At 66.4% G+C, this 57,013-nt stretch carries 56 protein-coding genes (2 of these 56 cut by a window edge); 39 read left to right on the forward strand and 17 right to left on the reverse strand.

Features of this window, described 5'->3' with window-relative positions:
* The 5 genes from LGT36_RS13695 to LGT36_RS13715 all read right to left on the reverse strand — a co-directional run.
* On the reverse strand, window positions 1–1,260 hold the 5' portion of the coding sequence (locus LGT36_RS13695; protein ID WP_226094740.1) for a hypothetical protein. 573 nt of this gene lie to the left of the window's left edge; the window shows 1,260 of its 1,833 coding nt (coding positions 1–1,260); it begins with the start codon at window positions 1,258–1,260; the stop codon falls past the left edge of the window.
* A gap of 109 nt (window positions 1,261–1,369) precedes the next feature.
* Entirely contained in the window at window positions 1,370–2,698 is a 1,329-nt protein-coding gene (locus LGT36_RS13700; RefSeq protein WP_226094730.1) for a hypothetical protein, read from the reverse strand.
* A gap of 3 nt (window positions 2,699–2,701) precedes the next feature.
* On the reverse strand, window positions 2,702–3,733 hold the full coding sequence (locus LGT36_RS13705; RefSeq protein WP_226094729.1) for an NAD(P)-dependent oxidoreductase: 1,032 nt from the start codon (window positions 3,731–3,733) through the stop codon (window positions 2,702–2,704).
* Window positions 3,726–4,481 carry a glycosyltransferase family 2 protein gene (locus LGT36_RS13710; protein WP_248642118.1) on the reverse strand — a complete coding sequence of 252 codons (756 nt, stop codon included), beginning with the start codon at window positions 4,479–4,481 and terminating at the stop codon, window positions 3,726–3,728. The genes LGT36_RS13705 and LGT36_RS13710 overlap by 8 nt, the downstream gene beginning before the upstream one ends.
* Window positions 4,478–5,683 (reverse strand): nucleotide sugar dehydrogenase, encoded by a 1,206-nt coding sequence (locus LGT36_RS13715; RefSeq protein ID WP_226096056.1) that lies wholly within the window; start codon window positions 5,681–5,683, stop codon window positions 4,478–4,480. Before LGT36_RS13715 ends, LGT36_RS13710 begins: the two co-directional genes overlap by 4 nt.
* Before the next feature lie 155 nt (window positions 5,684–5,838).
* Between LGT36_RS13715 and LGT36_RS13720 the strand changes: the two genes are divergently transcribed.
* On the forward strand, window positions 5,839–6,360 hold the full coding sequence (locus LGT36_RS13720) for a GtrA family protein (RefSeq protein WP_226096057.1): 522 nt from the start codon (window positions 5,839–5,841) through the stop codon (window positions 6,358–6,360).
* On the opposite strand, the gene dcd is transcribed toward LGT36_RS13720, so the two are convergent.
* On the reverse strand, window positions 6,357–6,932 hold the full coding sequence (gene dcd, locus LGT36_RS13725; RefSeq protein WP_226096058.1) for a dCTP deaminase: 576 nt from the start codon (window positions 6,930–6,932) through the stop codon (window positions 6,357–6,359). The genes LGT36_RS13720 and dcd overlap by 4 nt on opposite strands.
* 67 nt (window positions 6,933–6,999) lie before the next feature.
* On the reverse strand, window positions 7,000–7,302 hold the full coding sequence (locus tag LGT36_RS13730) for a PLD nuclease N-terminal domain-containing protein (RefSeq protein WP_226096059.1): 303 nt from the start codon (window positions 7,300–7,302) through the stop codon (window positions 7,000–7,002).
* Window positions 7,303–7,507: 205 nt separating this feature from the next.
* Between LGT36_RS13730 and LGT36_RS13735 the strand changes: the two genes are divergently transcribed.
* Complete coding sequence (locus tag LGT36_RS13735) at window positions 7,508–9,931, forward strand: GH36-type glycosyl hydrolase domain-containing protein (RefSeq protein WP_226096060.1); 2,424 nt, start codon at window positions 7,508–7,510, stop codon at window positions 9,929–9,931.
* Between the two features lie 83 nt (window positions 9,932–10,014).
* Here LGT36_RS13735 and LGT36_RS13740 read toward each other — a convergent pair whose 3' ends face one another.
* A complete protein-coding gene (locus LGT36_RS13740; protein ID WP_226096061.1) occupies window positions 10,015–11,046 on the reverse strand; it encodes a DUF4349 domain-containing protein in 1,032 nt (343 codons plus the stop codon).
* A gap of 199 nt (window positions 11,047–11,245) precedes the next feature.
* Here LGT36_RS13740 and LGT36_RS13745 point away from each other — a divergent pair, with 199 nt between their 5' ends.
* The 3 genes from LGT36_RS13745 (at window position 11,246) to gdhA (ending at window position 14,125) form a co-directional block, all read left to right on the forward strand.
* A complete protein-coding gene (locus LGT36_RS13745) occupies window positions 11,246–12,178 on the forward strand; it encodes a DUF4397 domain-containing protein (RefSeq protein ID WP_226096062.1) in 933 nt (310 codons plus the stop codon).
* Window positions 12,179–12,287: 109 nt separating this feature from the next.
* Window positions 12,288–12,698 carry a GreA/GreB family elongation factor gene (locus LGT36_RS13750; RefSeq protein ID WP_226096063.1) on the forward strand — a complete coding sequence of 137 codons (411 nt, stop codon included), beginning with the start codon at window positions 12,288–12,290 and terminating at the stop codon, window positions 12,696–12,698.
* Window positions 12,699–12,775: 77 nt separating this feature from the next.
* Entirely contained in the window at window positions 12,776–14,125 is a 1,350-nt protein-coding gene (gene gdhA, locus LGT36_RS13755) for an NADP-specific glutamate dehydrogenase (RefSeq protein ID WP_226096064.1), read from the forward strand.
* 24 nt (window positions 14,126–14,149) lie between these two features.
* On the opposite strand, the gene LGT36_RS13760 is transcribed toward gdhA, so the two are convergent.
* Window positions 14,150–14,812, reverse strand: coding sequence for a TrkA family potassium uptake protein (locus tag LGT36_RS13760; protein WP_226096066.1), 663 nt, complete (start codon window positions 14,810–14,812; stop codon window positions 14,150–14,152).
* On the reverse strand, window positions 14,805–16,178 hold the full coding sequence (locus tag LGT36_RS13765; protein WP_226096068.1) for a TrkH family potassium uptake protein: 1,374 nt from the start codon (window positions 16,176–16,178) through the stop codon (window positions 14,805–14,807). Before LGT36_RS13765 ends, LGT36_RS13760 begins: the two co-directional genes overlap by 8 nt.
* 194 nt (window positions 16,179–16,372) lie before the next feature.
* Between LGT36_RS13765 and LGT36_RS13770 the strand changes: the two genes are divergently transcribed.
* Window positions 16,373–16,603, forward strand: coding sequence for a helix-turn-helix domain-containing protein (locus LGT36_RS13770; protein WP_226096070.1), 231 nt, complete (start codon window positions 16,373–16,375; stop codon window positions 16,601–16,603).
* A gap of 65 nt (window positions 16,604–16,668) precedes the next feature.
* Window positions 16,669–16,767 (forward strand): 30S ribosomal protein bS22, encoded by a 99-nt coding sequence (locus tag LGT36_RS13775; RefSeq protein WP_005504750.1) that lies wholly within the window; start codon window positions 16,669–16,671, stop codon window positions 16,765–16,767.
* A 64-nt stretch (window positions 16,768–16,831) separates the two neighbouring features.
* On the opposite strand, the gene LGT36_RS13780 is transcribed toward LGT36_RS13775, so the two are convergent.
* A complete protein-coding gene (locus LGT36_RS13780; RefSeq protein ID WP_226096077.1) occupies window positions 16,832–17,677 on the reverse strand; it encodes an HAD family phosphatase in 846 nt (281 codons plus the stop codon).
* 137 nt (window positions 17,678–17,814) lie between these two features.
* Here LGT36_RS13780 and LGT36_RS13785 point away from each other — a divergent pair, with 137 nt between their 5' ends.
* The 8 genes from LGT36_RS13785 to LGT36_RS13820 all read left to right on the forward strand — a co-directional run bounded on the left by LGT36_RS13785 (window position 17,815) and on the right by LGT36_RS13820 (window position 24,352).
* Window positions 17,815–18,078: a glutaredoxin family protein gene (locus tag LGT36_RS13785; protein WP_226096078.1), complete on the forward strand. Its 264-nt coding sequence runs from the start codon at window positions 17,815–17,817 to the stop codon at window positions 18,076–18,078.
* A 4-nt stretch (window positions 18,079–18,082) separates the two neighbouring features.
* Window positions 18,083–18,703 (forward strand): histidine phosphatase family protein, encoded by a 621-nt coding sequence (locus LGT36_RS13790; RefSeq protein WP_226096079.1) that lies wholly within the window; start codon window positions 18,083–18,085, stop codon window positions 18,701–18,703.
* Window positions 18,700–19,302, forward strand: coding sequence for a TlpA family protein disulfide reductase (locus tag LGT36_RS13795; RefSeq protein ID WP_226096080.1), 603 nt, complete (start codon window positions 18,700–18,702; stop codon window positions 19,300–19,302). Before LGT36_RS13790 ends, LGT36_RS13795 begins: the two co-directional genes overlap by 4 nt.
* Window positions 19,299–20,066: a cytochrome c biogenesis CcdA family protein gene (locus LGT36_RS13800; RefSeq protein ID WP_370634253.1), complete on the forward strand. Its 768-nt coding sequence runs from the start codon at window positions 19,299–19,301 to the stop codon at window positions 20,064–20,066. The genes LGT36_RS13795 and LGT36_RS13800 overlap by 4 nt, the downstream gene beginning before the upstream one ends.
* Window positions 20,063–21,730, forward strand: a complete 1,668-nt coding sequence (locus tag LGT36_RS13805; RefSeq protein ID WP_226094722.1) for a cytochrome c biogenesis protein ResB — start codon at window positions 20,063–20,065, stop codon at window positions 21,728–21,730. Before LGT36_RS13800 ends, LGT36_RS13805 begins: the two co-directional genes overlap by 4 nt.
* A gap of 2 nt (window positions 21,731–21,732) precedes the next feature.
* A complete protein-coding gene (gene ccsB, locus LGT36_RS13810) occupies window positions 21,733–22,764 on the forward strand; it encodes a c-type cytochrome biogenesis protein CcsB (protein ID WP_370634261.1) in 1,032 nt (343 codons plus the stop codon).
* Window positions 22,765–22,868: 104 nt separating this feature from the next.
* Entirely contained in the window at window positions 22,869–24,005 is a 1,137-nt protein-coding gene (locus LGT36_RS13815) for a glycosyltransferase family 4 protein (RefSeq protein WP_226094698.1), read from the forward strand.
* 95 nt (window positions 24,006–24,100) lie between these two features.
* Complete coding sequence (locus LGT36_RS13820) at window positions 24,101–24,352, forward strand: DUF4229 domain-containing protein (protein ID WP_226094697.1); 252 nt, start codon at window positions 24,101–24,103, stop codon at window positions 24,350–24,352.
* Window positions 24,353–24,559: 207 nt separating this feature from the next.
* On the opposite strand, the gene LGT36_RS13825 is transcribed toward LGT36_RS13820, so the two are convergent.
* Window positions 24,560–25,432, reverse strand: coding sequence for a 1,4-dihydroxy-2-naphthoate polyprenyltransferase (locus tag LGT36_RS13825; protein WP_226264423.1), 873 nt, complete (start codon window positions 25,430–25,432; stop codon window positions 24,560–24,562).
* The gene (locus LGT36_RS13830; protein WP_226095317.1) at window positions 25,429–26,472 is read right to left on the reverse strand and encodes an AMP-binding protein; all 1,044 of its coding nucleotides are present in this window, start codon (window positions 26,470–26,472) and stop codon (window positions 25,429–25,431) included. Before LGT36_RS13830 ends, LGT36_RS13825 begins: the two co-directional genes overlap by 4 nt.
* A gap of 33 nt (window positions 26,473–26,505) precedes the next feature.
* On the opposite strand from LGT36_RS13830, the gene LGT36_RS13835 reads away from it, so the two are divergent.
* Window positions 26,506–27,567, forward strand: coding sequence for a DUF3048 domain-containing protein (locus tag LGT36_RS13835; RefSeq protein WP_226095316.1), 1,062 nt, complete (start codon window positions 26,506–26,508; stop codon window positions 27,565–27,567).
* Between the two features lie 24 nt (window positions 27,568–27,591).
* Here LGT36_RS13835 and LGT36_RS13840 read toward each other — a convergent pair whose 3' ends face one another.
* Window positions 27,592–28,524, reverse strand: a complete 933-nt coding sequence (locus LGT36_RS13840) for a 1,4-dihydroxy-2-naphthoyl-CoA synthase (RefSeq protein WP_226095315.1) — start codon at window positions 28,522–28,524, stop codon at window positions 27,592–27,594.
* Window positions 28,525–28,777: 253 nt separating this feature from the next.
* Here LGT36_RS13840 and LGT36_RS13845 point away from each other — a divergent pair, with 253 nt between their 5' ends.
* The 3 genes from LGT36_RS13845 to LGT36_RS13855 all read left to right on the forward strand — a co-directional run bounded on the left by LGT36_RS13845 (window position 28,778) and on the right by LGT36_RS13855 (window position 32,280).
* Window positions 28,778–29,689 (forward strand): o-succinylbenzoate synthase, encoded by a 912-nt coding sequence (locus LGT36_RS13845; protein WP_226095314.1) that lies wholly within the window; start codon window positions 28,778–28,780, stop codon window positions 29,687–29,689.
* Window positions 29,686–31,338: a 2-succinyl-5-enolpyruvyl-6-hydroxy-3-cyclohexene-1-carboxylic-acid synthase gene (gene menD / locus LGT36_RS13850; RefSeq protein ID WP_226095313.1), complete on the forward strand. Its 1,653-nt coding sequence runs from the start codon at window positions 29,686–29,688 to the stop codon at window positions 31,336–31,338. The genes LGT36_RS13845 and menD overlap by 4 nt, the downstream gene beginning before the upstream one ends.
* 99 nt (window positions 31,339–31,437) lie before the next feature.
* Window positions 31,438–32,280, forward strand: coding sequence for a PDZ domain-containing protein (locus tag LGT36_RS13855; RefSeq protein WP_226095312.1), 843 nt, complete (start codon window positions 31,438–31,440; stop codon window positions 32,278–32,280).
* 26 nt (window positions 32,281–32,306) lie between these two features.
* On the opposite strand, the gene LGT36_RS13860 is transcribed toward LGT36_RS13855, so the two are convergent.
* Complete coding sequence (locus LGT36_RS13860) at window positions 32,307–33,563, reverse strand: isochorismate synthase MenF (protein WP_226095311.1); 1,257 nt, start codon at window positions 33,561–33,563, stop codon at window positions 32,307–32,309.
* Between the two features lie 54 nt (window positions 33,564–33,617).
* Here LGT36_RS13860 and LGT36_RS13865 point away from each other — a divergent pair, with 54 nt between their 5' ends.
* The 17 genes from LGT36_RS13865 to LGT36_RS13945 are packed head-to-tail and all read left to right on the forward strand — an operon-like array spanning window position 33,618 to window position 52,273.
* A complete protein-coding gene (locus tag LGT36_RS13865; protein WP_248642121.1) occupies window positions 33,618–34,913 on the forward strand; it encodes a geranylgeranyl reductase family protein in 1,296 nt (431 codons plus the stop codon).
* Window positions 34,914–34,932: 19 nt separating this feature from the next.
* Complete coding sequence (locus LGT36_RS13870) at window positions 34,933–35,292, forward strand: NADH-quinone oxidoreductase subunit A (RefSeq protein ID WP_226095567.1); 360 nt, start codon at window positions 34,933–34,935, stop codon at window positions 35,290–35,292.
* A 7-nt stretch (window positions 35,293–35,299) separates the two neighbouring features.
* Window positions 35,300–35,851 (forward strand): NADH-quinone oxidoreductase subunit B, encoded by a 552-nt coding sequence (locus tag LGT36_RS13875; protein WP_226095566.1) that lies wholly within the window; start codon window positions 35,300–35,302, stop codon window positions 35,849–35,851.
* Window positions 35,848–36,621 carry an NADH-quinone oxidoreductase subunit C gene (locus tag LGT36_RS13880; RefSeq protein ID WP_226095565.1) on the forward strand — a complete coding sequence of 258 codons (774 nt, stop codon included), beginning with the start codon at window positions 35,848–35,850 and terminating at the stop codon, window positions 36,619–36,621. The genes LGT36_RS13875 and LGT36_RS13880 overlap by 4 nt, the downstream gene beginning before the upstream one ends.
* A gap of 9 nt (window positions 36,622–36,630) precedes the next feature.
* Window positions 36,631–37,983, forward strand: a complete 1,353-nt coding sequence (locus LGT36_RS13885; RefSeq protein ID WP_226095564.1) for an NADH-quinone oxidoreductase subunit D — start codon at window positions 36,631–36,633, stop codon at window positions 37,981–37,983.
* The gene (gene nuoE / locus LGT36_RS13890; RefSeq protein WP_226095563.1) at window positions 37,980–38,636 is read left to right on the forward strand and encodes an NADH-quinone oxidoreductase subunit NuoE; all 657 of its coding nucleotides are present in this window, start codon (window positions 37,980–37,982) and stop codon (window positions 38,634–38,636) included. The genes LGT36_RS13885 and nuoE overlap by 4 nt, the downstream gene beginning before the upstream one ends.
* Window positions 38,633–39,952, forward strand: a complete 1,320-nt coding sequence (gene nuoF / locus LGT36_RS13895; RefSeq protein WP_226095562.1) for an NADH-quinone oxidoreductase subunit NuoF — start codon at window positions 38,633–38,635, stop codon at window positions 39,950–39,952. Before nuoE ends, nuoF begins: the two co-directional genes overlap by 4 nt.
* A complete protein-coding gene (locus tag LGT36_RS13900; protein WP_226095561.1) occupies window positions 39,949–42,468 on the forward strand; it encodes an NADH-quinone oxidoreductase subunit G in 2,520 nt (839 codons plus the stop codon). The genes nuoF and LGT36_RS13900 overlap by 4 nt, the downstream gene beginning before the upstream one ends.
* The gene (gene nuoH / locus LGT36_RS13905) at window positions 42,468–43,799 is read left to right on the forward strand and encodes an NADH-quinone oxidoreductase subunit NuoH (RefSeq protein WP_370634269.1); all 1,332 of its coding nucleotides are present in this window, start codon (window positions 42,468–42,470) and stop codon (window positions 43,797–43,799) included. Before LGT36_RS13900 ends, nuoH begins: the two co-directional genes overlap by 1 nt.
* Complete coding sequence (gene nuoI, locus LGT36_RS13910; RefSeq protein WP_305881762.1) at window positions 43,792–44,544, forward strand: NADH-quinone oxidoreductase subunit NuoI; 753 nt, start codon at window positions 43,792–43,794, stop codon at window positions 44,542–44,544. The genes nuoH and nuoI overlap by 8 nt, the downstream gene beginning before the upstream one ends.
* Window positions 44,544–45,293 carry an NADH-quinone oxidoreductase subunit J gene (locus LGT36_RS13915; RefSeq protein WP_226264461.1) on the forward strand — a complete coding sequence of 250 codons (750 nt, stop codon included), beginning with the start codon at window positions 44,544–44,546 and terminating at the stop codon, window positions 45,291–45,293. The genes nuoI and LGT36_RS13915 overlap by 1 nt, the downstream gene beginning before the upstream one ends.
* On the forward strand, window positions 45,290–45,589 hold the full coding sequence (nuoK, locus tag LGT36_RS13920) for an NADH-quinone oxidoreductase subunit NuoK (RefSeq protein WP_226095358.1): 300 nt from the start codon (window positions 45,290–45,292) through the stop codon (window positions 45,587–45,589). The genes LGT36_RS13915 and nuoK overlap by 4 nt, the downstream gene beginning before the upstream one ends.
* Window positions 45,590–45,591: 2 nt before the next feature.
* Window positions 45,592–47,469, forward strand: coding sequence for an NADH-quinone oxidoreductase subunit L (nuoL, locus tag LGT36_RS13925; protein WP_226095357.1), 1,878 nt, complete (start codon window positions 45,592–45,594; stop codon window positions 47,467–47,469).
* Between the two features lie 3 nt (window positions 47,470–47,472).
* Window positions 47,473–48,957: an NADH-quinone oxidoreductase subunit M gene (locus LGT36_RS13930; protein ID WP_226095356.1), complete on the forward strand. Its 1,485-nt coding sequence runs from the start codon at window positions 47,473–47,475 to the stop codon at window positions 48,955–48,957.
* Window positions 48,954–50,537 carry an NADH-quinone oxidoreductase subunit NuoN gene (nuoN, locus tag LGT36_RS13935; RefSeq protein ID WP_226095355.1) on the forward strand — a complete coding sequence of 528 codons (1,584 nt, stop codon included), beginning with the start codon at window positions 48,954–48,956 and terminating at the stop codon, window positions 50,535–50,537. Before LGT36_RS13930 ends, nuoN begins: the two co-directional genes overlap by 4 nt.
* 12 nt (window positions 50,538–50,549) lie before the next feature.
* The gene (locus tag LGT36_RS13940) at window positions 50,550–51,545 is read left to right on the forward strand and encodes a polyprenyl synthetase family protein (RefSeq protein WP_226095354.1); all 996 of its coding nucleotides are present in this window, start codon (window positions 50,550–50,552) and stop codon (window positions 51,543–51,545) included.
* Window positions 51,546–51,595: 50 nt separating this feature from the next.
* Window positions 51,596–52,273 (forward strand): O-methyltransferase, encoded by a 678-nt coding sequence (locus LGT36_RS13945; RefSeq protein WP_226095353.1) that lies wholly within the window; start codon window positions 51,596–51,598, stop codon window positions 52,271–52,273.
* Here the strand turns inward: LGT36_RS13945 and LGT36_RS13950 are convergent.
* Entirely contained in the window at window positions 52,270–53,262 is a 993-nt protein-coding gene (locus LGT36_RS13950; protein WP_226095352.1) for an IS481 family transposase, read from the reverse strand. The genes LGT36_RS13945 and LGT36_RS13950 overlap by 4 nt on opposite strands.
* 194 nt (window positions 53,263–53,456) lie before the next feature.
* Window positions 53,457–54,712, reverse strand: a protein-coding gene (locus tag LGT36_RS13955; RefSeq protein WP_248642123.1) for an IS3 family transposase whose coding sequence is annotated in 2 segments (ribosomal slippage) — window positions 53,457–54,442 and window positions 54,442–54,712 — 1,257 coding nt in all. Because the reading frame shifts where the segments join, the coding sequence is not laid out codon by codon here.
* Between the two features lie 496 nt (window positions 54,713–55,208).
* Between LGT36_RS13955 and LGT36_RS13960 the strand changes: the two genes are divergently transcribed.
* The 3 genes from LGT36_RS13960 to LGT36_RS13970 all read left to right on the forward strand — a co-directional run.
* Window positions 55,209–55,565 carry a hypothetical protein gene (locus LGT36_RS13960; RefSeq protein WP_226094603.1) on the forward strand — a complete coding sequence of 119 codons (357 nt, stop codon included), beginning with the start codon at window positions 55,209–55,211 and terminating at the stop codon, window positions 55,563–55,565.
* 152 nt (window positions 55,566–55,717) lie between these two features.
* On the forward strand, window positions 55,718–56,299 hold the full coding sequence (locus LGT36_RS13965; RefSeq protein WP_226264410.1) for a hypothetical protein: 582 nt from the start codon (window positions 55,718–55,720) through the stop codon (window positions 56,297–56,299).
* Window positions 56,300–56,439: 140 nt separating this feature from the next.
* On the forward strand, window positions 56,440–57,013 hold the 5' portion of the coding sequence (locus LGT36_RS13970; protein WP_226264409.1) for a hypothetical protein. 17 nt of this gene lie beyond the right edge of the window; 574 of the gene's 591 nt are visible here — the first part of the coding sequence; the start codon lies at window positions 56,440–56,442; its stop codon lies off the right edge, out of view.

Consider the following 57,013-nt stretch of genomic DNA (forward strand, 5'->3'; position numbering starts at 1 on the left):
GATCCATGCGTACTTGTGGGGGTAGTAGGTCCAGGGTCGCGTGAGGGTGTCGCTCAACACCAGCACCACCAGGAGTCCGGCGACTCCGGCGCCCGCCAGGGCAATCATGGCGGTGACCACTCTGTCCACCCGGGCCGAGGCGGCGAGCGTGAGGACGGCCAGAACGATCGCCGTCACGGGCAGCATGAGCTTGGGGAACTCCGCGAGCCCGCCGGGGATGCTGAGGGAGCCGCTCGCCTCGAGGAGCACGGGCAGGCCACGCCATAGTGCCATGACAATCAGTGCCGCGCCCCCTGCCATCGTGGCGAGGCGCTTGCTCAGTGACCACCGCGGGAAGGCCCGCAATTCGCCAGCGGCCTGAATCAGCAGCAGCGCAGTGGGAAGGATCGCGAGCGGGGTCCAGGTGAGGAGCGTCAACAAGATCGCCGTCACTTGCATCGCCATGCCGAGCCAGGGACGGCTTCGCGTATTCAGATACGCGAGAATCGACGCCACCAGGATGATGAACACCAGGTGCGCGTTGATGAAGCCGAACTTCACGGGATATCCAGTCCAGAACCATCCCAGGGGGAGCATCGATGCGGCGCCGACGGTGGCTTTCGCTGGCAAGCCGACGAGGGCCTGGGAGTTCCTCACCATCGCGTAAGCAATGGCGCCGGCGAGCAGACAGGAGACCACGATGAGCGCCGCCCAGGTGGAGGCATACGCGCCGATGTCGTGTGACACGATCGCGCTCGCGCCCGTCGCTGGGCGCCCAGGCGCAGCGACGGCCGCCACCATTGCGGGCGAGAGAGGGACAGGGTTGGCAAGGGGAGGCGGCGCCACACCACCCTCGGCCATGATGTGCCGCGCGTACATGAGTTGCGATGCCGAGTCGCCTAGCATCGCCCATGAGACGCGGGATGCAGAAGGCGACAGCGGCACACACACGAATGCGCCCAGCGCGATGACGGCGCCGAGCCCTGCGGGGGCGGCATCTCGCCAGGTGGCCACATCGGGCACGGCCGCAAAGCCGCGCCGCCTCCACGTGCTCCACGAGCGAAGCACCAACAGCCAGCCGAAGCCGCCCAGCACGGCCACCACGGTGACGATCGACGTCACGAGCGGAGACCCGGTCATGTACGCGACCATCATGAGAGCGACAAGTGTCGCCGGAGCGCCGAGCGTGACCAGCGCGAGCGATGTGGGCGCACCAAAGCGGGCCCTAAAGACGATGAGCCACGGGATCGCGGCAAGAGCGAGGCCCGTCCACATCACCATGACCGAGCTAACTCCTTGAAGGTGGTGACAACGCTGTCACCTCGACGACGAAAGCCTCGTGGGGTCGAGAGGGCCTGACTACGGCGGGGGGGACACCAGCCTCAAGCGATTATGGCGTATCGGGCGTGGCGCTCGCCACCACTTCCCGCACCCGCTCGACGTCGTGTGACGAATAGTCCCCTATGGGTAGGTCGCCGCGCTCGTATAGCACCACGAGATCGCCCAACGTCACGTCGGGCGCCCACTCGCTGTCGGGTCTCGCGGTCACGTCGACTCCGTCTGGGTCTTCGACGTACAGAGCAAGCGCGGCCGAGATGAGCCGCTGCGAGCCCTGTTCCCTCGCCGACTGTTGGGCAGCAGCGTCGCCCAAGATGCTGGCCTGGTAGCCAGCGAGTGCCAGCAGCAACGCTCCCATCCCGGCCACCCAGCGAAGACGCTCGCGCGCGAGACGAGTGAGTGCGACGGTGCACAGTGGCAGCAGGAGCACCACCAGCATGTATAGGTAGCGGGAAGACCTCCCCGACCCGACCGACCACTCCGCGCGGCTGTACGCGGTCATAAGGGCGAACAGCGCGGCTGCGCCCGTCAACATGAGCGCGGGCGAGAACCCCGGCAACCTGGTGCCATTGCGTTGCATCCTGATGAGCCACAGCAGGAGCGCAATCAACATGAGGGCCCCAATCCCGAAGAGCGGGAAGATGCTCTGCCACCCCAGCAGCAGCATCACGCCAATGAACTGGGGGATCTTGATGAAGAGCTTCTCCAGGCTGAGCCCGCCGGTGTCGGGGTTGTGCGGGTTGCCCACCGCGAAGGCGACGTACCACGCCAGATAGACCACCGCGCAGGAGGTTGCGTAGATGACAGCGCGCTTGGCGCCGTGTCGGTGAAGGATCAACGCGGAGGTCGCAACAATGATCGGGATCGCCGTCCCAGACCACGTGAGCGCAAAGAGCGAGACACCGATGATCGCCGCGAGCCGTCGCCCCGTAAGGACTGGCGCAGCGGCGAGGTGGAAGGCGAGCAGTCCGAGCGCGAGAGCCCCAAGGAAGCCCACCTGGAAGCCCCACAGGATGTTCTCCGCCCCGCTGCCGAGGAACACGAGCACCGTGACAGCGGCGGTCGCGATCCAGGCGTTGGCGCGTGCCCGCAACGCGATGCGCCACACCATGTGAGCGGTCGCGAGGTGAGCGACGGTGACGGCCACTGCAAACGGCAGGTAACTGTCGAGTCCAAAGACCGCGCGCAACGCCCGGAAGAGCGCGAGCGGGCTCGTGCTCCAGTGACCCACGTGGGGCTCGAGCAGCCCGGGCCCATCAGGCTCGAGGAACGCCCACTCGTCGAAGAAGAACCACTGATCGCGCTGGAACACCATGATGACGGCAAAGCCAATCACCAGCGATGCGACGTGCCACGCCGCCGGGCTCCGTCGCAAGGACACGGCCTAGATCGTGCCTTCTTCGATGGCGTCCCTGATCCACGGGATGACCTCGTCGAGCATGTCCTCCAGCTTGGTGTCCGCCACAAAACCCAGCACGTCACGCGCCTTCGACGTGTCAGGTACCCGGCGCTGCACGTCGTACTCGAAGCCCTCGTCGTGCGCGAACGTGAGGGGCACATCCGGCCCCTTGATCTTGCGCCAGATAATCTCCGCCAACTGCGTGACCGAGTGACCCTCTGGGGTGGACAGGTTGAAGTCGTTGTTCACCGCCTCGGGGTGGAACAGGCTCATGACGATGCCGCGCGCCAGGTCCCCACCGTAGGTGTAGTGGCGGATCTGCTCGCCGGAGCCCAGGATGTGCAACGGGTCCTGACCCTTGAACACCTTCTGCACGATGTCGGGCACCACGTGGCTCATCGCGAGCTTCACGTTCCCGGAGTCGATCTCCACGTCACCCAGCGCCCGGGATTCGCCGATGCCCACGCAGTTGAAGGGCCGCAGGATCGTGTACGGGAGCTTGTACTGGTCCCATGCGGCCCGCGCAAAGTACTCCACCGCAAGCTTCTGGAAGCCATACGACGACAGCGGCGGCGGGATCTTGCGTTCGTCGCCTTCCTTTGACGGCCAGTGGGTCGAGGATTCGAAGACCATCGACGACGACATGTACGTGACCTTCTGCAACCGGCCCTTGCCACCGTCGTGCGCCTTGATGGCGGCATCGCACGTGGAAGCCAGGATGCGCTCGTTCTGCGCGATGAGGTCATACGCGTAGGTGTGGAAGTAGGAGATGCCGCCAATGAGCGCGGCGCCGGCGATGAGGTGGTCAACGTCGGACGCGAGTTCCGACATCATGTCGACCTTCTCAACATCGTCCACGTAGAGGCGGTAGTTCGGGTGGTCGTCGTAGGACTTTTTGACGGGACCGTACTTGGAGTAGTTGTCGACTCCGACCACCTCGTGGCCGCCCTTGAGGAGTTCCTCGACGATGTAGCCGCCGATGAATCCTGCCGACCCGGTGACGAGCACCTTAGCCATGTTGTGTTCCTTCCGACGTGCGTGTGGGGCCAGCCGCAGATGGCAGCGGCTTGGCAACCCCGTAAGCGTAGAAGTACCAACGCAGGTACTTCGGTATCCACTTGGACATGTGAAAATTCGATTGGCCCACGGTCCGGTCGAGCCAGATGGTGGGAATCTCTGCGACGGGCTGGCGGTGGCGCCGCGCCTTGGCCGCAAGTTCAAGCCCGATTTCGAAGCCGTCCCGGCTCTCGATCCCGACCCGTCGCACAAACTCGGTGTCATAGGCCTTGTAGGAGTTGGTGGCGTCGCGCGTGCCGACCCCAGCAAACCAGTACAGGGTGCGGCCGGCCGTGCGCGACAGGAACGCCTTGAAGCGCGGACCGCCCACCTGCTGCCCGCCGGCCATGTAGCGAGAGGCCGCGGCCACCACCACGCCTCGCTCGATGAGCTTCACGAGGTCGTCGATCTGCTCTGGATCGTCGCAACCGTCGGCCATGGTGACCACCGTCGTGTTGGCAGAAGCGGCATCGATGCCGTAGCGAATCGCATTCGCGGGCCCGCGCCCGTAGGTCTGCACCAGGGTGCGCACGCGCCCATCGGGGTAGGCGTTCACCACGGGAATCGTGGTGTCGTCGTCGGTGTCGACCACCACCAGCAACTCGAAGTCGCTCTCCACGGCGCCGACGATGCGGTCAAGTCCGGCGACGATGTTCTCCCCCTCGTTGTACGCGGGGATGACGATGCTGACGCGCGGGGCCTGCGTCACACCACCACCCCGTTGCCCAGGAGGTTCCACACGTCCGCCACCGGCTTGTCGATCACGAGCCCGCGGTACTCGGTGTGCGGCGTCGCAATGATGAGAATGTCCGCCTTCGCGATGACGTCCTCAAGGGGAATCAGCGTGGGGTCGGTGTCCTCCGTGACGTGGGGATCCGTACACAGCACTGCCTTGGCCTTGAACTTGAGCACGCGGCGGAGTTTGTACGAGAGCGAAGACCTGATGTCATCAGAACCGCCCTTGAATGCCATCCCCAGGATGCCGACCGTGAGTTGCGAGAGGTCGTACCGCTTCTCGAGCTGCGACACCACGTACAGCGGGAGGCCCTCGTTCACCAGCATGGCCGAGTGGCCCAGGGCGAACTTGTTGTCGGAGAACGCTGCCAACTGCATCGTGTCCTTGAAGAGGCACGGCCCTGCCGCGAAGCCCGCTCCTGGAATGTCCTTGGCGCGCGGGTAGTTGCGGCTGAGCCCTTCGCGGATGCGCTCGTAGTCGAGGCCGCGCTCGTTCGCCATCATGTAGAACTGGTTGGCCGCCGCGAACTTGATGTAGCGCCACGTGTTGGTGAACAGCTTGGCGAGCTCAGCCTCTTCTGGGCTGAGGTGCACAATCTCATCCGTGAGGGTGGAGAAGAGTGCGGCCGCGCGCTCGCGTCCCCGCTCGGTGCGGGACGACACGATCTGGGGGAGCGAGAACAACTCCTCCATGGCGCGGTGTTCAGCGATGCGTTCCGGGCAAAACGCCACGTCGATGTCGAGACCGAGGTCGGCAATCATGCGCTCCACCAATGCGGTGACACCGGGAAAGAGGGTGGACCGCAGGATCAGCGTCTGACCGTCCCTGAAGTAGTCGGCGGTGTCGGCCAGTGCGATGGGGATCGCGTTGGGGTCGGGGTTCAGGTGCTCGTCCACTGGGGTTCCGATGACGACGATGACGTGTTCGGCCCCGGCCACCACGGACGCGTCGGCGGAGGCAACGAGCCTCCCGTTGGCGAGGTTCTCCTTGAGCTTCGGCTCGGCACCTGGCTCCATGAACGGCATCACGCCCGAGTTGATGACGTCTACTGTCGCGGCGTTGATGTCATAGATGACAACACGAGAGCCTCTGTCTGCCAGGCCGATCGCAAGCGGCAGGCCCACATGGCCCCCACCGCCCACCACCACGACGTCACGTTCAAAGTCTTTTGCCACGGCGGACTCATCTCGGCAGATAGGGTGGGGCCGCCACACGGCGGCACGTCGCCGGTATTCTATCGGGCATTGCTCAGCCTCAAAGTGGGCTCCGCGCCAGCGAGCGGGCGCCTGCCGCACGCACCATGCCGCCCCCGCGGCCAGAAGGACTCCTGATGCGCACATCCGCCTCACCATTGGCGACGCGGCTCTACCGCGGCCTGGTGTCGTACGCGCTCAAGTTCGGCGCGGTGGGCCTGGTGGGATACGCGATCGACGTGGGCGTCTTCAACCTGTTGCGCTTTGGCGGCGTGCTGGGAGACTCGTGGGCGACGTCACCCATCGGCGCCAAGGTGATCTCCGTGACGCTGGCGACGGTTGCCACGTGGTTTGGCAACCGCTTGTGGACTTTCCGCGATCGCCGCCGCACCAACTACTGGCTTGAACTTGCGGAGTTCAGCCTGGTGGCGCTCGTGGGCATGGGCATCTCGGTCGCGTGTCTGTACATCTCCCACTACGTACTGGGGCTCACGTCGCCGCTCGCGGACAACATCTCGGCCAACGTAGTAGGCCTTGTCCTTGCGACCACATTCCGCTTCGTGATGTACCGCTTCTGGGTGTTCGGCAGCCACCGTGAGGGTGGTCTCGCCTCGCGCACCCTGCCGGGCCTCGCCGCCCCGCTTGACCGCCAGGTCTAGATCTCTTTCAGCGAGAAGTTCTGGAAGCTCTTGGACGCCGTCGGCCCCCGCTGTCCCCGGTACCGCGACCCATACTTGTCAGATCCATACGGATACTCGGCAGGCGAACTCAGCTGGAAGAAGCACAGCTGCCCGATCTTCATACCGGGCCACAGGTTGATGGGCAGGGTCGCGGTGTTGGACAACTCCAACGTCACGTTCCCTTCAAACCCGGGATCGATGAAGCCAGCGGTCGAGTGCGTGAGCAGCCCCAGCCGGCCCAGCGAAGACTTGCCCTCGAGCCTGGCCGCAATGTCGTCGGGCAGTGACACGGACTCAAACGTGGAGCCCAGCACGAACTCGCCTGGGTGCAGCACGAACGGCTTGCCGGCGTCCACCTCGACCAGGCGCGTCAGGTCGGGCTGCTCGGTGGCAGGGTCGATCGAGGCGTACTTGTGGTTGTCGAACACCCTGAAGTATTTGTCGAGTCGCACGTCGATGGACGACGGCTGGATCATGGCGGCGTCGTACGGGTCAAGGGCGACGCGGCCGGAGTCGATCTGAGTGCGGATATCGCGGTCGGAGAGCAACATGGGGTCAACCTATCGTGACTGGCCCGGCGAGCGGGTGGGGGCGTGCGCAGTCGTGGAAAGGCGACGCCTAGTCCTTGCCGCCATCCTGTCGTCGGCGTCGTTCCTGCTCGTTGAGCCACACCCGAAAACTCGGGTCATCGTCAGGTGCGCGCGGGGGGCGATAGCCGCCACCTTGGGTACCGGGCGCTCCACGGTTGCTGAGCTTGGTGACAATCCAAGCTCCCGCGCCGATCAAGGGGGCGAAGAGCACGATCAGCACCCACAGCGTCTTGGGCAGGCGGTAGGGCTCCTCGTCGCGATGTTGGGCGATGTCCGCGATGACGTAGACCGTGAGGCCCACGTAGAGGATCAGCGGAAGCATGTAGCGCATGGGATCACAGTAAGAGCCGCGCGAGGCCGCGTCCAGCGGACAAGGGAGGGACCGCGTCCGGGACAGGCGTCCCAATGCGCAAAATCGAACCGGTTGCATCGAAAACTTTCGAGCCGGAGGGCCCTCCAGACGGTGTGAGAGCGCGATCATGGGGCTAGGCTTGGCCTCGGCCCGCTGGCCGTCACACTTTCTGGAAGGTCTCCTCATGCAGTTCGGTCACTTCGACGATGAAGCCCGCGAGTACGTCATTGAGACGCCGCACACGCCCTACCCCTGGATCAACTACTTGGGGTCTCAGGACTTCTTCGGTCTGGTGTCTCACACCGGCGGCGGCTACTGCTTCTACCGCGATGCCAAGATGCGCAGGCTCACGCGCTACCGCTACAACAACGTTCCCATCGACGACGGCGGCCGCTACTTCTCGATTAACGACGGTGGGGACGTGTGGAGCCCTTCGTACCGCCCGTACAAGACGGACCTCGAGTTCTTTGAGACGCGTCACGGCATGGGCTACACCCGCATCACGGGCGAGCGCGGCGGCCTGCGCGCCTCTGTGCTGCTCTTTGTGCCGGTGGACATCAACGCCGAGATCCACCAGGTGACGGTCACCAACACCACGGACAAGGCCAAGAGCTTCTCGCTGTTCAGCTTCCTCGAGTTCAACCTGTGGAACGCGGAAGACGACCAGACCAACTACCAGCGCAACCTCAGCATCGGCGAGGTAGAGGTAGAAGACGGCGCGATCTATCACAAGACCGAGTACCGCGAGCGTCGCGACCACTACGCGGTGTACGGCGTCAACTCGCCCATCGCCGGCTTCGACACGGACCGCGACACCTACCTCGGCTTCGGCAACGGCTTTGATGAGGCCGCAGTGCCTCACGCCGGCAAGTCCGGCGACTCGATCGCCTCCGGCTGGTACCCCTGCGCCTCACACCACCTCGAGGTCGAGCTCGCCCCCGGCGAGTCGAAGACCTACACGTTCGTGCTCGGCTACCTGGAGAACGCTCAGGACGACAAGTGGGAGTCGCCAGGCGTCATCAACAAGACGGGAGCCAAGGAACTGCTGGCCCGCTTCGCCACCAACGACGCGACCGACGCCGAGTTCGCCAAACTCAACGCCTACTGGGACAACTTGCTGGGCTCGTACACGGTGGAATCCGGTGACGACAAGCTCAACCGCATGGTCAACATCTGGAACCAGTACCAGTGCATGGTGACCTACAACATGTCGCGTTCCGCCTCGTACTTTGAGACGGGCATGGGTCGCGGCATGGGCTTCCGCGACTCCAGCCAAGACCTGCTGGGCTTTGTGCACCTGGTGCCGGAGCGCGCCCGCGAGCGCATCATCGACATCGCGTCCACCCAGTTCGAGGACGGCAGCGCGTACCACCAGTACCAGCCGCTCACCAAGCGCGGCAACCACGCTCTCGGCTCCGGCTTCAACGACGACCCGCTGTGGCTCATCCTGGGCGTCGCCGCCTACATCAAGGAGACGGGCGACTTCGCGATCCTTGACGAGATGGTGCCGTTCGACAACGACGAGTCGCTCGCGCAGCCCCTCATGGAGCACCTGAAGCGCTCGTTCAACCACCCGCTCGAGAAGGCCGGCCCGCACGGACTGCCGCTCATCGGCCGGGCCGACTGGAACGACTGCCTCAACCTCAACTGCTTCTCCTCGACCCCTGGAGAGTCCTTCCAGACCACGGAGAACCAGGCCGGCGGCGTCGCGGAATCCGTGTTCATTGCTGGCATGTTCGCCGCCATTGGCCCCGAGTACGCGGCGCTCGCGCGCAGGCGCGGCGACGACGCCGAGGCCGACAGGGCGGAGAAGGCCATCGCCGACATGAAGCAGGCCGTCGTGGACCACGGCTGGGACGGCGAGTGGTTCCTGCGCGCCTACGACTTCTACGGCAACAAGGTGGGCTCGAACGAGAACACCGAGGGCAAGATCTGGATCGAACCCCAGGGCTTCTGCATCATGGGCGGCATCGGCGTGGACGACGGCAAGGCCATCAAGGCGCTCGACGCGTGCCGCGAACGCCTCAACACCCCGCACGGCATGGTGCTCCAGAACCCCGCATACACGAGTTACCAGATCGAGCTGGGCGAAGTCTCCACGTACCCGCCCGGGTACAAGGAGAACGGCGGCATCTTCTGCCACAACAACCCGTGGGTGATCATCGCGGAGACCGTGGTGGGGCGCGCCGAGTATGCCTGGCAGTACTACAAGCAGATCACCCCCGCCTACCGCGAAGAGATCTCTGAGGTGCACCGTCTCGAGCCGTACGTCTACGCCCAGATGATCGCCGGCAAGGACGCTTCGCGTCACGGCGAGGCGAAGAACTCGTGGCTCACCGGAACCGCCTCGTGGAACTTCGTGACGGTCTCCCAGTACCTGCTGGGCGTGCGCGCCGACTACGACGGCCTCGTGGTGGACCCGTGCATCGGCGAAGAGGTCGGCGAGTACACCGTGCGCCGCCAGATCCGCGGCGCCACCTACGTCATCACCGTGAAGTCCACCGGCGCCAAGGGCGCAACGCTCACCGTCGACGGGAAGGCGATCGAGGGCAACACCGTGCCCTACGCCGCCGCCGGCTCAACTGTGGAGGTCGTGGCTGCTCTGTAGCCACCCTTCGCTGCGCATCTGCGCATGACAATGCCCCGGCCCGTGCCGGGGCATTGTCATTTCGCGACCAGGTCGCGGTGGGGTTACGGCTTCGGGGGAGCGGGCGGCTGGCGCGTCTCGGCAGCGGACGACGCTGGGGACGCGGGCGCCGCTGTCGGCGCCGCTGTGGCCGGGCTCGCGCTGACGGGCGCAGACGCCGCCGCACCGCGCTCGCGCCGCGACCGCCGTGCCCGAACCAGCGCCATCACCACGAAGGCAATGAGCGCTGCCGCTGCCGCCCAGGGCAACAGCACGCCGATCACGACGAGGGCCACCGACACGAATCCTGCGAGCGCGTCCCAGCCCGAGACCAAGCCGTCCCAGAAGCTCTTCGGCGAGTCATCCTCCTCCTCGACCACCTCGATGGGCTCGGTGGTCAGTGAGAGGTCGATCGTGGACAGCGACACCTGGTCGTCGAGCCCGCGCTGCTGAGCCTCGAGGCTCTGGAGCTGCGCTTGGCGGGCTGCAAGCTCGTCCTCAAGCGTGATGATGTCCCTCAGGTCCTTCGCCTCGGCCAGTAGGCCACGAATGCGCTCGGTCGACTCGCGCAGCGTGGAGATTCTTGCGGCGAGATCCGTGACCTCAGTCGTCACATCGCGGCCCTCTGTCGTGTAGTGATCAACAGTTCCCAACTCGCGCAAGTCATCGACCACGTCGTCAAGACGGTTCTCTGGGATGCGCATCGTGAGGGCCGCGGAGCCGCCGTCGCGGTCGTCTGGAGCGGTCTCGTTGCGGGCATCAATGCGCCCTCCGGCGCCCTCCACGATATCCGCGGCCCTGTCGGACGCCGCGATCGGGTCCTCGACTGTGATGTAGAGCGATCCGGTGACGATGAGTGCCCTGTTGTCCGCCGCGCCGCCCTCACCTTCGAAACCGTCGCCCCCGACGCCGTCGTCGGCTGCCGCCTGCGGCGCTTCTGCTCCGTCAGCGCGGGAGTCGGCCTGAACGGCGTCACCCCCTGGGGAGGAGTCTTCGGACGACGAACAACCGCCCAGCGCCCCTATCGCCACTATCAGCCCTGCTATGACCCCGGCCCGCCACGTGTGGCGCACCGTCCCCTCTGCTGTGCGGTTCATGTTGCTCATGCTAATGAGACGCTCGGGAGAGCGGAACGGTTGGGTGTGCGAAACCGCTAACGATACGGACACGCCCTGGCCTCACCGCTCTCTCGCCGCCGTGCAACGTCGTCCGCTCGCAGTGAAATCGGGATCATCCGCGCCGCCTGGGCCCGTTGCAATCAATAGCAACACCCACGCCACCGAGAGGAGAGGAACCATGCGCAGACAAGCACTCGCCGCGTTCGCGGCAGGCGCGCTTGGACTCGCCATTGCGGTGCCAGCAGGCGCCACGACGGCCGAGGACGAGACGACGCTCACAGCAGTCAACGCCCTACCGGACACCGCGATCGACCTCTACAACCAAGACGAGATCCTGGTCGATGACTTCGAACCCGGCACCGTCGTGGGGCCGATGCCTATTGAACCTGGCGAGATCGAAGTGACGGCCGCGGCCCCTGACGCTCCAGACAACCTGACGCCGATCATCGGGCCGGCGCTCACTTCCCTCGAAGAGGGTGGCCATGTGAGCGTGGTCGCGTACCTCACGGACGAGGGCGTGCCAGCGCTCGCGAGTTTTGAAGAAGACGTGAAGCCCACCGTCGTCACCGATGGCGCAAGGCTGGTGGTCAGGCACGTGGCCTCCGCTCCAGCAGTCGACGTGCTCGTGGATGGAACCGCGCTCGCGAGCGGCGTCATGAGCGGCGACGACGTGGCCGAAGAAGTGACCGCAGGCGACTACGCGCTCAGCGTGGCCTCCGCCGAAACGGGAGAAGAACTCCTCTCCTCAGGGACGCTCACGCTGGAGACGGACCAAGTGACCACCGTCTACGTCTACGGATCCGCTGAGGATGACTCGCTTGCGTTGCTGACCACCACGCGAGACGTGGTGCGCCCCGACGCCATCCCTGACGAGCCCACTGCGACGGCCTCGGCAAGCCCTTCCGCATCGCCGACCCCCAGCGTCGTCCCTGACGACGGGATCACGACCGACACCGATGGCACCTCCCCTTGGTGGTGGCTCGTCGCTGGGCTGGTTCTGATCGCGGTCATCGCGGCGGTGGCCATCGCGCGGGCCAGCAAGGCCGGCAACGACCCCGTGTCAGGGGACGGCCGCGGGCCTGAGGAAGGCCCTGGGCCCGTGAACCGCTAGAGATGGACGGCCCGCCCTCGCGAGCGGGTGGGCCCGACCCAGCGCGTAATGAGGGTATGGTGAGCGATTAACTTCAAGGCCCTTTGTGGCAGAAGAGGTATGTGCAGTCATGACCACTGACGTCATTTGGATGACCCCCGCGGCGCTTGAGAGGCTGCGTGAAGAGTTGACCGCGTTGACGACGCCGCCACGCGAGTTGACGGAGCGTGACAGAGCCAGGGTGGTCGAACTGCAAGGCCTCATCAGCCGCACCGAGGTGACCGAGAAGCCCGACGACGGTCTTGTCGAGCCGGGCATGCGCATCACCGCTCGCAAGGAACAAGACGGCTCCGTGATCGAGTTCGTTCTGGGGTCTCGAGCGCTGCTCGACCTCGACGTGTCACTCGACGCGACGGTGTACTCACCCGAGTCACCACTGGGTGCGGCCATCAACGGCCTGCACGTGGGGGACACCGCCGAGGTGCGTGCGCCCAAGGGGCCGATCACCATCACCATTCTGTCGGCGACGCCTGTCGCCTGACCGCATCCACCACGGCACGCCGTCCCGGGTACGTTCCTGGGACGGCGCCCTCACGCATTGTGCGAAAGGTACCTTCCATGCCCGCGCTTCACGAGCAGCTCATTCCCGTCTTCGAAGAGATCATCAAGCGCAACGTCGGTGAGACGGAGTTCCACCAGGCGGTGCGCGAAGTCTTCGAAAGCCTCGGCCCCGTGGTCGCTAAGCACCCCGAGTATGCCGAGTCCTCTGTCATCGGCAGGCTGTGCGAGCCGGAACGTCAGATCATCTTCAGGGTGCCGTGGGTGGACGACTCTGGCCAGGTGCAGATGAACCGCGGCTTCAGGGTCGAGTTCAATTCAGCCCTTGGCCCCTACAAGGGCGGGCTTCGCTTTCACCCGAGCGTCTACCTTGGCATCGTGAAGTTCCTCGGCTTCGAGCAGATCTTCAAGAACTCGCTCACGGGCATGCCGATCGGCGGCGGCAAGGGCGGATCGGACTTTGACCCCAAGGGCAAGTCGGATGCCGAGGTCATGCGCTTCTGTCAATCCTTCATGACGGAGCTCTACCGGCACCTCGGCGAGCACACGGATGTGCCGGCAGGGGACATCGGGGTTGGCGGACGCGAGATCGGCTACCTGTTCGGTCAGTACAAGCGCATCACCAACCGTTACGAGTCCGGCGTGCTGACCGGCAAGGGGCTCACGTGGGGAGGTTCGCAAGTGCGTACGGAGGCCACGGGCTACGGCACGGTGTTCTTTGTGGAGCAGATGCTCCACGCCAAGGGGGAGTCCCTCGACGGCAGACGGGTGGTGGTCTCCGGATCGGGGAATGTGGCGATCTACGCAGCGGAGAAGGTGCGCCAGTTGGGTGGGACGGTCATCGCCATGTCGGACTCGGGCGGCTACGTCGTCGACGAGTCCGGCATCGACCTCGAGCTGGTCAAGGACATCAAGCTCTCGCGCCGCGAGCGCATCGACGCGTATGCGCGGGAGCGTGGCGGCGAAGCGCGCTACCTCTCAGGCGGGAGCATCTGGGATGTGCCGTGCGACGTCGCGCTGCCGTGTGCCACCCAGAACGAGCTCACCGGTGCCGACGCGGCCACGCTGGTCCGCAACGGCTGCAAGGTGGTCGCGGAGGGTGCCAATATGCCGTCCACTCCCGACGCCGTGCGCGCCTTCCAGGAGGCTGGAGTGCTGTTTGCGCCAGGAAAGGCGGCGAACGCTGGCGGCGTCGCGACGAGTGCCCTTGAGATGCAACAGAACGCCTCGCGCGACTCGTGGAACTTCGCGTACACGGAGGAGCGTCTGCACCTCATCATGAAAGACGTCCACGAGCGCTGCCTCACCACGGCCGACGAATACGGCTCGCCTGGCAACTACGTCGCCGGGGCAAATATCGGTGGCTTCACCCGCGTCGCCGACGCCATGCTCGCCTTTGGCGTCGTGTAGCAGGGTTGCTGTGGTGGGGTCCGGCTAGGGTCGCTGAGAGAACCTCTCGAGAAGCTCGCCGTCGCCAGCGACCACCAAGAGGTCGTCTGGCCCGATCGTCGTGTCCCTGCCCGCGTACTCGAAGTCCTCGCCTGGCGACTTCACGCCGATGACCTGGATGCCGTACTTGTTGCGCAAGTCGAGCTGGTCGAGCCTGAAGTTGTGCGTCTCCTTCGGTGGGCGCATCTTCACGATCGTGAAGCCGTCCTCCACCTCGATGTAATCGAGCATCTTGCCGCCAACGGAGTGCGCCACCCTGGCCCCAGCGTCGGCCTCTGGAAGGACCACGTGGTGGGCGCCGATGCGCTCGAGGATGCGCTGGTGCTCGGCCGTGGTGGCTTTGGCCCAGATTTCCTTGATGCCGATGTCCACCAGGTTGCCGGTGATGAGCACCGATGCCTCCAGGGACGTGCCCACGCCAACCACGGCCGCGCCAAAGTCTTTCGCGCCGATCTGCTCGAGCGCACGGGGGTCAGCGGCGTCGGCCTCGACCACGGGCAGGCGTGCCGACCAGCGCTCCACCAGGTCGGGGTCGCGCTCGACTGCGAGCACCTCGACGTCCATGAGGTCCAGCGTGTCGGCCAATGCGGAGCCGAAGCGGCCCAGTCCGATGACCAGGACGCCTTGGTCTTGAGTCTCGTTAGCCAATGAGGGGCCTTTCCTTCGGGTAGCGGACCACGCGCCGCCGCCTATTCAACGCTAGCGCTGCCACAACCGTGAGGGAGCCTACGCGCCCGATGTACATCATGGCGATGAGGGTGGCCTTCGCGTCGGCGTCGAGGTCTGCGGTGATCCCGGTGCTCAAGCCGCACGTGGCGAAGGCGGAAACCACCTCGTACAGCGCCTGGTCGAGCTTGATGCCCGTCTGCCACAGGAAGACGGTGGTCCCGAGAATCACGACGGCCAGACTCATCATGGTCACCGACACCGCCAGGCGCAGCACCTCGGTGCCGATGCGCTTGCCGAAGGCCTCGATGTCGCGGCGGCCGCGCGCTTCCGCCCAGATCGCGAGGACAAGGACGGCGAGCGTCGTGACCCTGATGCCGCCTGCCGTCGAGCCAGAGCCGCCGCCGATGAACATCAACACGATCTCGAGCAGCCACGTGGTCTCGCGCGCCTGCCCGATGTCGAAGGACGCGAAGCCGCCGGAGCGCTGGTTGATGGACTGGAAGAAGATGTTGCCGACGGTCTCCGCCGTGCTGGCGTCTCCCAGGGTGTTGGGGTTTGACCACTCGAACACGGCGAGAAAGCTGGCGGAGACCAGGGCCAGGCCGGCGATCGTGACGAGCGTGAGCTTGGTGTGCAGGGTCCATCTGCGAGGCCTGCGCCACTCGCGCATGATGTTGAGGTACACGGGAAAGCCGAGCGCACCCACAAAGACGCCAAGGCCGATGGGCATCAGCATCCACGGGTCTCCCGCATACGGGATGAGTCCGAGCGGGTCCGGCGAGAACCCCGCGTTGTTGAAGGCGGAGATCGCGTAGAAGACGGAGAAGCCAGCGGATTTGCCGAGACCGTAGTCGAGCGTCAGGAAGCGCGGAAACAAGACGAGGGCGATGATCGCCTCTGCTGACGTCGAGACGATGACGATCGTGCGCAGGAGCGAGCGGAGGTCGCCCAGGCCGGTCGCGCGCGCCTCTCCTGCGGCAAGGATGCGCTGGGTGAGACCGATGCGGCGGCTCACCGCGAGGCCCACCAGGGAGGCGAGGGTCATGATCCCGAGCCCGCCCACCTTGATGCCGATCGCGATGATCGTGAGCCCGGTGGGCGACCAATAGGTGCCGGTGTCGACCGTCACGAGTCCCGTCACGCAGACGGCGCTCGTGGCCGTGAAGAGCGCATCGATGAAGGGGGCACGAGTCCCGCTCGTGGTGGCCGCCGGCAGGGACAGCAGACCGGTGAATAGCAGAATGACAGAGCCGAAGGCGCCGAGGGCGATGCGCGCAGGGTGCTGGAGAGCGAGGTTGTCGATCTGATCGCCGACCCACTCGCGCGTTGTCCGCTGACTGGCCATCCCTCTCCTTTCCCGTCTGTGCCGTGCGTATCGGGTGCCCCTGGCGGACTCCCACCCCTACTGTGACACGCGCACGCGCCCGCCTAGGTAGTCATCGGCATAATTGCCGTTCTTCACAACGGTCCAGGCAACCCCTACAGTGGAAGAGGCATTCGGCCGATACACACGGCGAGTGCATCCAAAGGAGACCTGGGTTGTCTGAGAACACGTCCCCGCGATTTTTGACGGTCGCGGAGGTAGCCGACATGTGTCGCGTATCGCGCATGACCGTGTACCGGTGGGTGCACAACGGTGACCTGCCCGCTGTGCGGTTCGGAAAGTCGTTCCGAGTGCCCCAGGCGGCCGCTGAGGAGTTCGTCCAGCGGGCGGCCATTACGTCTGATCTGGACCAAGATGGCGGTTCGGGCGTCACCGCTGTAGGCTAAGACACCGTGTCACGCGCTCGCCGCGTGCCTCCGCCAGCCGCAAGCATCCGATCAAGGTAGGTTCCGTGGGATCCGTCATCAAGAAGCGTCGCAAGCGCATGTCGAAGAAGAAGCACCGCAAGCTGCTTCGCAAGACTCGCCACCAGCGTCGCAATAAGAAGTAGACGCGTTTAGCGCTAAGCCCGTGCCCTTCGGGGGTGCGGGCTTTGTCGTGTCTGGAGCGAGAGGCTAGACGGCGTCGTCCGTTGCCGCGAGCCGACGTCGCTTGCGTGCCCTGAAGGGCGTGAGCAACGTGTGCCCGATGCTGCGCAGCACCTTCAGCAGGATCCACACAAAGCCGGTGAGGCTGCGGCGCACGATCGAGCGTCGGCCCTGGGGGTTGCGGCCCCTGAAGTCCTGGATGGGCCAGCCAAGCTTCTTCGCATGGCGCCTCAGGCGAGAGTCAGGGTTGATGGCGCAACCGTGGCCCACGACCGTGAGCATCGGCGCGTCATTCATGGAGTCGCCGTAAGCGAAGCAGCGGGACAAGTCCAGCTGCTTGCGCGCGGCCAGCTCGCGCACAGCCACGGCCTTCGCCTCGCCGTGCATCATGTCGCCCACCAGCCGGCCGGTATAGAGGCCGCCCTTGTGCTCTGCGATGGTTCCGAGCGCGCCCGTCGCGTTGAGTCGGCGCGCAATGAGCCTGCCGATCTCCACGGGAGAGGCGGTCACAAACCACACCTCGTGACCTTGAGCGCGGTGCTCGTCGATCAGCGCCTTGGTGCCGGGGAAGATGCGCATGGCCAGGATTTCGTCGTAGACCTCTTCGCCGATGGCTGCCATCTCGGCGACCGACCAGCCCTTGATGATCGACAAGGCCTCGCTGCGGACCGTCGTCATCTGCTCTTGAGACTCGCCGAACACGAGGTACTTGAGTTGCTCCCAGGCGAACCGGATCAGATCGCGGTTGCGAAAGTAACCCCGCTGCTTGAGACCGCGCGCAATGTGGAAAGCACTGGCACCGCGGATGACCGTGTTATCCACGTCAAAGAACGCGGCGACAGGGTTGGGCGCGACCTGTTCTTGACGCGTCATAAGGCCAGCCTAACGGCGTAGGGAAGCGCTGAGAGCCCCCAATGGGATGGCCGCGAGGCCGCCGGTGCGCCTCAAGGAGAAGGTGCGCTGGCAGTGGGCAAGTTTCACGGGGGCTCAACTCGGCTTACTGTTGCGGTGTGAATGAGCGAGTTGTGTTGTATACCCGCAAGGGCTGCCACCTGTGTGACAACGCCAGGGACCTCGTGTCCAAGGTGTGCGCCGAACAGAACGTGTCGTGGCGCGAGGTCGACATCGACACCGATCCCGAGGTACGTGCCCGGTTGAGCGACCTCACGCCAGTGGTCGAGGTCGACGGCGTGCAAGTGGGCTACTGGCGCATCCGGCCAGAGTTGGTCCGCCTCGCGCTCGACGCCGCTCCCGGCCCGGTGGGGGGACAATAGTTCGATGCCCACAGTCCACCTGGTGCGTCATGGCCATGTTCACAACCCGAACGGCGTGCTGTACGGCCGCATGCCCCACTTTCGGCTGTCAGACACCGGCAGGCAGATGGCCGACGCGGTTGCTGAGTACTTCGTCGAGACGGGCCTTCCCGTCTCCAGGGTGATTGCCTCCCCCCTGCAGCGCGCCCAAGAGACGGCCGAACCGATCGCCCGCGCTTTCGGCGTCGGCGTCGACACGGAACCGCGCATCATTGAGGCAGGCAACGTGTACGAGGGCCAGCCGTTGCAGTCCGGCGCCAAGGACTTCCTGCATCCGCGCAACTGGTGGCGCCTGCGCAACCCGTGGCTGCCGTCGTGGGGCGAGCCATTCAAGGAGCAGGCCGACAGGATGTGGGCCGCCATCCACGACGCTGCGGCGGCCACTCCCGAAGGCGACACGGTCATGGTGAGTCACCAACTCCCCATCTGGGTGGCCCGCATGGCCTACGAACAGCGCAGCTTCCTGCACGACCCCCGCAAGCGTCAGTGCGCCCTCGCTTCCGTCACCTCATTCCGCTTCGAGGATGGTGAACCTGTCGAGATGACGTACGCCACCCCAGCGACCCACATCAAGGCACCCAAGTGACCAGGCGTGCGCGCATGGCGGTGTGGCTCGCCCTGATCGTCGCGACCGTGCTGTGGCTCGTCGCGTGCGCACCGCCAGACGCCGATACCTCGCCCGGCTACGTCTCGGGAGATGGTGCGGTCACGGAGTGGGGCGTCGGCGAGCGGCCGGGGCCGCTGGAACTGACTGGCGCCGGCATCGATGGCGAGGCCCTCGACCTGGCCGACTACCGCGGCGAGGTGGTCGTGGTGACCACCTGGTACGCCTCATGCCCTCCGTGCCGCGCCGAGGCCCCCGACCTGGTTGAGCTCGACGCCCTGGACGGCGTGAGCGTGCTCGGCGTCAACGTGCGCGACGACGCTGACACCGCCAACGCCTTCGAGCGCACCTTCGACATCACCTACCCTTCGCTCGATGGCGCCGACGGCACCGCTATCTCGCAGCTCCAGGGGCTCGTCGCGGTCAGGGCTGTGCCGACAGCCCTGATCGTCGACCCCGAAGGCAACGTCGCCGCGCGGGCGGTCGGTCGCATCGAGCCCTCGACGCTGCGGGCACTCGTGGACGCCGCGGCGCAGGTTGACGGGAGCACTCCCACGGCCGACGCGGGGGCGGGCGAGTGATCGCAGGCCTCGGCGGCACCTTCGCGGACACCGTGCTCACGGGATCGCTCATCGCGGCGCTGCCCGTCGCGCTCATCGCCGGACTGGTGAGCTTCGTCAGCCCGTGCGTCGTCCCTTTGGTGCCCGGCTACCTCGGCTACCTGTCCTCGATGGCGGGAGCGGGCGCTGGGCCCGGCGGGCGTGGTTCGCGTTCTCGACTGGTGCTGGGAGTGTTGCTCTTTGTGCTGGGTTTTGCGAGTGTGTTTGTGGTGCTCGGCGTGGGATTCGCGTCGCTGGGCTCGCGCGTCGACGAGCAGCTCGACCTCATCACACGCATCCTTGGCGTGCTCGTGGTGGTGATGGGCTTCGTGTTCCTCGGCTCGGTGCCCTTCATGCAGCGAGAGCGCCGCATCCATGTGTCTCCCAAGGCTGGCCTGTGGGGCGCCCCGTTGCTTGGCATCGTTTTTGGGCTCGGTTGGACGCCGTGCATCGGCCCCACGCTCGCCGCCGTGCTGACGTTGTCGCTCAGTGAAGCAACCGCCACGCGCGGAGTGGTCCTCGCGGTCGCGTACTCCCTTGGCCTTGGCCTGCCGTTCATCGCGCTTGCGGTGTGGATGGAGCGCTCGCGGTCGGTGCTTGGGTGGCTGAGGCGGCACCGGCTCGCGCTGATGCGCATCGGCGGCGGGATGTTGATCGTGTTGGGTCTGCTGCTCGTCACCGGTCTGTGGAGTTGGCTGACCGGTCAGATGCAAGGGTGGATCGACGGCTTCTGGGTGTCCGTATGAGCGCCAAGCAGCCGGCGACCGAGCCCGAGGCGCCCGAGCAACCCAAGCGGTTCTCCGTCGACAACTACGCCTACCCGCAGGCCCCCCGGTTGGGAGTGCGGGGGTGGCTGCGCTGGGGCTGGCGGCAGGTCACCTCGATGCGGCTTGCCCTTGTCCTGCTGCTCCTGCTCGGACTCGCGGCCATCCCAGGCTCGCTGCTGCCGCAGTGGCCTCAAGACGCGGCCAAGACCCAGTCCTTCGTGGACAACAACCCGTTCTGGGGGCCGGTCCTGGACAGCGTCGGCATGCTCGACGTCTTCGGCTCGGCGTGGTTCACGTCCATTTACGTGCTGCTGTTCTTGTCGCTGGTGGGCTGCATCGTGCCCCGCGCGATCGCCCACGGCAAGGCTGCCCGCACGCCGGTGGCGGCCGCACCGCGCTCACTTGCGCGCTACGACGGCCGCCTTGAGGACACCTCGCCGCTTGATCCTCTGCAAGCCGCCGACGCCGTCGTCGCCTGGGGACGTGGCCGTGGCGTCGGCCGTCTGGTGGGCTATCGCGCACGAGTGGATGAGCGCACCGCCCGCGACGGCACGCCGGAGGTGGCGGTGGCGCTCGACCAAGGCGCGCTGCGGGAGTGGGGCAACCTGCTGTTCCACGCGGCGCTCGTGGGGGTGTTGTTCGCCATGGCCTTCGGGTCCGCGTACACGTACCGGGGCCAGGCCGTGCTGGTCGAGGGGCAGACCTTCACGAACGCGGTGGTCGCCTACGACAGCTTTGAGTCCGGAAGGCTTTTCGACCCCGCGTGGCTCGACCCCTTCACCCTGCGGCTCGACGCTTTCGAGTCCTCCTTTGACCTCGAGGGCAGGCCGGAGTCGTTCCTGGCCGACGTCACGGTGACGCGCCCTGGCGACGCCGCCTTCACCGACACCATCCGCGTCAACCACCCGCTCGAGGTCGAGGGCGGCAAGATCTACCTCCAGGGCAACGGCTACGCGCCCAAGTTCGTGGTGCGCGACGCCGACGGCAACGTCGCCTTCTCCGGCGCCGTCCCGTTCTTGCCTCAAGACGGGGCGTACACCTCCACCGGCGTCGTCAAGGTGCCCGACGTCACGAGCGGGGAGCAGCTGGGCTTCAGGGCCACGCTGTACCCCTCGGCGGCGCCGACGGCCGACGGCAACGTCGTCTCCGTGAACCCTCAGCCCAACAACCCTGTCATCCTGTTGACGGCCTACACCGGCGACCTGGGGCTCGATGCAGGCATCCCGCAAAACGTCTACCAACTGGACGAGTCCCAGTTGAGTCCCGTGCGCGGCGACGACGGCATGCCCTTGGTGGTGGACCTGCGACCGGGCGACACCATCACGCTTCCCGACGGCCTTGGCACGGTCACGTGGGAGTCGCTGCCGCGGTTCGTGGCGCTCGACCTGCGCGCCGACCCTTCCCTGCCGTGGATCCTCGGCACGTCGCTCGCGGCGCTGTTCGGCATCGGCGTCTCCCTCTTTGCGCCCCGCCGCCGCTTGTGGCTGATTCTCACCCCTGGTGACGGGGAACGTACACTCGTGGAAGCCGCAGCGCTCGCGCCCCCGCACGACGAGGCGGCCACCCGCGCACTCGCGAGCGCCCTGGCAGTTGCCACGGGAAGGCCCGCGCCCCGTCCCCGTGCGCACCAGGAGGAACAGTGAACGTGACCGACCTCAGCCTCATGACGCTGTGGACCGCCGCGACCCTGTACGCAATCGCGATGGTCGCCTACTCGGTGCGGCTGTCGCGCGTGGCAGAGCAGCGCATGAACGCCCGCCAGACCGCCTTGGTGGGCGCCGGAGCGGCGGTGGCCGATGACGCCGAGGCGAGCGCTTCGGAAGCTGCGGCGACCGTCGACGCTGCGCCGGCGTCGGCCGGTGCCGTTGCCCGGCCAGGCGCGAAGGCGATGGGCATCGGCCGTTCGACCATGTTCGTCGGCGCTGTGCTGCACACGGTGGGCGTGGTGGCGCGCGGCGTGGACGCTGGCCACCCTCCGTGGACCACGATGTACGAGTTCACCATCACGGGCACGCTCGCCGCGGTGATCGTGTTCCTGCTGGTGCAGCGCAAGCGTCCGGTGGCGTACATCGCGCCGGGGCTGGCCGGATTCGCGGTCGTGGCCGTGGTGACCGCGCTGCGCGTGTTCTATCGCGACACCACCGGCTTGCAGCCGGCGCTCGACAGCTACTGGCTGGTCATTCACGTGCCGATCGCCACGATCGCTTCTGGCATCTTCGCGGTGAGCGGCGTCGCGTCGGTACTGCAGGTGATGCGGATCGATCGCGAGCGGGAGCTCAAGAAGCGTCGGCGCTTCTCCGGATGGCTGAACCTGCCGCACCGGGCCGTGCGTAGCGCGAGGTCGCGCTGGCTCGAGGCCGTGCCCGTGCCGCAAGTGCTCGAGTCACTCTCCTTCCGGCTCAACGCCGTCGGCTTTGTGCTGTGGACGTTTACCGTGATGTCTGGCGCGCTGTGGGCCGAGCACGCCTGGGGTCGGTATTGGGGCTGGGACCCCAAGGAGGTCTGGTCCTTCGTGATCTGGATTCTCTATGCGGCGTACCTGCATGCGCGCACCACTCAGGGCTGGGCTGGGCGCCGCGCGGCGTGGTTGGCCATTTGGGGATTCATCGCGATCATCCTGAACTTCACCGTGGTGAACCTGTATGTCCAGGGGCTGCACTCGTATTCGGGGTTGTAGGCGACGGGGCTTTGGCCGATCGGGGGGTCTGGACGTCTCGCTAATGGGGGCTTGGCTCGCGCGCGTCCCGATAGGCTCGCGCGCGTCCCGATAGGCTCGCTGACGTGAAGATTGCCCTCGTCATCGACGACGCCTTGGCCAGGCCCGATGGGGTCCAGGAGTATGTGCGGACCATCGGGCGCGCCATGGGCGAGCGCGGGCACGAGGTGCACGTGCTGTGCTCAGGCGAGGCGGGTTCACCCCCTCCCGGGATCGCCGCGGTGCACAGTCTGACGTCCAACGTGGGCGTGACCTTCAACGGCAACGGCCTTCGTACGCCGCGCCCCACGTCTCGCGCGCGACTGCGCTCGTTCCTTGCAGCCGAGCGCTACGACGTCATCCACGTCCAGACCCCGCACTCGCCGTTCTTCGCGGCTCGCGTGGTGCGCGAGGCCAGGCGCGTTCAGGGAGACGCGGTGCGGGTCGTCGCGACGTTCCACATTCTTCCCGACGGCGTTGTCAGCGAGTGGGGCACGCGCGCCCTCGGTCTCGCGTTGCGCCGCAACCTGCGCCTGTTCGACGCGTTCGCGGCTGTCTCCGCGCCCGCCGCCGCGTTTGCGCTGAGGGCCTTCGGCATCGGCGCCGCCGTGATCCCCAACGCGGTCAGGGTGGACGACATTGCCGCGCAGGCTGCTGCTCAGCCCTGGCCCGCCGACCCGCAGGGCAGGGTCGTCATCGCGTTCCTGGGCCGGCTCGTGGAGCGTAAGGGTGCCGTCGAGCTGGTGGAGGCCGTGGCGGCACTGCCGGCCGAGGTGCGCGACTCCGTCGTGTTGCACATCGGCGGCAAGGGGCCGCTCGCCGGTCGCATCCAGGAACTGGTGGAGGCGCGCGGCCTGGGTGACATCGTCAGCCTCGAGGGTTTTGTCGCCGACGGCGCCAAGCCGGGCTTCATGGCGGCCGCGGACCTCGCAGTGTTCCCTGCGACGGGAGGCGAGAGCTTCGGCATCGTGTTGACGGAGGCGATGGCGGCGGGCGCCGGTGCGGTGCTCGGCGGCGACAACCCCGGGTATGCGTGGACTCTCGACAACCCGGCAGCCGTGATTGACCCGCGGGACACGGCCGCGTTCTCGGCTCGATTGGAGGCGCTCGTCGCGGACCCCGATGCACGTGCCGCGATTCATGCGCAGCAGGCCGCGAGGGTGCGCGACTTCGACGTGACCGCGGTGGCGGAGCGGGTGCTCGCACTGTACGCAGCCGAGTAGCCCACCAGTGCGGGTTGGGGGACCGCGCGGGCTGGACGGCGGGCCTTCCCGCGCCCCGGCACCGGAACCCGGGACGTCCGGGTAGCGTAGGGATCATGAAGGTTCTCGCGTATTGGCTGGTACGCACCGCCATCTTTCTGGTGATCTACGTGTTGCTGTGGGCGCTCAACTGGTTCGACATCTGGGCTGTGGTGCTCGCGTTCATCTTGGGGTGGGCCGTCAGCTACGCCGCGTTACCAGGAATGAGAGCGCGAGCCGCCGCACAGATGGATGGCTGGATCAACCGTTCGCAGCGTGGCATCGAGGCGGACGAGGCCGTGGAGGACTCGGAGACCAGCGGCGAGTAGCTGCTCACGTCACGAAGTCACTACCAAACGGACGGAATGCTTACCGCCCATGTGCGACCAGGGGCCACCCGGCCACTCCAGTAGTGAGTTCTTGACTGCAGGATCCGGATGAGGCTGACTGCAGGATCCGGATGAGGCTGACTGCGGGATCCGGATCAGGCCGGGCGCGTGCGCCGCGCCGCACAGCGCGAAGGTGCTCCCAGCGGTCTAGCCGAGCGCGATACCCACGCTAAGGAGCAGGCCGTAGCCCATGCCGATCGCGCTGATCCCCAAGAAGATCGGCTTGAGCGCAATGCCGCTCGCGCCTAGCCACACGGTGACGGCCACGATCAGGCTCGGCAGCGTCGCGAGCGTGGCCAGTAGTGCCCACGGTGTCGCAAAGGCCACCAGCACGGCCCCAGCGACCGGCGCGAGCACCACCGCCGCGAACAGCCTGCGCGTGCGCCGCTCGCCCAGCCGCACCGCAACCGTGCGCTTGCCAGCGAGGGCGTCCCCCTCAACGTCGCGAATGTTGTTGACCATGAGCAGCGCCACCGCATAGAGCCCCACCGAGGCGCTCGCGATCACGGCCCACCACGTCACCGTCCCTGCTTGGGTGACCATCGTTCCGAGCACTGCGACCGGACCGAAGAACACCCACACGACCGCCTCGCCCCACCCGCGGTAGCCGTAAGGGTTTGACGACGCGGTGTAGGCCCAGGCGGCCACCACCGCCACCGCGCCCACGGCAAGCAACCACCACTGCCCGCTGAGCGCGCACAGCTCCACCCCGGCAAGCCCGCCAACCCCTGACGCAACGTACGCGGCACGCTTGACAGCGCTTGGACGGGCGCGTCCAGACGCCACCAGGCGCGACGGCCCCACCCGGTTCACGTCAGTGCCGCGCACCCCGTCGGCATAGTCGTTCGCGTAGTTGGATGCGATCTGGAGTGCGAGACCCACCACCAAAGCCAACAACGCCAGCAGCGGTCTGAACGAGCCGAGCGCTCCTGCGGCGGCTGAGCCGACCAGCACCGGCGATAGCGAGGTCCACAACGTGCGCGGACGCGCACCGTCGATCCAGTCGCTGGCAGTCGTCATGGGTTCTTCCGATCAAGAGAGACAGCAAGGGAGCGAAGCGCCCGGTAATTGACCTTGCCGGTGGCGAGGCGGGGGAGGGCTTCGACAACAACGAGTTCCCTGGGCAGTTCATGCCTGGCGAGCACAGGCTCGAGCGCGCTACGCACCTCGTGAAGCTTGCGCATGTCGCTCAGCGCGACAGGCGCCACGAACGCCACCACGACCGCTCCCCACTCGGGGTTCGGGACGCCCACCACGGCGGAGTCCTTGATCCAGGCCTGCGTGTCGAGGGCACGTTCCACCGTATGGGGATTGACCTTGAAGCCCCCGGTGGTGATGACGTCATCCACCCGCCCGAGGACTTGCAGCCGACCATCCGGGGCCCAGGCGCCCAGGTCGGACGTGACGAGCCAGCGACCCTCGTCGTCCTCGACCCACGCGTCGGGACGCTCAGGGCGGTAGGCGTCGGCGAGGGAAGCGGTCGCGATGGAGATCCGGCCGTCGTCGCCGAGTCGCAGCCTGGTGTCCCCGATCGGTTCGCCGTTGTAGACGCAGCCGCCCGCTGTTTCGGTCAAGCCGTACGTGCGGACGACGTTGGTTGGCGGCTCGTAGCCCAGCGCGGCGCCCCCTACCAAGACGGCGGTGAAGGTTTCCAAGGCGTCCGACGCCTCGTCGGAGTTGAGCACGCGTGACAACTGCGTGGGCACGAGCGAGGTGAAGCGCGGCCCGTCGGCGGGAAGGCGCTCGGCGGCGGCGACAAAGGCCTCTGCCGTGAAGGGGCCGGCGCCGATGCCGGTGAGGGTGCCGCCGGCCAAGCGGGAGCGCACGACGACCATCGCGCCGGCGATCCGGTCGGTGGGCAACGCGAGCAGCCAATGCCCCTCCGCGCCGAGGTGCGCGGCTGTCGCGCCGGCGGACGCTCGCAAGGCCTCGCCCGAGACCAACACCTCCGACGGTTCCCCCGTCGAACCCGACGTGGCGACAGCAATGCCCCGCACGTTGCCGGCCAGGGCATCGGCAACAGCGTCGGCCGCTCCGTCGATAAGCCGCGCGTACTCCATAGCCTTAGCCTAAGCGGCCCCTAGAATCCCCCTATGCGTGGACGTATGGGGGTAGTCGCGGCGGTTGCCGTCGCGCTGGCAGTGACGGCGTGTGCTCCTGAGGAGATCACGCCGGCATCGGTGACGTTCACACCGGATCCAGTGGTGACGCGGCAACCCGTTGCGGACCCTCCCGAGGATCCGATCCCTGCCGTGGCGTGGCCACTCACCGGGATGGATGCGACGGCGGCGTCGGCTGAAGAGCTCGGGCGCATGGCTATCGCCATCAAGATCCCCAACGATCCCAGCCACTCGCGGCCCCAGAAGAACCTTGAGTACGCCGACATCGTGTTCGAGGAGTATGTCGAAGCGGGCATCCCGCGCCTTATCGCAGTGTTCCAGTCCACCCACCCGGAAACCGTCGGTCCCGTGCGTTCGATGCGGGAGATGGACCCCGACATTATGGGCTCCCTTGGCGGCCCGCTCGTCTTTTCTGGCGCTAACCCCTACGTGCTGCGACACGCCAGGAACGCGGGCCAACTTCTCATCGCCCAAGATGTGGGGAGCGATGGGTTCTTCCGCACCAAAGATCGGAAGGCACCGTACAACCTTCACGTCACGCTCGCGGATGTGGTGGCCCAGGCTCCGGGAGTGGGAGCGCCAGCGCAGCAGTTCTCGTACGCGTACCCGGCAGAGCTCGCGACCGCGGCAACCGTCGGAACGCCCTTCTCGCGCATGAGCCTGCGCTTCTCAGGGTACGGAGAGCCCAAGTGGGACTGGGACGCAGCCACCGGGACATTCCTGCGTTCGGAGTTTGAGGACCCGGACATCACGGTGGACGGTGTGCGAATTTCCGCTGCGAACGTGCTCGTGCTCTTCGTCAAGATTCACATCAATCAGACACTGCCGGTGTCCGAGATGATCGTCTCGAACAGCCCTGGCTTTCTCGCAACAGGGGGCAAGTACGTGCCCATCCTGTGGAGCAAGGCCGACCGTACCTCGCCCTATGTCGTGACGCTCGAGGACGGCACGCCAGTAACCCTCGCTCCTGGACAGACATGGGTTGAACTCATTCCCAATGGCGGGTATGCGGTGGGAAGCGCTGACTTCTCGTAGCGCTCGCCCGAATGGCGGTCCTGGCTAGAACGCGTACGGGAACTGGCGCCAGTCTGGCTCCCGGCGCTCCAAGAACGCGTCCCGCCCCTCTTGCGCCTCGTCCGTCATGTACGCCATCCGCGTGGCCTCGCCAGCAAAGACCTGCTGTCCGGCCAGGCCGTCGTCCGCGAGGTTGAAGGCGAACTTGAGCATCCTGATCGCCTGCGGCGACTTGGTGGCGATGATGCGCGCGTACTCAAGGGCGCGGGCCTCCAGTTCGGTATGGGGAACCGCCTCGTTGACGACGCCCCATCGCTCGGCGTCGTCGGCCGAATACTCGCGGGCCAAGAAGAAGATCTCGCGGGCACGCTTGTCGCCCACCTGGCGGGCGAGCAGCGCGGAGCCGTAGCCAGCGTCAAAGGAGCCGACGTTGGCGTCAGTCTGCTTGAAGCGCGCGTGCTCGCGGGAGGCGAGGGAAAGGTCGGCGACGACGTTGAGGGAGTGGCCGCCTCCCGCCGCCCAGCCGTTGACGGCGGCCACGATCACCTTGGGGCTGGTGCGCATGAGCCGTTGCACCTCGAGAATGTGGAGGCGGCCACCGTGCGCGGGGGCATCGGCTGCCGAGCCTTCGTACAGGTAGCCGTCCCGGCCCCTGATCCGCTGGTCGCCGCCGGAGCAAAAGGCGTGCACGCCGTCGGCCGCCGGACCGTTGCCTGTCAGGATGATGGTGCCGACGTCGGCCGTCATGCGGGCGTGGTCGAGGGCACGGTAGAGCTGGTCGACGGTCTGGGGCCTGAAGGCGTTGCGCACCTCTGGCCGGTTGAAGGCGACGCGGACGGCTGGCAGGTCGCGTTCCGCTCCATCCGGGCCGCGTTCGACCCAGCGGTGATACGTGATGTCATCGTCGGCGAAACCGTCGATGGCCCGCCACTGGGTGGGGTCCATGAGGTCGGAGACCTGTGAGGGGATGTCGCTCATGGTTCCGAGCGTAGCCGGGGTGCGCGCCGCACCGTCCGAGCCGCTTCACGCCACTCCAGCGAGCCTCCCCGGACACTCCGAACCGTTTCGCTCGACGACGCGCCGGAGACGGTGCCTTGCGGGGGCAGTAGGCCCGCGTGTCAGACCTCAAAACGGTTCGCACTGTCGGGGGAGGCTCGGGGGAGGGCGGTGGTCAGAGCTGGTCGCCGCGCAGCCCATCAAGGTGGGGGTGTGGCCCCGCTACTGTGGGCGCATGGAGTTCCGCCCGTTCAGCGTCACGCTCAACAAGCGGTTCAGGGGGCTGGCGGAGCGAACGGGTGTCCTGTTCAGAGGCACGGGCCCAGACGGCGCCGACGCCTGGGGAGAGTATTCGCCGTTCGCTGACTACAACGCGGAGCAGCGCAACCGCTGGTGGGCGGCGGCCATGGAGGCTGCCACCGGCCAACTGCCGACGCCGGTACGACCCTTCGTCGAGACGGCAGCGATAATCCCCGACATTTCGCCAGAAGCGGCGGCAGCGTTCGTGCTGGAATTCGGCTGTCGGACGGCCAAGGTCAAGGTGGGCGGCCCGAGGGGCGCGGACCCAGACCCCGCCGCCACCTTGCGGTCCGACGTCGAGCGCGTCGAGGCAGTCGCTTCCGCCCTCGGCAGGGGCGGCAAACTGCGCATCGACGCCAACGCCTCCTGGACCCTCGCGGAGGCGGGTGCGGCCATCAAAGCCATTGAGGCCGCCGCCCGAGCAGGCGGTCTGGCGGGCCTCGAGTACGTGGAGCAGCCCTGCGCGACCATCGGCGAGCTGGCGGCCTTGAGGCGCCGCGTCGACGTGCCGATCGCGGCCGACGAATCGATCAGGCTCACCGGCGACGTCACCGCGGTGCTGCGCGCCGAGGCTGCAGACATCCTCGTCCTGAAGCCCTCGCCGCTCGGCGGGGCACGCGCCTGCCTCCAGATCGCCGAGCACGCGGGGCTGCCGGTGGTGATCTCCTCCGCCATGGAGTCGAGCGTCGGCCTCGCTTCCGCCCTGGCAGCCGCCTTGGCGCTGCCCGACGCTGGCCTCGCGCACGGCCTCGGCACCGGCACGCTACTCGCCACCGACACCGTGGAGGATACCCTCGTGCCCGTCGCCGGGCGCCTGACGCCAAGGACCCTTAGAGTGACGGCATGACCCACCCGGCAGCGGCGTTCGCGCGCGAGTTGATCGCGGCCTTCGCGGCCCACGGCGTGACGGATTACGTGCTGTGCCCGGGCTCGCGCTCCGGACCGCTCGCTCATGCGTTGGCGGAGGCGGCGTCCGACACTCCACCATTGGGTGCGCCCCACGTCAACCTGCACGTGCGCATCGACGAGCGGTCCGCGGCGTTCCTCGCGCTCGGGATCTCGCGAGGGCGTAGCCTCACCGGTCCTCCACGCCCGGTGGCCATTGTCACGACCTCTGGCACCGCCGTCGGCAACCTGATGCCTGCGGTCATGGAGGCGCACCACGCGGGACTCCCGCTACTCCTGCTGACTGCCGACCGACCGCACGAGCTGCGCGGAATCGGCGCCAACCAGACCACCGATCAAGAAGGGCTGTTTGGGACGTTCGTGCGGTGGGCGTCGACATCTTCCGCTCCTGAGCGGCTGGAGAGGGGCGGCCGGGCCACGTTGCTCGCCGCCCGCGCGGTGCACTGGGCGACGGGCAACACCGAGCGCGACGACCTCGCGGCAGCGCCGGGACCGGTGCACCTCAACCTCGAGTTTCGGGACCCGCTCGGCCCCGATGCAGGCTCCTGGCCAGATGTGCGTCAGGAGAAGGCGACGCTGCTCGACCGCACGAGGACCAGGCTGCAGACCCTGTCCATGTCCGCACGCAAGCTTCCCGACGGCACGCGCGGCGTGGTCATTGCGGGCGACGGCGCCGGCGACGATGCCAGGCGGGTGGCAGAGGCGCGAGGGTGGCCGCTGTTGGCGGAGCCGACCTCAGGAGCGCGCACAGGGGACAACGCGCTCGTCCACTACGTCGAGTTGCTGGCGAGCAACGCCGGTCAACAGCTTGCGGATCGCGTCCATCACGTGGTCGTCATCGGCAGGCCCACTCTGTCCCGACCCGTTCAGCGGCTCATCGATATCGCGCCGTCCTTGCACGTCGCCGCGCACGGAGCCAGGTGGCGCGAAACACCGCGCCATGCGGAACGTGTGCTGCCCTCCGTTCCCGACGAGTGGTTCGCCCCCGCGCAGGTTGACGACGAATGGCTCGCCGAGTGGCGGCGCGGTTGCGCCGCGATGGCCACCCATGCCGACCGTTGGGATGCCAGAGCAGCGGCCAGGGTGTTCGTGTCCTCCTTGAAGGCCGACGACGTGGCCATGCTGGGTAGTTCCGGTCCGATTCGCATGGTGGACGCCGTCGCGCCCGTGTGGCCGGTCGGTCACGCGCCCACCCTGTGCGCCAATAGGGGGCTCGCTGGCATCGACGGCACGGTCTCGACCGCGATGGGGATCGCCTTGGCCCTCGGCAGGCCCGCCTCCGCGTTCATGGGCGACCTCACGTTCCTGCACGACGTGGGCGGTCTGCTGGTTGGTACCGAGGAGCGAGTCCCCGACCTCCGCATCGTGGTGGTCAACGACGGCGGCGGCACCATCTTTGGCCGACTGGAACACGCGGCCGCTCCCGCCCAGAACGTCCGACGCGTTTTCACCACTCCGCACGCGGTGGACCTGGCCGGCTTCGCTACCGCCTACGGAGCGGTGCATACGCGGGTGAAATCGGTGGGCGGCCTGCAGAGGGCGTTGGCGAAGCCGCCTACTGGTGTGCACATCGTCGAAGCGGTCGTCTAGACGCGTTTCTTAAGTCTCAGCGTCCTCCCAGGTTCTCTCCAGGGTGAGCGCAGGCTGGCTTGGTGTGATCGAGACACACGATCCACCAAGGAGGACCTGATGAACAGTTCACGATTCACGCGCGGTGTCGTTTGGGGAGCGGGTGCGCTCGCGACTGGCGCCCTCGTGCTTGCCGCCGCGCCGTCGGCCACGGCCGACGAAGAGTCGGACGACCCCCGCCAGGGGCGCTTCGGCGCCATGCTTGACCGGCCCTACGTGGGTGCCCGCATCGCCATCACCGACGACGGCGCCACCGTGATTCACGTGGTTGACGACAGCCCGGCGGATGACGCGGGGCTCGAGGAAGGCGACGTGGTGATCAGCATCGACGGCATCGCGCTGGACGAGCGTGGCGCGCTCTACGACGCACTCCACGATGCCGAGCCTGGAGATGTGCTCGCGGTGGTCTACACCCGCGACGGATCCGAAGAAACGGCGTCCGTCACCGTCGGCGACCCAGAAGACCGTCCCGAACCGCCTGCACTTGAGGAGCGGCCATGGGTGGGAGCGAACTTGGTGCGGTACGAGAATGCCGCGGGAGTGCTCGTCCGCAACGTGGTCGCTGACGGCCCGGCGGACGACGCTGGGCTTGAGGTGGGTGACATCGTCACCGCCATCGAGGGCCAAGACATCACCGATTGGTGGCAAGCGCGGGAGATTCTCCGCGAGTTCGCGCCGGGAGACTCCGTGGAGGTGACCGTCGAGCGCGAGACCGCCACCAAGACGCTGACCCTCACGCTCGGCTCGGCCGCCGACGCTCCGGCAAGGCCAGCAGACGGCGAGCGGCCCGAACGCGGCTCAGGCGCTGGCATGCGCGATGGCGCCGGGCTTGGAGACGGCTCGGGCATGCACGACGGCCAGGGCATGCGCGGTGCGATAGGCCGCGGACAGGGCAACAACTAGCTCGACGGCGGGCAGGGCCCACGGTCTCAGGCTCCCAGCGCCGCCCGCATCGGCTCGAGCTTCGCCTCCGACTCCGCCCACTCAGCGGCGGGGTCGGAGGCCGCGACGATGCCGCAGCCGGCAAAGAGGCGCAGGTGGGTGGGATCATCGCGGTCGATCTCGGCGCACCGCAACGCGATGCACCACTCGCCGTCCCCCGCAGCGTCGATCCAGCCGACGGGGCCGGCGTAGCGACCCCTGTCGAGGCCCTCGAGCCGATCGATAACACGGGCCGCAGCCAGCGTGGGGGTGCCGCACACCGCGGCGGAAGGGTGAAGCTCTCGCACGAGGTCGAGTGCCCCCACCGGTTGAGACAACGCGCCGGTGATGTCCGTCGCGAGGTGCATGACGTTGGGCAGGTGCAGCACACTCGGTTCGTCAGGCACATTGACAGAAGCGCAGTGCGCCGCGAGCACCTGGGTCACGGAGCCCACGGCATACGAGTGCTCCTCGCGGTCCTTCGACGACCGAGCAAGGGCGGCGGCGCGGGCCAGGTCGCCCATCTCGTCGCCCGTCATCCTGATGGTCCCCGCAAGCACTCGCGAGGTCACGAGGCCGTGGTCAACGCGCGCCAGGAGCTCAGGGGTGGCGCCCACCATGCCATCCACGTGGAATGTCCAGCACATGTTGTACTCAGCCGCCAAGCGCGTCAGCATCGACCGCACATCAAGCGGCCCGTCCGCCACCGCGTCGACCGCACGGGCGAGCACCACCTTGTTCACCTCGCCGGTGCCGATGGCCTCGACCGCTGCCGAGACAGCGGTGCGCCACTGCGCCTCGTCGCCGCCGGAGACCTCGACGGAAGGCATCGGACCTGGCGCCACGGCGTCGGCGAGGGCGTCAGCCAGCGAGACCTCGTCGACCCCACCGGAACCGATGACCGTGAAGAAACTGCGGCCGTCGACCCGGCCCACCACGTACCGAGGCACGATGAGCGCTCCACCGGCGTCGGCGTCGTCCGCAAAGGCGAAAGCACCAAAGGCGACCAGCCCGGTACCGCGCACCCGCACGTCGTCCCTCACCGTCGCATGGCGGGTCACGCGTCGCCACCATCGCAGTGCCTCATCGACGCGCTCGGTGCCGCCAGTGTCGCGACGCGCGACCTCGCCCCACGCCACCATGCCGTCGCCGCGTCTCACCCACGAGATGCCCTGAACGGGAAGGGCCGCCAGCAAGTCCCCAGGGTCAGGGATCTCGACCGTGCGCGCGGTCAGGGGGCCGGGAGCGGCCGCGTCGATGCTCACCGGTCAAGCGTACGCGAGCGAGACCATGGTCCCTCACGACGTAGGCTTGGGGGCGTGAAAACCCAGGCCGACGTCATCGTGATCGGCGCGGGCCCCGGCGGCTCCGCGGCAGCTCGCTATTTGGCGAGCGAGGGCTTCGACGTGATCGCTTTGGAGAAGGCGCACTATCCACGCGAGAAGGTGTGCGGGGACGGGCTCACGCCCCGCGCGGTCAAGGAGCTGCAGCTCATCGGACTGCCCACTCCTCGCGAGGAGGGCTGGATTCCCAATCACGGCCTGCGCATGGTGGGCGGCGGCCACCGCCTCGAGTTCCCGTGGCATGACCTCGACGCGTTCCCGCGCTACGGCCTCAGTTTGCCGCGCGCGCAGTTCGACGAGCGGCTTGCCAACCATGCCCGCGCCGCAGGTGCCGACGTTCGTGAGGGCTGGCACGTGGACGCGGCCTTGCGAGACGACACCACCGACGGCTTTGGCGGGGGCGGCAGGGTCATCGGCGTCACCGCTCGCCAGACGGACGAGAAGGGCCGCAAGGTGGGGGAACCGACCCAGTTCCACGCCCCGCTGGTGATCGCGGCCGACGGCGTGAGCGCCAGGATCGCGTTGGGTCTCGGCATCGAGCGCAAGAAGAACCGCCCCATGGGCGTCGCGGTGCGCACCTACTTCGAGACACCACGCCACGACGAGGAGTGGATGGAGGGGCACCTCGAGATCTGGGACGGGGAGCGCGGCAACTCCAAGCTCCTGCCCGGCTACGGCTGGATCTTCCCGCTGGGCGACGGCACCGCCAACGTCGGCCTTGGCACTCTGAGTGCGAAGGGCACCCCGCCAAAGCTCGACCACAAGGCCCTGCTGCTCGACTGGCTCGAGCACTCTGCCAAGGACTGGGAGTTTGGCGCCCAGGTGGGCGACATCAAGGGCGCCGCGATCCCGATGGCCTTCAACCGTCAGCCGCACTACGTGCCCGGCATGATGCTCGTGGGAGACAGCGGCGGCATGGTCAATCCGTTCAACGGTGAGGGCATCGCATACGCCATGCAGGCGGCGCGCAGGGCCACCGAAGCGGCGGTCGCGTGGCGTGACGCGACGGACGACACCGCGCGCGAGAGGGCGCTCGCGTCGTACGGTCGCATGATGAAGGACGACCTGGGCGGCTACTACACTCTTGGCCGCGTCTTTGCCGCCCTCATCGAGAAGCCGGCCATCATGAAGGTGTGCACCCGGTACGGGCTTCCTCGTCCGCTCATCATGGAATTTGTCTCTAGACTGCTGGCGGACGTCTATGAACCGCGCGGCGGCAACTGGGCAGACAAGCTTCTCGCCGCGATGACCAAGGTCGCGCCGGCGGCATGAGGACGGGAAGGACGAGGTTGTGAACCCTTACGTGCCGATTGTGGTGATGATCGTGATCGCGGGATTGCTTGCGGTCGCGGGCCTCGTAGCGAGCGCCTTTATTGGTCCCAAGCGCTACAACTCCGCCAAGCTTGACCGTTACGAGTCCGGTCTGATGCCCACCCCTGGTGCCGATGGCGGCGGGCGCATTCCGATCAAGTACTACCTCGTGGCGATGACCTTCATCATCTTCGATATCGAAGTGGTGTTCCTGTACCCGTGGGCGGTCGCGTACGAGCAGCTCGCGCTGTTCGGCCTGATCGCCATCATGACCTTCCTCGCGCTCATCACGATCCCCTTCGTGTACGAATGGCGGCGCGGCGGATTCGAGTGGGAATGAGGTTCGCATGAGTGAACATAACGACGCCCCTCCCTTCATCGTTGGCAAGTTGGAAGAGTTTGCCGGGTGGGCAAGATCCGGCTCGATGTGGCCTGCCACCTTCGGATTGGCGTGTTGCGCGATCGAGATGATGGGCACCGGCACGCCGCGCTTCGACATTGCCCGCTTCGGCTCTGAGGTGTTCCGCGGCTCCCCGCGTCAGGCCGACATCATGATCGTCGCAGGGCGCGTGTCGCAGAAGATGGCGCCCATCGTGCGCCAGGTGTACGACCAAATGGCGGAGCCCAAGTGGGTGCTTGCCATGGGCGTGTGCTCCTCGTCTGGCGGCATGTTCAACAACTACGCGATTGTCCAGGGCGTCGACCACGTCGTTCCTGTCGACATCTACCTGCCGGGTTGCCCGCCGCGGCCAGAGATGCTCATCAACGCGCTCCTCAAGGTGCAGGACCTCGCGCGGGAGAAGCCGATGCTTGGCCACCGCCGCGAGATCGCTGCTGCCGCTGAGGCCGCAGCACTCGAGGCGACTCCCACGTCTCAGATGAAGGGGCTGTTGCGGTGACGGACCCCAAGAACAAGAAGAAGAACGTCGCTTCGGAAGGCGCCGACGTGGCGGCCGAGTCCCGCACCAGCGCCGACGCTGCGGAGAACCCCAGCGCGGAGGTGGCGCCAGTGGTTCCAGAAGGACGCACCCTGATCAACGTGCGTCAAGGGCAGTTTGGCGCCAGAGGAGACACCTCCGGTTACGACGGCCTGACGCGGTTTGTGTATATGCCCGAGCCCGCGCAGCGTCCCTATGGATCGTGGTGTGACCAGGTGGTCGACGTGCTCGAGGAGCTGTTGGGCGACAAGGCGGCCGCAGCGATCGAGACCGTGGTGGTCGACAGGGACGAACTCACCCTGCACATCGCGCGTGAGCACCTGATCGAGGTGTGCCAGCACTTGCGCGACGACCAAGACTTGCGCTTCGAGATGTGCTTGGGGGTGAGCGGCGTCCACTACCCGGACGATTCGGGCCGCGAGTTGCACGCCGTGTACCCGATGCAGTCCATCACGCACAACCGCCGACTGCGTGTCGAGGTGAGCGTGCCTGACGGTGATCCGCACATTCCGTCGATCACCTCGGTGTACCCGATGAACAACTGGCACGAGCGCGAGACGTGGGACTTCTTTGGCATCGTCTTCGACGGCCACCCCGCCTTGGCTCGCATCGAGATGCCTGATGACTGGGTGGGCCACCCCCAGCGCAAGGACTATCCGCTTGGTGGAATCCCTGTGGAGTACAAGGGCGCGGAGATTCCGTCGCCCGACGAGCGCAGGCAGTACAGGTAGGAGGGCGAGATGACGACAGAATCGACGAGCCCCCGCGCCACGGCAGGCCTGGGCGCCGACGACGGCAGCGCACCCGAGTTCACCGTCTTTGGCGGAGACTGGTCAGAGGCGGCCGAAGAGGCCACCCGCTTGGGCCAGCAGCGCCTGGTGTTCAACATGGGCCCGCAACACCCGTCCACGCACGGCGTGCTGCGCATCATGCTCGAGGTGGAGGGCGAGACCGTCACCGAATGCCGCGCGGGCATCGGCTACTTGCACACCGGCATCGAGAAGAACATGGAGTACAGGACGTGGACGCAGGGCGTCACGTTCTGCACCCGCATGGACTACGTGGCGTCCATGGCCAATGAGGCCGTCTACTGCTTGGGCGTCGAAAAGCTGCTGGGCATCACCGATGACATCCCCGAGCGCGCCAACGTGCTGCGCGTGCTCATGCAGGAACTCACCCGCATCGGCTCGCACCTGGTCGCGATCGGCACCGGCGGCAACGAGCTGGGCGCCACCACCGTCATGACCACCGGCTTCATCGGCCGTGAAGAGACCTTCAAGGTCATCGAGCACATCACGGGCCTGCGCACCAACAATGCGTACATTCGTCCTGGTGGCGTCGCGATTGACGCCCCAGAAGACTCGGTCGCGATGATTCGCGCGATGATCCCCAAGGTCAAGCAGCGCCTCGACGAGCTGGCCCTGTTGCAACTGGAGAACCCGATCTTCAAGGGACGCCTCAAGGGCGTCGCCAAGCTCGACCTTGCTGCCTGCATGGCGCTTGGCATCACGGGCCCCATTTTGCGTTCGGCAGGCCTTCCCTACGACCTGCGCAAGTCGGAGCCGTACTCCGGGTACGAGACGTACGACTTCCAGGTGCCCACGTCCACCGATGGCGACGCCTACAGCCGCGTGGTGTTGCGCCTCGAGGAGTGCTACGAGTCGCTCAAGATCGTCGAGCAGTGTGCCGACCGCCTCGAGCAGTCCGAGGGTCAGCCCATCATGGTGGCCGACAAGAAGATCGCGTGGCCGGCGCAGTTGTCGATTGGCTCCGACGGGCAGGGCAACTCCTTCGAGCACATTCGCCACATCATGGGCGAGTCGATGGAGGCGCTCATCCACCACTTCAAGTTGGTCACTGAAGGCTTCAGCGTTCCCGCGGGCCAGGCCTACGCGGCGGTGGAGAACCCGAAGGGTCTGCTGGGCTGCCACGTTGTCTCGGACGGCGGCTCAAAGCCTTGGCGGGCGCACTTCCGTGACCCCGGCTTCAATAATCTGCAGGCGTTGTCGATGCTCACTCAAGGCGGCCAAGTGGCCGACGTTGTGGTCGCGATCGCCACCATCGACATGGTGTTGGGAGGCGTCGACAGATGACGTACGACGAGTCCACCGCAAAGCAACTGGCGAAGGACGCCGCCGAGATCATGGGCCGCTACCCCGTCAGGCGCTCGGCCCTGCTGCCACTGCTGCACTTGGTGCAGTCGGTGGACGGGTACGTGAGCCCCGATGGCATCCAGTTCTGCGCCGATCTGCTGGAGCTCAGTGCCGCAGAGGTCAGCGCGGTCGCCACGTTCTACTCCCAGTACAAGCGCCGGCCAAACGGCGAGTACCAGGTGGGCGTGTGCACCAACACCCTGTGCGCGGTGATGGGTGGCGACGAGATCTGGCGCAAGCTCTCCGAGCGAGTGGGCGTCGGGCACGACGAGACGACGGCTGACGGCAAGATCACGCTGGAGCGGCTTGAGTGCAACGCGGGTTGTGACTACGCACCGGTGATGATGATCAACTGGGAGTTCTTCGACAACATGACCCCCGAGCGGGCGCTCGAGTTGGTGGACGACATTCTGGCTGGCAAAGACGTGGCGCCCACGCGCGGCGCCGACAAGGTGGTCACGTTCAAAGAGGTCTCGCGGGTGCTGGCCGGCTTTGAAGACGGCAGGGCCGACGAGGGTGTCTCCGCCGGAGCGTCGTCGTTGGCAGGAATTGACACTGCGAAGGAACAGGGCTGGAAGGGGCAGGACAAGTGACCGATCTGACCCCAGTCCTCAGTGCCACATGGGGCCTCGACCACTCGTGGAACTTCGACACGTATGCGGCCAACGGCGGCTATGAGGGAGCGACAAAGGCGCTCACCATGGACCAGGCCGACATCATTCAGGCGATCAAGGACTCCGGCCTGCGCGGCCGCGGCGGCGCTGGCTTCCCCACGGGGATGAAGTGGGGCTTCTTGCCTGCCCCAGACGGCGGACCCCGCTACCTCGTGGTCAACGCCGACGAATCGGAGCCGGGGGCGTGCAAAGACGTTCCCACCATGATGGCGGCGCCTCATCAGCTGATCGAAGGCATCATCATCACGGCTTTCGCGATCGGCTGCGATCACGCCTTCATTTACGTGCGCGGCGAGGTGGTTCACGTGTACCGCCGGCTCATGAAGGCAGTCGCCGAGGCCCGCGATAACGGTTGGCTCGGTACCAACATCAAGGGCACCGGCTTCAACCTGGAGATCACCGTCCACGCTGGCGCTGGCGCCTACATTTGCGGCGAAGAGACCGCGCTGCTCGACTCGCTTGAGGGACGACGCGGGCAGCCGCGCCTCAAGCCGCCGTTCCCCGCCGTCGCAGGCCTCTATGCGAGGCCCACCGTGGTGAACAACGTCGAGTCGATTTCGTCCGTGCCGCCCATCATCGCGAAGGGCGTCGACTGGTTCGCCTCGATGGGCACGGAAAAGTCGAAGGGCATGGGCCTGTTCTCCCTGTCGGGACACGTCAAGCGTCCTGGCCAATACGAGGCCCCGTTGGGAATCACCGCGCGCGAATTGCTGGAGATGGCCGGCGGGATGCGCGAGGGCCACACCCTGAAGTTCTGGACTCCAGGCGGATCCTCGACCCCGATCTTCACTGAGGAACAGCTCGACACCCCGCTCGACTACGAGTCCGTGGGCGCCGCAGGCTCGATGCTGGGCACGCGCTCCCTGCAGATCTTCGATGAGACCACGTGCGTGGTGAGGGCCGTCGAGCGGTGGACCGAGTTCTACAAGCACGAGTCCTGCGGCAAGTGCACCCCGTGCCGCGAGGGCACCTACTGGCTCGAGCAGATCATGCGCAGGCTCGAGCACGGTCAGGGCACGATGGCCGACATTCAGCAACTTCTCGACACGTGCGATTCGATCGCCGGCCGCGCCTTCTGTGCTCTTGGCGATGCCGCGACGGCCCCCGTGATCAGCTCGGTCACCCTGTTCCGCGAGGAGTACGAGCGGCACGTGACGGAGGGCGGATGCCCCTTCGACCACGCCGCATCGGCCCTGTTCGACTACGACACTGCAGCCGAGGAGGCCAACGCATGAGCGAGACCGCGGACAAGGCTCCCGTCGCGACTGACGTGGTGACCGTCACGATCGACGGCATCGAGACCCAGGTGGAGAAGGGCACGCTCATCATCCGTGCCGCCGAGCAGGTGGGCATCGAGATCCCACGGTTCTGCGACCACCCAGCGCTCAAGCCGGCCGGGGCCTGTCGCCAGTGTCTCGTTGACGTGGCCAGCCCTGGGCCCGACGGAAACCTTCGCGCCTTCCCCAAGCCGCAAGCGTCGTGCACCATGCCGGTCACCGACGGCATGGTGGTCAACACGCAGAACACCTCGGACGAGGCGGAGCGTGCCCAGAAAGGCGTGATGGAGCTGCTGCTCATCAACCACCCGCTGGATTGTCCCGTGTGCGACAAGGGCGGCGAGTGCCCTTTGCAGAATCAGGCGATGACGCACGGTCGCGGGGAGTCCCGCTTTGTGGACGTCAAGCGCGTCTTCGAGAAGCCGCTGTCGCTCAGCAGTGAGATTCTGCTCGACCGTGAGCGCTGCATCCTGTGCCAGCGGTGCACCCGCTTCTCTCAAGAGATCGCAGGGGATCCGTTCATCGATCTGCAGAACCGCGGCGCGATGCAGCAGATCGGCACGTTCAATGAGGACGTGCTCGAGTTCGATGGGTACGGCCCTGTGGGCGTCGCGGCCGAGGACGAGTCTGGTGGGGCGTTCAGCTCCTACTACTCGGGCAACACGATCCAGATTTGCCCGGTTGGCGCGCTCACGAGCGCGTCCTACCGCTTCCGTTCGCGTCCCTTCGACCTGGTGTCCAGCCCAGGCATCTCCGAGCACGACAGCTCAGGGAGCGCGATTCGCACCGACCACAGGCGTGGCAAGATTCTGCGGCGCTTGGCGGATGACGACCCGGTGGTCAACGAGTACTGGATCACCGACAAGGACCGCTTCGCGTTTACCTGGCAGAACCAGTCCGACCGCCTCACCCAGCCGCTCATCCGCAAGGATGGAGTGCTTGTCGAGTCCTCGTGGCCAGAGGCGCTTGCCGCGGCGGCGGCGGGACTGAATGCCGCCATCGGCAAGTCGGGCGATGCGCGTGCCGACAAGAAGGCTAAGGGTGTTGGCGTGCTGCCCGGCGGTCGCGTCACGATGGAAGACGCCTACGCGTACAGCAAGTTCACCCGACTGGTGCTCGACACCAACGACATCGACGCGCGCACCAGGGTGGCCTCCGACGAGGAGCAGGCCTTCCTCGGTTCCACGGTCGCGGGCACCGGCATCGGCGTGACGTTCGCCGAACTGGAGAACGCGCCGACGGTGCTGCTCGTGGGCTTCGAGCCTGAGGACGAGGGCGGCGTGGTGTTCCTGCGCCTCAAGAAGTCCGTGGGTCGCCAGAAGGTCATCACCGTCGCGTCTCATCTGAGTAAGGGCGCCGAGAAGCTCGGCGCCACCCTCCTGCCTGCGGTCCCTGGATTTGAGGGCACCGTCGTCGCTTCACTGAAGGGCGCCAAGCAGGCCTATAAGGACCTGAAGGAGCCAGGCTCCGTCATCGTGGTGGGGGAGCGTGCGGCTGCGTCGCCTGGCACCCTCACGGCCGTGGCTGCGCTCGCGAAGCGTGCGGGCGCAAAGGTGGCCTGGATCCCTCGCCGAGCGGGCGAGCGCGGAGCTGTCGAGGCCGGCGCGCTACCAGGCCTCCTGCCCGGTGGTCGCGATGTGACCGCCACGGCAGGGCGGGACTCCGTCGCCCAGGTGTGGGCGGCGTCGTCCCTTCCCCACGCCAAGGGTCGCGACGCCGATGCCATGATCGCTGCGGCGTCGGCCAAGGCGCTCGATGCACTGGTGATTGGCGGTGTGGACGACACCGACCTGACCGAGGATCTGCTCAAGGCGATCAAGACCGCCAAGTTCACGGTGAGCCTGGAGGTGCGGCGCACCGCGGTGGCCGAGGCGGCAGACGTGGTATTGCCGGTCGCGCCCACCAGCGAGAAGTCGGGCACGTTTGTCAACTGGGAGGGCCGCTTGCGTTCCTTCGGCACCGCGATTCGCACCGATGCCATGTCGGATCACCGTGTGCTCGACCTGCTGGCGCGTCAGATGGGCGTCACGCTCGGGACAGGGACGGTTGACGCCGTCAATGCCGAGCTTGCCGCGCTTGCCTCGGCGCCAGACGGGGAGCGCCCGGCGGCTCCCGCCGAGCCGGCCCCCGTCGCGCCCAAGAAGTCAGCGAGCGTTGACGGTGAACTCGTCCTGTCGACCTGGCACCAGTTGGTCGACGAAGGCTCACTCCAAGACGGCGAGCCCTACCTCGCGGGCACCGGTCGCCTTGCCGTGGCCCGAGTGTCCCCCGCCACCGCCAAGCGCCTGGGTCTCCACGGCGTCGTCACCGTGACGGGCAAGCGCCGCGGCGCGATCGATGTGCCCCTCGCGGTGACACCTGGCATGGTGGACAACGTGGTGTGGTTGCCCACCAAGTCGCCGGGATCGTGGGTGGCTCAGCAGTTGGGCGTGCACCCTGGCGAAACCGTGGTGGTGAAGGGAATGGCCTCATGATGACCGTGCTGCCGATGGCCATCGACCAGAACACGTTGGCTGGAGACTCGATCTGGGTCACCATCATCAAGGCCGTCTTGATCCTCGTCTTCCTCTTGACGTCGGTGTTGTTCGCCGTGTGGTTCGAGCGGCGCGTGATTGGCCGACTCCAGGAGCGCCCAGGCCCCAACCGGCATGGCCCCTTCGGCCTGTTCCAGTCCGTCATGGACGCCATGAAGCTGCTGATGAAGGAAGACATCACGGTCAGGGCTTCCGAGAAGCTCATCTACATCGCGGCACCCATGATCTCGGTGTTCGCCGCGCTGCTGATCTTCGCGGTGATTCCCTTTGGACCAGAGACGCGCATCCCCTTCACCGACGAGGTGACGCCGCTCCAGCTCACCGACTTCCCGGTGGCGGTGCTGTACATCCTGGCCTGTGCCGCGCTCGGCGTGTACGGCATCGTGCTGGGAGGCTGGGCCTCCGGCTCCACGTACCCGCTCATGGGCGCCGTGCGCTCCACCGCTCAGGTGATCTCCTACGAGCTCGCGATGGGCCTGTCGCTCGTCACGGTGTTCATGTTCTCCGGTGCGATGAGCACTCAAGAGATCGTGGCCGCTCAAGAAGACGTGTGGTGGGCGCTGCCGCTCCTGCCCGCGTTCGTGATCTACCTCATCTCGATGGTGGGCGAGACCAACCGCTTGCCTTTCGACCTTCCAGAGGCCGAGGGTGAACTGGTCGCAGGCTTCATGACGGAGTACTCGTCGATGAAGTTCGCGTGGTTCTTCTTGGCCGAGTACATGAACATGATCAACGTCTCCGCCGTCGCCGCAACCCTCTTCCTTGGCGGCTGGCGGCCGCTGTGGTGGCACGAGTGGCCCGGTTACTACATGCTCAGCAACGGCATCTTCCCGCCCCTGTGGCTGATCATCAAGATCTGGCTGCTGATGTTCCTCTTTGTGTGGATCCGCGGTTCCGTACTCCGGTTCCGCTACGAACAGTTCATGCGCTTCGGCTGGAAGGTGCTCATCCCCGTCGCCCTCAGCTGGGTGGTCCTGTCCGGTGTGGGCATGGTGCTCCTGCCTCACTTCAACAGGAACACCTCGTACTTTGTGATGTTCGCACCGATCATCGCGTTGCTGTTGGCGTGGGTCGTGTTCTCGCTTGTGGCAGATTCCAAGGCGATGAAGCGCGAGGAGCAAGAGGCCGCGCGCAGGGAGAAGTTCGAGACAGACGAGTTCGACGCCTTTGCCGGCGGCTACCCCGTCCCGCCACTTCCAGGCCAGAAGCTGCCGCCGTCCCCGCGGTCCGGCCGCACCGTCGACGCTGTTAAGGAGGCACAGGGTGACTGACCACCACGACGAAACCCCACAGGCCTTTACGTCCAACCTGCCCCAACCGGGCGGGATCGCTGGGGCATTGTTGCCGGTCGCAGGCTTTGGCGTCACGCTGCGCAATTTCTTCCGGCCCACCGTGACGGAGCAGTACCCCACCACTCCGGCAAACATCCAGCCGCGCTATCACGGCAGGCACCAACTCAACCGCTATCCAGACGGCCTCGAGAAGTGCATCGGTTGCGAGTTGTGTGCATGGGCGTGCCCGGCAGACGCCATCTACGTCGAGGCGGATTCGAACACGCCTGACGCGCAGTTCAGTCCAGGTGAGCGGTACGGCAAGGTCTACCAAATCAACTACCTGCGCTGCATCTTCTGCGGACTGTGCATCGAGGCCTGCCCCACCAGGGCGCTCACCATGACCAACGAGATCGAGTTGGCCGGGCCTACCCGCGAGGGACTCATTTACGAGAAGCAGGACCTCCTGGCACCCATGGAGGAGGGCATGCTTGCGGCGCCTCACCCCATGGTCGAGGGCACCACCGACACCCACTACTACACGGGAGATGTGCTGCGCACCACGCCAGAGCAGGAGGCCTGGGTGAGGGCGTACCGTCCCGACGACCCGACGCTTCCTGAGAACGTGGCAAGCCGAGGCGACGCCGACGCTGCGGCGGCCGACGAGGCGACGCGCCCGCGTGCGACCCCGTCGCCCGCTGACGACGAGGTGGGCCTCAGCGGACCGAGGGGAAGGCAACACTGATGATCTCTCCCGTCCTGTTCTGGGTGGTGGCCTTCATCACCGTCATCCCCGCGCTCGCCTTGCTGTTTGCACGCAAGTCAGTGCACGTGGCGATGGCGGTCGTGCTCGTCATGGTCGGCCTCGCCGTGTCCTACGTCGCGCTCGCCGCGCCGTTCCTCGGGGTGGTGCAGATCGTCGTCTACACGGGCGCCGTCATGATGCTGTTCCTGTTCACCCTCATGCTCGTGGGCGTTGACAGTAGAGAGAGCCTCAAGGAGACCATCACTGGTCAGCGGTGGATCGCCCTCGGGCTTGCTCTTGGCCTTGGTGCCCTGCTCATCAGCGTGGTGAGCAGGCTGACGTTCCCCGTGGCGAAGAACCCCACGGTGGGCGAGCCTGTCGAGGTGGCCAGCTGGCTGTTCGGCGACTACGTGTTGGTGGTGGAGGTGCTGGGCTTCTTGCTCATCACGTCGGCGGTGGGCGCCTTGGTCCTCACCCACGTGCCGCGCCTCTTCCCCAAGCGCACTCAAGCCGAGATCCAGGCGGCCAGGGTCGCTGCTGGTGCCGATCCCGTCAACAAGGCGTTCCCCGGTGTCTATGCCCGTCACAATGCGCTCGACGCGCCGGCGCTCGGCCCCGACGGCGCTCCGCTCGAGGATTCCGTCTCACGCGTGCTGAAGGCCCGCAGCCAGACCATCGATGGCTCCGAGTTCAAGGATGACAACGAGGCTCGCAGACGCGAGTTGGGTGCCAAGGAGGACGACGCGTGAGTCCCGTCAACTTTGTCTACCTGGCGTCGGTGCTGTTCGCCATTGGCGCCGCGGCCGTACTGCTGCGCCGCAACGCCATCATCGCGTTCATGGGCGTCGAGCTCATGCTCAACGCCGCGAACCTGACCCTCGTGGCGTTCTCGCGCATGATCGGCGAGGTCAATGGCCAGATCATGGCGTTCTTTGTCATGGTGGTCGCCGCCGCAGAGGTGGTGGTGGGACTCGCCATCATCATCGCGGTGTTCCGCGCACGTCAGGGCATCTCGCTCGATGAACCGTCTGAGCTGAAGGGTTAACGATGCTGTCCGTCACCTGGCTGCTCATTGCGGTCCCGCTTGCGAGTTTCTTTGTGCTCATGCTCGCCGGCCGTCGCGCCGACGCGTGGGGCCACTGGCTCGGCGTCGCCGCCTCGTCCGCCACCGCCGTGATCGGCATCGGCGCGTTCTTCCAGATGCTGGGCAGGGACGCAGAGGCGCGCTCCGAATCGGTGCACCTGTTCACCTGGCTGTCGGGAAGTGACCTGCACCTCGACGCAGGGTTGCTGGTCGACCAGCTGTCGCTCACGTTCGTCATGCTCGTCACGGTGGTGGGCACGCTCATTCACGTGTACTCCGTGGCGTACATGGAGCATGACCCGAACCGCCGCATGTTCTTCGCGTACCTCAACCTGTTCATCGCGGCGATGCTGCTGCTGGTGCTCGCGGACTCCTACCTGCTGCTGTTTGTGGGCTGGGAGGGCGTGGGTCTCGCGTCCTACTTGCTGATCGGCTTCTGGAACCACAAGAACGAATACGCGACCGCCGCCAACAAGGCGTTCGTGGTCAACCGCGTCGGCGATGTTGGCCTCATCATTGCGATGGGTCTGATGTTCGCCCACTTCGGCTCACTGAACTTTGCGGACGTGCTGGGCAGCGTGGACCAGGTGTCCACGCCGGTGCTCACCGCCATCGGCCTCACCCTGCTGCTCGCCGCGACAGGCAAGTCGGCGCAGTTCCCGCTGCAGTCATGGCTCGGCGACGCGATGGCAGGCCCCACGCCAGTGTCGGCCCTCATCCACGCCGCCACCATGGTGACCGCTGGCGTGTACCTCATCGTCCGCTCCGGCGCGATCTACGAAGCCGCCGACGACGCCCGCGTGGTGGTCGCCATCGTCGGCGCCGTCACGCTCATCATGGGTGCGATTATCGGTAGCGCCAAGGACGACATCAAGAAGGCGCTCGCCGCCTCGACGATGTCCCAGATCGGCTACATGATGCTGGCGGCGGGACTCGGCCCTGTCGGCTACGTCTTCGCCATCTTCCACCTGGTCACGCACGGCTTCTTCAAGGCTGGCATGTTCCTGGGTGCAGGCTCCGTGATGCACGGCATGAACGACCAGACGGACATGCGTCGCTTCGGCGCGCTGCGCACCGCCATGGTCACCACGTGGATCACGTTCGGGCTTGGCTGGCTCGCGATCCTTGGCGTGCCGCCGTTCTCCGGCTTCTGGTCGAAGGACAAGATCATCGAGTCCGCGTTCGTGGGAGAGGGCTGGCAGCCGTGGGTGTTCGGCCTCACCGCGCTGATCGGCGCAGGCATGACGGCGTTCTACATGTCGCGACTGTTCTTCATGACGTTCCACGGCAAGGCCAGGTGGACGGATGATCAGCACCCCCACGAGTCCTCACTCCTGATGACGGTGCCCATGATCGTGCTCGCGGCGGGCTCCGCCTTCCTTGGCCTGTTCCTTGCCGTCGGCAATCGGTTCCAGCACTGGCTCGAGCCGGTGACGGGCGCGCACGGAGAGCACCACCCGGTGCTGTCAGTGCCCGTGATCACCACGCTCACGCTGCTGCTGGTCGCCGCTGGCGCGGCGCTCGCGTACTGGATCTACTGGCGTCACGACGTGCCCACGGAGGCCCCGCCGCCATCGCTCGGCGTCCTGGCCGCGCGCAACGACCTCTTCCAAGACTCCGTGAACAGGGCCGTGTTCCAGATCCCTGGAACCCACCTCACGCGGACCCTCGTCTACGCCGATGCCGCACTCGTGGACGGCGCCGTCAACAAGCAGGCCACCGGCGTCGCCGCCTTTGGCGAGGCAAGCAGACGCTTCCAGTCAGGAAAGGTGCGCTCCTACGCGATGCTCATGCTGCTCGGATTCCTGGTACTCGCCAGCATCATCGTGGTGGGGGGATAACTCATGGCCATTTTGACAATCCTCATCGCCGTCCCCGCCGTCGCGGGCATCGCCCTGCTCACGGTGCCTCAGTTGCGCGGCTACGCCCGCGAGTTCGCGCTCGGCGTCGCGGTGCTGGAGTTCTTCCTCGCCGTCGGCATGCTCATGGCTTTCGACCGGGGCGCTGCTGGCGAGATCCAGTTCTCCGAGACCTACGCATGGATCCCACAGATCGGCGCCAGCTGGGCGCTGGGCGTCAACGGCATCGGGCTCAGCCTGATTCTGTTGTCAGTGGTGCTCACGCCGTTGACGATGCTCGCGGGCTGGAACGAGGACGTCGCCGAGTCGCGCAGAGCTCAGTACTACGGGCTCATCCTGATCAGCCTCGCGTTCATGGTGGGCATCTTCGCCGCACGCGACGTCTTCCTGTTCTACGTGATGTTCGAGGCGATGCTGATCCCGCTGTACTTCCTCATCGGCTCCTTCGGTGGCGAGCAACGCCGCTATGCCGCGGTGAAGTTCCTCATCTACTCGCTGCTCGGCGGACTCATCATGCTGGTGGCCGTCATCGCGCTGTTTATCGCGGGGCCTGGCGGCGAACAGGGCTTCCTCACGGCCAACCTCACCGGTCTGACGTTTGACGAGCCGTGGATCGAGAACCTCCTGTTCCTTGGCTTCTTCATCGCCTTCGCGATCAAGGCGCCCATGGTGCCCGTCCACACGTGGCTGCCCACGGTCGCGGAGTCCGCGCGCGCCGGCACCACGGCGCTGCTGGTCGCGGTGCTCGACAAGGTGGGCACCTTCGGCATGCTGACCTTGTGCCTCATGCTGTTCCCCGGCGCCTCGCAGTGGGCGGCGCCGGTGATCATCGTGTTCGCGGTCATCTCGGTGATCTACGGGGCGCTCGCCGCGATCGGTCAAGACAACATGTTCCGCCTGGTGGCGTTCACCTCCGTCAGCCACTTCGGCATCATGGTGCTCGGCATCTTCGCGTTCACCCGCACCTCGGTGGAGGGTGCCACCTTCTACATGCTCAGTCACGGACTGTCGACGGGAGCGTTGTTCCTGCTGGTCGGCTTCCTGGTCAAGCGCCACGGCACCGCTTCCGTTGGGGCGTTCGGCGGTCTGCAGCGAGTGGTGCCGGTCTTCGCGGGAACCTTCCTCATCGTCGGCCTGTCCGCGCTGGCGCTTCCCGGTATGGCGCCCTTCGCCTCCGAGATCATGGTGCTCATCGGTGCCTACGAGGCAACCCGTTGGGGCGTCATCATCGCCGCTCTCGGCGTGATTCTCGCGGCCCTGTACATCCTGCTCATGTACAAGAAGGTCTTCACCGGGCCCACTCCAGAGGCCATGGAACCCACCACGGAGCTCTCGCTCACGGAGCGCGTGGTCATTTGGCCGCTCATCGCGGCCATGCTGGTGCTCGGTTTTGTCCCGGCGCTCGCGGTGGACTACTTCAAGGATCCGAGCGCGGCCATCGTCGTCAGCATTGAGGAGGCGGGGCAGTGACCTACAACGTTCCCGAGATCGCGTGGGCGCCGCTTGCGCCCATCATCATCGTGCTCGTGGCCGGTGCCATCGGTGTGCTGCTCGGGGCGTTCATCCGCACCGTGGCAGTGCGGCGCACCGCGCAGCTCCAACTGTCGATCGTCGCGCTCATCGCGGCGCTGTTCGCGATCGTGTGGCAGTGGGTCGCCATCGAGAGTGGCGGCGTGGTGGTGCTCAACACCATGATCTACCTGGACCGCCAGGCGCTCGCGTGGCAGTTCCTGCTGGTGGTCTTCGCTATCGGTGGCGTCGCACTCTTCGCAGACAGGGGCAAGGAAGACGAGGACCCCTTCACCCCGCTCGGCTCCGTCGCCCCCGGATCTTCTGAGGAGACGGTCGCGCGCCGCAAGGGTCTCGCCGTGACCGAAGTGTTCCCGCTCGCCCTACTCGCCACGGGCGGCATGATGCTCTTCGCCACGGTCAATGACCTGGTGTTCCTGTTCGTGGCGCTCGAACTGTTCTCGTTGCCGCTGTACATCCTCGTGGCCCTGGCGCGCAGGCGTCGGCTGCTCAGCCAGGAGGCCTCGCTCAAGTACTTCCTGCTCGGAGCCTTCTCGTCCGCGATCTTCCTCTTTGGTGTCGCGCTGCTCTATGGCGCCACCGAGACCACCGGCATGCGAGAGATGTTGGGCCTGTACCACCCAGAACGCCACACGCTGGTGCTGCTCGGTCTGTTCATGGTGCTCGTGGGCCTGCTGTTCAAGATCGGCGCGGTGCCGTTCCACCTGTGGGTGCCAGATGCCTACCAGGGCGCCCCGTCGGCCGTCACCGCCTTCATGGCAGCCGCCACCAAGGCCGCTGCGGTCGCGGCGCTCGCGCGGCTGTCCTACCTGGTGCTCTACCGCTTCGCGTGGGACCTGAACTGGGTGATCTGGACCGTCGCGATCGCGTCGATGGTGTTCGGCACCGTGCTCGCGATCGTGCAAACCGACGTCAAGCGCATGCTCGCCTACTCCTCCGTGGCCCACGCCGGCTTCATCCTGGTCGCGTTCGCAGGCTTCTCGCCGCTCGCGCTCTCGGCCCTCCCGTTCTACCTGGCCACGTACGGCATCGCGACGCTCGGCGCCTTCGCCGTGGTCACCCAGGTGCGCGAGCTCACGCCAGACGGCGCCGTCGGTGCCGAGGCCACTCGCCTCGGTCAATGGGCAGGGCTTGGCAAGCGCAGCCCGTTGCTCGCAGTCGCGATGTCGCTGTTCTTGCTGTCCTTCGCCGGCATCCCGCTCACGGCGGGCTTCGTGGGCAAGTTCGTGGTGTTCCGCGCGGCTCTCGAGCAGGGCGCCTGGCCGCTCGTGGTCGTGGCCGTGCTCGCGTCGGCCGCCGCGGTGTTCTTCTACATCCGCTTGGCCGTCCTCATGTTCTTCACCGACGCCCCCGACGACACAAGCCCTCGCGTCGAGGTGCGTGCCACCGGCATCGGCCGCGGTGTCGCGATCGTTGCCGCGGTCATCGTGCTGGTGCTGGGTGTCATGCCCTCCGGCGCGCTCGACCTTGCCGACGACGCTGGCGTGCTGCTCGCGCCCGCCGCCGTCACGGGCGGGTAGGCGAGGCTCGCTATGGCTCTGCCGATCGGCAACGCCGCGCTCGAGGCATCGATCTCTCCCAGGCTCGCGCTCATCGAGGAGCGATTGCGGGACGCGGTCGCGCAGTCTGACAGGCTTGCCGACGCCACCTCGCGTCACCTGGTCGACGCGGGGGGCAAGCGGCTACGGCCCATGCTCGCGCTGCTCACCGCCCAGTTGGGCGACGCCGCGCGGCCGGAGGTGCTCGACGCCGCCGTGGTGGTCGAGCTGACCCACCTCGCGACGCTGTATCACGACGACGTCATGGACTCCGCTCCCACCAGGCGCGGCGCCCCCGCAGCCCACGAGGTGTGGGGCAACTCCGTGGCGATCCTCACGGGCGACCTGTTGTTCGCTCGGGCATCGTCCGTGGTGGCCGGGCTCGGGCCGGAGGCGGTCCGCATCCAGGCCTCGACCTTCGAGCGGCTGTGCCTTGGCCAGCTGCACGAGACGGTGGGGCCCGCCGACGGCGAGGACGCCGTGCTGCACTATCTGCAGGTCCTGGCCGACAAGACGGGCTCGCTGATCGCCACGTCGGCACGCTTTGGTGCGATGTTCGCCGGTTGCGACCGTGCCATCGTGGAGCAGGTCACGCACTACGGCGAGCTCGCGGGCGTCGCGTTCCAGATCGCCGACGACGTGCTAGACATCCGCTCCGAAGGCGACGTCTCCGGCAAGACTCCCGGCACCGACCTGCGCGAGGGCGTCGCGACGATGCCGGTGCTGTTGTTGCGCCAACGTGCCGCCGGGCCAGACGGTACCGAGGACGACGAGGCCCTGCTGGCGGACATCGCCGGTGACCTCACGGACGACGCTGTCCTGGCCGACGTGGTGGCTCGCCTGCGTGCTCATCCTGTGCTCGAGGAGACCGCGGCTTTGGCCACGGAGTGGAGCCAGCAGGCGATGGCCGCGATCGAGGGACTGCCTGACGGAGAGGTCAGGGACGCGCTGATCGCGTTCGCCAAGGCACTGGTGGCCCGCGCGGCGTAGATTCTGGCTCCCGCCTGCGGCATGGGGGAACTCCCGGTTACGCTCGGGTCATGACTGACTTGTCCCCGCCATCGTCCGAGCGTGCCCATCAGGTTGACGCGTACCTGGAATCCCTGTTCGTGGACGCTGACTCCACCGCCGCAGCCGTGCTCAAGGCGCAGCGAGACGCGAGCCTTCCCGACATCGCCGTGAGCCCCATGCACGCGCGGTTGCTCGGCATCCTGGCCCGCAGCATCGGCGCCACCACAGTGGTTGAATTCGGTACGCTCGGCGGCTACTCGACCCTGCATCTGGCTCGATCCGTACCGCCGAACGGCCGCGTCATCACTCACGAGCGCGACGCGGGGCATGCCGAGGTCGCCCGCACAAGCTTGGAGAAGGCGGGCGTTGGCCACAAGGTCACCATCCGCATCGGCCAAGCGTTTGACCACATCCCCGCGCTCGCGGACGACGCTCCCGTCGATCTCACATTCATTGATGCGGACAAGCGCTCCAACACCGCGTACTTCGAGGCGGCGCTCGCGGTCTCGCGGCCGGGCAGCCTGATTGTGGTTGACAACGTGGTGCACGGGGGCGACCTGGCAGATCTGGACAACGAGGACGAGTACGCCACGGGCGCGCGCGCCGTGGTCGAGCTCGCCGCGCGCGACCCAAGGGTCGAGGCAACCGTGATCCAAACCGTGGGACGCAAGGGCTACGACGGCCTGCTCATCGCGACAGTCCTCTAGGTGTAGTGCTCAGGCAGGTTGCTTAATCGGGTGATGGGTGGGACTTTGCCGATGGCGGAGTGTTGCCTGTGGTGATTGTAGAAGTGGATCCAGGCGGGTAGGGCTGCTCGGCGGGCCTTTTCGGTGTTGTAGTGCTTCGCGTAGGCCCAACCGTCGGCCATCGTGCGGTGAAGGCGTTCGATCTTGCCGTTGGTTTGGGGCCGGTAGGGGCGGGTGCGGCGGTGTTTGATCCCGAGGTCGCGGCAGGCCTCACGCCAGGCGTGGGAGCGGTAGCAGCTGTCATTGTCTGACAGGACGGCTTCGACGTGGATGCCGTGGGTTGTGAACCAGGCAACCGCTCGGTGGAGGACACCGGTGGCGGTGGCGGCGGTCTCGTCGCCGTGGATCTCGGCATACGCGACGCGGGAGTGGTCATCGATGACGGTGTGAACGTAGGCGTGGCCGAGGACCGCGTGTCGTGTGGCATTGCGCCTCACACCGACGGTGGTGCGCTTGTTCTTTCCGCCTTGCTGTCTGCCAACGTATCTCCAACCCCCACCATCAGGGATGTTGCCCAGCTTCTTCACGTCGACGTGGATCATTGATCCGGGGTGGTCGTGCTCGTAACAGCGGATCACCTCACCGGTGCGCACGTCCACATGTGACAGGCGGTTGAAGCGACATCGTTTCAACACCGCGTAAACGGTCGAAGCGGGGATACCTGTGCGGGACGCAATCTCGACCGGCCCGACACGTTTCTTGATGCGCACGTGCACGATTTTGCGCACCAACGGCTGAGCAGTCTTGGTCGGTGATCGGTGCGGGCGGGATGAACGATCGTCCATACCCGCCCTGCCCATCTCCGCATACCGGCGCACCCACTTCGACGCCGTGGGATACGACACCCTGAAGAACCTCGCCGCTTCAGCGACCGACCAGCCTTCCTCCACCACGAGACGACCGATCCTGGCCCGATGCACGGGAGTCAAAGCAGTATTGGCGTGAGACACGAGAACCTCCGGGTTCAGAGCAGTGAACTAGAAAGCACCACTCTGCCCGGAGGTTCTCCCCACCACCCAGAAATCAAACGACGTCCCTGAGCACTACGGTTAGGCGTTCCGAGCGTGATGGGCGCCACCGCGACCAGACCTCTTGCGGACCGTCCCTGACACAGCACTGAACCGTCTCCGGTTTCTTGCCGCTTCTATGCGGGTGCCAGCACCGGTGGTGTTGGCGTGGTGATGTCAGCGTAGTAGGCGGCCTCGAACTCGTCGGGCGGGGTGTCTCCAAGGCGGGAGTGCAGGCGGTGTTGGTTGTACCAATCGACCCAGGCCATCGTGACCCACTCGACGTCCTCGAGACGCTTCAGTGGGCCATCCCGAAACGGCGAGTCGTCACGGATTGCTTCGTTCTTGAACAGCCCGATGGTTGACTCCGCCAGGGCATTGTCGTAAGCATCACCGATAGAACCGATCGATGCTGCGATGCCCTCGAGCGCGAGGGTTTCGGCGAACGCCACGGAGGTGAACTGGCTGCCTGCGTCCGAATGGTGCACGAGGCCGTCGCCGACGGGGTGGTCGGCATGGTTGCGTCGCCATAGTCCCATCCGTAGCGCGGTCGTCACCAGCGGCGTGGTCTTCGTCATTGATGCGTGCCAGCCGACGATGGCGCGCGAGTAGCAGTCGATGACGAACGACACGTAGGCGAAGCCGGCCCAGGTCCTGACATAGGTGAAGTCCGCGACCCACCGCCGGTTTGGTGCAGGGGCGGTGAAGTCACGATCCAGCAGATCCGGAGCACGGGTGGTGTTCTTGTCGGGCACGGTGGTGCGGATCCCACGACCGCGGGTCCGACCGTTCATGCCCAGTTCACGCATCAGCCTGTCGACTTGCCGGGCGCCGACGTCGAGCCCGTTGCGACGCAGATGCGAGACCATCTTGCGCCGCCCATACATCCCCTCCGGAGTCCCCGTGAGTTCGAGCAGCGCGTCGATCACGACCGCGTCGCCGCGATCACGCAGCGACGCGTCACGGCTTTTCATGGCCCGATATGTTCGTGCGGCAACCTGTACGCCCTGCTCACGCAGGACGGCACAGATCGACCCGACCGCACGACCCTTGGCCCGCTGCTCATCGATGAACGCGACAATCAACGGCGTCGGGGGTCGAGTTCCCCGGCGAAGAAAACCGCAGCGTCCTTGAGAATCGCGTTGGCCTCACGGAGTTCACGGTTCTCTCGCTGGAGCGCACGAATGCGTTCCGACTCGCTTGAGCTGACACCGTGACGGTCGCCGGCATCGATCTGCGCTTGGCGCACCCAACGACGCAACGACTCAGCACCGAACCCGAGCCGACCAGCGACGCTCTGACACGCGACGGTCAGGTTCGGATACTCATCGAGGTGGTCAAGGACCAACCGCACAGCACGCTGCTTGGTGTCCTCGGGGATCTTCTTTGGCATGGTGTCTATCTTCCTTCCAGACTCGAAAGGAAGCGGCATCAAACCGGGGACGGTTCACACTGCCAGCGCCGACCGCGTGTCGCCTCGGAAACGCCGCACCGTTGCTCCGGTGAGTGTCAGTGACGGTACGGTCGCGCTCGCCGAGAAGCTCGAGACCGCGATGAAGTACGAGCGCCTGGGGCGCTAACCCTCCGCTGCCGACGCTCGAGCCGTGCCGGCCTGGTCGAACAGGGCCGCATAGACGTCGGCCACTGCCGACACGTCGAAACGCAAGGCGCGGTCTGCTGCCGCGAGGCCCATCGCCACGGTTGTCGCGCGATTCCCGATGAGTTGTGTCAGCGCGGGGGTGAGTTCTGGCGATCGGGCGGTGAAGCCCGCTCCCTGGGCGTGGCTGCCTCCTCTGCGCTGGCCCTGCCGTGGGGTGTGAGGCGAGTGGTTTCCATCTTTTGACCGATTCAGCTGAAGCGAGTACCTTCATTTTTGCTGGGGAGTGTCGATGAAATTCGAGATTGGGGAAAGCATCATGAATGGAATCCGACGGAAGATTGGGGTCGCGGTAGCGACCGGGGCAATCGTCTTTCTGGTGGCGGCGCCCGCCTCTGCGGCGACATCGAGTTGGTATTGGTCCAATCAGAGTCATGTGAAAGTGGGTAGTTGCTGGCTCACCATGCAGATCGCAAACAACAACGTCACGGTGATCGAAGAGGGCAGCAACGGTTGCCCCGGTACCGTCTACGCGCAGGCCAAGTGGACGAACGGCCAAAGTACCTACAACTCCGCCTGGGGCTGGGGCTCTGAGGTCGCGGTTGCTGGCCAATTTATGTCGGTCGCCGTTCGGGGACAGCACTCGTAGAGGTAGCGGCCTGTTCTTGTTCCTATTTAGTTGGCGGCGGCTTTTCTTTTTGGAGTCGCGCCGCCGCCAGAATTCAGGGTGTGATGAGGCAAGACGGAAGGAATGGTTACGCGCGTGATTATCGGCGGGCCCCCATCGTCAGGCTGCTATCCGTGATCGGGATCGCAGTCCTTGTGTTGTCGGGTTGTTCCTCTGAGTCCCTGGCGAAGACGGAAGCGAAGCGGGACTTCGCCGACATGATCGACGGAATCATCCAGGAGGCCGAGGCGGGAGGTGCGGGTGACGAGCAGTTGGCAATTTTGCGCAACGCGCAGGCAGAGGGGGTCGTGTCAATCGAGGACGCCCGGGCCGCGGCGCGTGCCATGGTCCAGTGCGTCAAAGACGCGGGATCTGACGCGTTCGTCGCAGATCAAACGATGGAATCCGGGGTGGTGCTGCCCGCCTACAACTACCTTGCAGACACACCCGAACAGGCAGCGATCGGCGACGCGTGCGACGCCAAAGAGGCGTTTTGGGTCAATGGGGCGTACCAAATGCAACCCAGTTCTCTGGCATTGAACGACGCCTATCTTGATCAGCAGGCTCCCGTGGTGCGGAGTTGCCTCGAAAGGGAGGGTTATGAGGTGGACGCGGATGTGAGTACGCATGACTTGTTGCGACGGGCGGCACAAGTGAAAGTCGATACACAGTCCGGAGTCGATTGCCTCGCGGAGGCGGGGATCGAGAGTTTCTAGCGAGCGGCGGCGCTCGGGGGTATTCATGGCAGGGGTTGGCACGGATTGCTTTGGCGGCGTGGTTGGCGGGGTGGGGTGCGAAGTGGGCAGTCGTGATGAAGCGGGGAGAAGTGATGAAGCGAAGGTCGCGGAGGTCTGGTGTGAGCCTCGCAGCGGTGGTGGGAGCGTCTGCGTTGCTTGCTGGTTGCACCGCCGATGCCGGAGCTCAGGGCGATTCGGCTGCCTTCGCCGACCAAGTAGCGGCCATCATCGAGCAGGCCGAAGCAGGCGGCGCGGGCGACGCGCAGATGGCGATCTTGAGGCACGCGCAGGCCGAAGGTGAGCTCTCCCTTGAGGATGCGCGTACGGCGGCGCGCGCCGCCGTCCAGTGCATGACGGAGGCGGGAGTTCTGGCGGGATATGGTGAAAGTGCGTCGAGGTCGGGGTTGGTCGTTCCGGAGTGGTCGGCGGAAGCGGCCATGGGTGACGAAGAATTGGACCTCGCGATTCGGGTATGCGATGAGCAGGAGGCTTCGTGGGTGAACCAGCTCTACCAGACGCAACCCTCCTCCCTGGCCTTCACCGAGGAAAGCATCGAGCAGACGGCTCCATTGGTGCGGAGTTGCCTGGAGAGCAACGGCTACCCCACCGATCCGAGTGCGAGTCCTGCAGATGTGATCGCTCAGGCGCTCGAAGTGGACAGCGATACCGGTAGCGCTGTTGACTGCATCACAG

The sequence above is a fragment of the Demequina sp. TMPB413 genome (genome assembly GCF_020447105.2).
GTDB lineage: Bacteria > Actinomycetota > Actinomycetes > Actinomycetales > Demequinaceae > Demequina.

Coding starts and splice junctions, on each gene's coding strand:
- LGT36_RS13875 (WP_226095566.1), top strand. CDS start 35,300: ATGAGTGAACATAACGACGCCCCTCCCTTCATCGTTGGCAAGTTGGAA.
- LGT36_RS13735 (WP_226096060.1), top strand. CDS start 7,508: ATGCAGTTCGGTCACTTCGACGATGAAGCCCGCGAGTACGTCATTGAG.
- LGT36_RS13945 (WP_226095353.1), top strand. CDS start 51,596: ATGACTGACTTGTCCCCGCCATCGTCCGAGCGTGCCCATCAGGTTGAC.
- dcd (WP_226096058.1), bottom strand. CDS start 6,932: ATGTTGCTCTCCGACCGCGATATCCGCACTCAGATCGACTCCGGCCGC.
- nuoH (WP_370634269.1), top strand. CDS start 42,468: ATGACCGTGCTGCCGATGGCCATCGACCAGAACACGTTGGCTGGAGAC.
- nuoL (WP_226095357.1), top strand. CDS start 45,592: ATGCTGTCCGTCACCTGGCTGCTCATTGCGGTCCCGCTTGCGAGTTTC.
- LGT36_RS13745 (WP_226096062.1), top strand. CDS start 11,246: ATGCGCAGACAAGCACTCGCCGCGTTCGCGGCAGGCGCGCTTGGACTC.
- LGT36_RS13740 (WP_226096061.1), bottom strand. CDS start 11,046: ATGAACCGCACAGCAGAGGGGACGGTGCGCCACACGTGGCGGGCCGGG.
- LGT36_RS13915 (WP_226264461.1), top strand. CDS start 44,544: ATGATCTCTCCCGTCCTGTTCTGGGTGGTGGCCTTCATCACCGTCATC.
- nuoE (WP_226095563.1), top strand. CDS start 37,980: ATGACGTACGACGAGTCCACCGCAAAGCAACTGGCGAAGGACGCCGCC.
- LGT36_RS13830 (WP_226095317.1), bottom strand. CDS start 26,472: ATGGAGTACGCGCGGCTTATCGACGGAGCGGCCGACGCTGTTGCCGAT.
- LGT36_RS13960 (WP_226094603.1), top strand. CDS start 55,209: ATGAAATTCGAGATTGGGGAAAGCATCATGAATGGAATCCGACGGAAG.
- LGT36_RS13940 (WP_226095354.1), top strand. CDS start 50,550: ATGGCTCTGCCGATCGGCAACGCCGCGCTCGAGGCATCGATCTCTCCC.
- LGT36_RS13885 (WP_226095564.1), top strand. CDS start 36,631: ATGACGACAGAATCGACGAGCCCCCGCGCCACGGCAGGCCTGGGCGCC.
- LGT36_RS13705 (WP_226094729.1), bottom strand. CDS start 3,733: ATGGCTAAGGTGCTCGTCACCGGGTCGGCAGGATTCATCGGCGGCTAC.
- LGT36_RS13845 (WP_226095314.1), top strand. CDS start 28,778: ATGGAGTTCCGCCCGTTCAGCGTCACGCTCAACAAGCGGTTCAGGGGG.
- LGT36_RS13765 (WP_226096068.1), bottom strand. CDS start 16,178: ATGGCCAGTCAGCGGACAACGCGCGAGTGGGTCGGCGATCAGATCGAC.
- LGT36_RS13790 (WP_226096079.1), top strand. CDS start 18,083: ATGCCCACAGTCCACCTGGTGCGTCATGGCCATGTTCACAACCCGAAC.
- LGT36_RS13900 (WP_226095561.1), top strand. CDS start 39,949: ATGAGCGAGACCGCGGACAAGGCTCCCGTCGCGACTGACGTGGTGACC.
- LGT36_RS13835 (WP_226095316.1), top strand. CDS start 26,506: ATGCGTGGACGTATGGGGGTAGTCGCGGCGGTTGCCGTCGCGCTGGCA.
- LGT36_RS13840 (WP_226095315.1), bottom strand. CDS start 28,524: ATGAGCGACATCCCCTCACAGGTCTCCGACCTCATGGACCCCACCCAG.
- LGT36_RS13855 (WP_226095312.1), top strand. CDS start 31,438: ATGAACAGTTCACGATTCACGCGCGGTGTCGTTTGGGGAGCGGGTGCG.
- LGT36_RS13825 (WP_226264423.1), bottom strand. CDS start 25,432: ATGACGACTGCCAGCGACTGGATCGACGGTGCGCGTCCGCGCACGTTG.
- LGT36_RS13780 (WP_226096077.1), bottom strand. CDS start 17,677: ATGACGCGTCAAGAACAGGTCGCGCCCAACCCTGTCGCCGCGTTCTTT.
- gdhA (WP_226096064.1), top strand. CDS start 12,776: ATGCCCGCGCTTCACGAGCAGCTCATTCCCGTCTTCGAAGAGATCATC.
- LGT36_RS13750 (WP_226096063.1), top strand. CDS start 12,288: ATGACCACTGACGTCATTTGGATGACCCCCGCGGCGCTTGAGAGGCTG.
- LGT36_RS13730 (WP_226096059.1), bottom strand. CDS start 7,302: ATGCGCTACATGCTTCCGCTGATCCTCTACGTGGGCCTCACGGTCTAC.
- LGT36_RS13805 (WP_226094722.1), top strand. CDS start 20,063: ATGAGCGCCAAGCAGCCGGCGACCGAGCCCGAGGCGCCCGAGCAACCC.
- LGT36_RS13720 (WP_226096057.1), top strand. CDS start 5,839: ATGCGCACATCCGCCTCACCATTGGCGACGCGGCTCTACCGCGGCCTG.
- LGT36_RS13930 (WP_226095356.1), top strand. CDS start 47,473: ATGGCCATTTTGACAATCCTCATCGCCGTCCCCGCCGTCGCGGGCATC.
- LGT36_RS13820 (WP_226094697.1), top strand. CDS start 24,101: ATGAAGGTTCTCGCGTATTGGCTGGTACGCACCGCCATCTTTCTGGTG.
- menD (WP_226095313.1), top strand. CDS start 29,686: ATGACCCACCCGGCAGCGGCGTTCGCGCGCGAGTTGATCGCGGCCTTC.